General features: G+C 60.8%; 49 protein-coding genes and 8 tRNA genes (1 of these 57 cut by a window edge). 34 read left to right on the top strand and 23 right to left on the bottom strand.

Annotation, left to right across the window (positions count from 1 at the left end):
- The 3 genes from J1G35_RS18900 to J1G35_RS18890 form a co-directional block, all read left to right on the top strand.
- Window positions 1-92, top strand: partial view of a PaaI family thioesterase gene (locus J1G35_RS18900; protein ID WP_053128598.1) — the final stretch only. Its footprint begins 361 nt before the window's first position; only the last 92 of its 453 coding nucleotides appear in the window; its start codon lies off the left edge, out of view; its stop codon occupies window positions 90-92.
- Window positions 93-181: 89 nt separating this feature from the next.
- Complete coding sequence (gene htpG, locus J1G35_RS18895) at window positions 182-2086, top strand: molecular chaperone HtpG (protein WP_053128747.1); 1905 nt, start codon at window positions 182-184, stop codon at window positions 2084-2086.
- Between the two features lie 66 nt (window positions 2087-2152).
- Window positions 2153-2881, top strand: a complete 729-nt coding sequence (locus tag J1G35_RS18890) for a dienelactone hydrolase family protein (protein WP_223015712.1) — start codon at window positions 2153-2155, stop codon at window positions 2879-2881.
- Window positions 2882-2885: 4 nt separating this feature from the next.
- Here the strand turns inward: J1G35_RS18890 and J1G35_RS18885 are convergent, their stop codons facing one another.
- Window positions 2886-3782, bottom strand: a complete 897-nt coding sequence (locus J1G35_RS18885) for a pirin family protein (protein ID WP_223015711.1) — start codon at window positions 3780-3782, stop codon at window positions 2886-2888.
- A 64-nt stretch (window positions 3783-3846) separates the two neighbouring features.
- Window positions 3847-4263, bottom strand: coding sequence for an OsmC family protein (locus J1G35_RS18880; protein ID WP_223015710.1), 417 nt, complete (start codon window positions 4261-4263; stop codon window positions 3847-3849).
- Between the two features lie 139 nt (window positions 4264-4402).
- On the opposite strand from J1G35_RS18880, the gene J1G35_RS18875 reads away from it, so the two are divergent.
- Window positions 4403-5425, top strand: a complete 1023-nt coding sequence (locus J1G35_RS18875; protein WP_223015709.1) for an amidohydrolase family protein — start codon at window positions 4403-4405, stop codon at window positions 5423-5425.
- 147 nt (window positions 5426-5572) lie between these two features.
- Here the strand turns inward: J1G35_RS18875 and fabB are convergent, their stop codons facing one another.
- From fabB to J1G35_RS18850, 5 genes are all read right to left on the bottom strand, one after another.
- Window positions 5573-6793, bottom strand: coding sequence for a beta-ketoacyl-ACP synthase I (gene fabB / locus J1G35_RS18870; RefSeq protein WP_012723103.1), 1221 nt, complete (start codon window positions 6791-6793; stop codon window positions 5573-5575).
- 11 nt (window positions 6794-6804) lie between these two features.
- Window positions 6805-7320 (bottom strand): 3-hydroxyacyl-[acyl-carrier-protein] dehydratase FabA, encoded by a 516-nt coding sequence (fabA, locus tag J1G35_RS18865; protein ID WP_003172830.1) that lies wholly within the window; start codon window positions 7318-7320, stop codon window positions 6805-6807.
- 250 nt (window positions 7321-7570) lie between these two features.
- A complete protein-coding gene (locus J1G35_RS18860) occupies window positions 7571-9472 on the bottom strand; it encodes an ATP-binding protein (protein ID WP_223015708.1) in 1902 nt (633 codons plus the stop codon).
- Window positions 9469-10398: an ABC transporter substrate binding protein gene (locus tag J1G35_RS18855; RefSeq protein WP_223015707.1), complete on the bottom strand. Its 930-nt coding sequence runs from the start codon at window positions 10396-10398 to the stop codon at window positions 9469-9471. The genes J1G35_RS18860 and J1G35_RS18855 overlap by 4 nt, the downstream gene beginning before the upstream one ends.
- A 1-nt stretch (window position 10399) precedes the next feature.
- Window positions 10400-12520 (bottom strand): TonB-dependent receptor, encoded by a 2121-nt coding sequence (locus tag J1G35_RS18850; protein WP_347709461.1) that lies wholly within the window; start codon window positions 12518-12520, stop codon window positions 10400-10402.
- A 195-nt stretch (window positions 12521-12715) separates the two neighbouring features.
- Here J1G35_RS18850 and J1G35_RS18845 point away from each other — a divergent pair, with 195 nt between their 5' ends.
- The 9 genes from J1G35_RS18845 (at window position 12716) to J1G35_RS18805 (ending at window position 20561) form a co-directional block, all read left to right on the top strand.
- Window positions 12716-13741: an NAD(P)H-dependent glycerol-3-phosphate dehydrogenase gene (locus J1G35_RS18845; protein WP_223015706.1), complete on the top strand. Its 1026-nt coding sequence runs from the start codon at window positions 12716-12718 to the stop codon at window positions 13739-13741.
- 10 nt (window positions 13742-13751) lie between these two features.
- Window positions 13752-14099, top strand: a complete 348-nt coding sequence (locus tag J1G35_RS18840; protein WP_053128618.1) for a DUF4389 domain-containing protein — start codon at window positions 13752-13754, stop codon at window positions 14097-14099.
- Window positions 14096-14545, top strand: a complete 450-nt coding sequence (gene sixA / locus J1G35_RS18835; protein WP_223015705.1) for a phosphohistidine phosphatase SixA — start codon at window positions 14096-14098, stop codon at window positions 14543-14545. Before J1G35_RS18840 ends, sixA begins: the two co-directional genes overlap by 4 nt.
- Before the next feature lie 85 nt (window positions 14546-14630).
- Window positions 14631-16280: an AMP-binding protein gene (locus tag J1G35_RS18830; protein ID WP_223015704.1), complete on the top strand. Its 1650-nt coding sequence runs from the start codon at window positions 14631-14633 to the stop codon at window positions 16278-16280.
- A 31-nt stretch (window positions 16281-16311) separates the two neighbouring features.
- Complete coding sequence (locus J1G35_RS18825; RefSeq protein WP_053128624.1) at window positions 16312-16755, top strand: hotdog fold thioesterase; 444 nt, start codon at window positions 16312-16314, stop codon at window positions 16753-16755.
- A 97-nt stretch (window positions 16756-16852) separates the two neighbouring features.
- Complete coding sequence (locus J1G35_RS18820; RefSeq protein ID WP_053128626.1) at window positions 16853-17656, top strand: alpha/beta hydrolase; 804 nt, start codon at window positions 16853-16855, stop codon at window positions 17654-17656.
- The gene (locus J1G35_RS18815) at window positions 17653-18507 is read left to right on the top strand and encodes an alpha/beta hydrolase (protein ID WP_053128628.1); all 855 of its coding nucleotides are present in this window, start codon (window positions 17653-17655) and stop codon (window positions 18505-18507) included. The genes J1G35_RS18820 and J1G35_RS18815 overlap by 4 nt, the downstream gene beginning before the upstream one ends.
- A 102-nt stretch (window positions 18508-18609) precedes the next feature.
- Window positions 18610-19428, top strand: coding sequence for a DUF4892 domain-containing protein (locus tag J1G35_RS18810; protein WP_223015703.1), 819 nt, complete (start codon window positions 18610-18612; stop codon window positions 19426-19428).
- Between the two features lie 71 nt (window positions 19429-19499).
- Complete coding sequence (locus J1G35_RS18805; RefSeq protein ID WP_053128632.1) at window positions 19500-20561, top strand: AI-2E family transporter; 1062 nt, start codon at window positions 19500-19502, stop codon at window positions 20559-20561.
- Here J1G35_RS18805 and J1G35_RS18800 read toward each other — a convergent pair.
- Complete coding sequence (locus J1G35_RS18800; protein WP_223015702.1) at window positions 20558-21595, bottom strand: ATP-binding protein; 1038 nt, start codon at window positions 21593-21595, stop codon at window positions 20558-20560. The genes J1G35_RS18805 and J1G35_RS18800 overlap by 4 nt on opposite strands.
- Window positions 21595-22359 (bottom strand): response regulator transcription factor, encoded by a 765-nt coding sequence (locus J1G35_RS18795; protein WP_223015701.1) that lies wholly within the window; start codon window positions 22357-22359, stop codon window positions 21595-21597. The genes J1G35_RS18800 and J1G35_RS18795 overlap by 1 nt, the downstream gene beginning before the upstream one ends.
- Before the next feature lie 259 nt (window positions 22360-22618).
- On the opposite strand from J1G35_RS18795, the gene pyrF reads away from it, so the two are divergent.
- The gene (gene pyrF / locus J1G35_RS18790; RefSeq protein ID WP_017734306.1) at window positions 22619-23317 is read left to right on the top strand and encodes an orotidine-5'-phosphate decarboxylase; all 699 of its coding nucleotides are present in this window, start codon (window positions 22619-22621) and stop codon (window positions 23315-23317) included.
- Between the two features lie 36 nt (window positions 23318-23353).
- Here pyrF and J1G35_RS18785 read toward each other — a convergent pair whose 3' ends face one another.
- Window positions 23354-24361 (bottom strand): NADP-dependent oxidoreductase, encoded by a 1008-nt coding sequence (locus J1G35_RS18785; protein ID WP_053128635.1) that lies wholly within the window; start codon window positions 24359-24361, stop codon window positions 23354-23356.
- A 228-nt stretch (window positions 24362-24589) separates the two neighbouring features.
- Here J1G35_RS18785 and J1G35_RS18780 point away from each other — a divergent pair, with 228 nt between their 5' ends.
- From J1G35_RS18780 to J1G35_RS18770, 3 genes are all read left to right on the top strand, one after another.
- Window positions 24590-25351 (top strand): SDR family oxidoreductase, encoded by a 762-nt coding sequence (locus J1G35_RS18780; protein ID WP_053128636.1) that lies wholly within the window; start codon window positions 24590-24592, stop codon window positions 25349-25351.
- A 201-nt stretch (window positions 25352-25552) separates the two neighbouring features.
- Window positions 25553-26965: a PLP-dependent aminotransferase family protein gene (locus tag J1G35_RS18775; RefSeq protein WP_223015700.1), complete on the top strand. Its 1413-nt coding sequence runs from the start codon at window positions 25553-25555 to the stop codon at window positions 26963-26965.
- A gap of 115 nt (window positions 26966-27080) precedes the next feature.
- Entirely contained in the window at window positions 27081-29048 is a 1968-nt protein-coding gene (locus J1G35_RS18770) for a methyl-accepting chemotaxis protein (protein ID WP_223015699.1), read from the top strand.
- A gap of 36 nt (window positions 29049-29084) precedes the next feature.
- Here the strand turns inward: J1G35_RS18770 and J1G35_RS18765 are convergent, their stop codons facing one another.
- Both J1G35_RS18765 and J1G35_RS18760 read right to left on the bottom strand, forming a co-directional pair.
- Window positions 29085-29897 (bottom strand): alpha/beta fold hydrolase, encoded by an 813-nt coding sequence (locus J1G35_RS18765; protein ID WP_223015698.1) that lies wholly within the window; start codon window positions 29895-29897, stop codon window positions 29085-29087.
- A 126-nt stretch (window positions 29898-30023) separates the two neighbouring features.
- The gene (locus J1G35_RS18760; RefSeq protein WP_053128643.1) at window positions 30024-30794 is read right to left on the bottom strand and encodes a hypothetical protein; all 771 of its coding nucleotides are present in this window, start codon (window positions 30792-30794) and stop codon (window positions 30024-30026) included.
- Between the two features lie 359 nt (window positions 30795-31153).
- Between J1G35_RS18760 and J1G35_RS18755 the strand changes: the two genes are divergently transcribed.
- From J1G35_RS18755 to gltS, 5 genes are all read left to right on the top strand, one after another.
- A tRNA-Glu gene (locus tag J1G35_RS18755) sits at window positions 31154-31229 on the top strand.
- A 3-nt stretch (window positions 31230-31232) separates the two neighbouring features.
- Window positions 31233-31308 (top strand) — tRNA-Gly (locus tag J1G35_RS18750).
- Window positions 31309-31413: 105 nt separating this feature from the next.
- Window positions 31414-31489, top strand: a tRNA-Glu gene (locus tag J1G35_RS18745).
- 3 nt (window positions 31490-31492) lie between these two features.
- Window positions 31493-31568, top strand: a tRNA-Gly gene (locus J1G35_RS18740).
- 199 nt (window positions 31569-31767) lie between these two features.
- Window positions 31768-32979 carry a sodium/glutamate symporter gene (gene gltS, locus J1G35_RS18735; RefSeq protein WP_223015697.1) on the top strand — a complete coding sequence of 404 codons (1212 nt, stop codon included), beginning with the start codon at window positions 31768-31770 and terminating at the stop codon, window positions 32977-32979.
- Window positions 32980-33072: 93 nt separating this feature from the next.
- On the opposite strand, the gene J1G35_RS18730 is transcribed toward gltS, so the two are convergent.
- Together J1G35_RS18730 and J1G35_RS18725 are read right to left on the bottom strand one after the other, a co-directional pair.
- Window positions 33073-34812 (bottom strand): dipeptidase, encoded by a 1740-nt coding sequence (locus J1G35_RS18730; RefSeq protein WP_223015696.1) that lies wholly within the window; start codon window positions 34810-34812, stop codon window positions 33073-33075.
- A gap of 147 nt (window positions 34813-34959) precedes the next feature.
- The gene (locus J1G35_RS18725; protein WP_053128648.1) at window positions 34960-35586 is read right to left on the bottom strand and encodes a serine-tRNA(Ala) deacylase AlaX; all 627 of its coding nucleotides are present in this window, start codon (window positions 35584-35586) and stop codon (window positions 34960-34962) included.
- A gap of 89 nt (window positions 35587-35675) precedes the next feature.
- On the opposite strand from J1G35_RS18725, the gene J1G35_RS18720 reads away from it, so the two are divergent.
- Window positions 35676-36608, top strand: a complete 933-nt coding sequence (locus J1G35_RS18720) for a LysR family transcriptional regulator (RefSeq protein WP_223015695.1) — start codon at window positions 35676-35678, stop codon at window positions 36606-36608.
- A gap of 29 nt (window positions 36609-36637) precedes the next feature.
- On the opposite strand, the gene J1G35_RS18715 is transcribed toward J1G35_RS18720, so the two are convergent.
- Both J1G35_RS18715 and J1G35_RS18710 read right to left on the bottom strand, forming a co-directional pair.
- Window positions 36638-37045: a PA2817 family protein gene (locus J1G35_RS18715; protein ID WP_053128652.1), complete on the bottom strand. Its 408-nt coding sequence runs from the start codon at window positions 37043-37045 to the stop codon at window positions 36638-36640.
- 75 nt (window positions 37046-37120) lie between these two features.
- Complete coding sequence (locus J1G35_RS18710; protein ID WP_053128655.1) at window positions 37121-39568, bottom strand: acyl-CoA dehydrogenase; 2448 nt, start codon at window positions 39566-39568, stop codon at window positions 37121-37123.
- A 202-nt stretch (window positions 39569-39770) separates the two neighbouring features.
- Here J1G35_RS18710 and J1G35_RS18705 point away from each other — a divergent pair, with 202 nt between their 5' ends.
- From J1G35_RS18705 to J1G35_RS18690, 4 genes are all read left to right on the top strand, one after another.
- The gene (locus J1G35_RS18705) at window positions 39771-40430 is read left to right on the top strand and encodes a transglutaminase family protein (RefSeq protein ID WP_053128657.1); all 660 of its coding nucleotides are present in this window, start codon (window positions 39771-39773) and stop codon (window positions 40428-40430) included.
- A gap of 56 nt (window positions 40431-40486) precedes the next feature.
- Window positions 40487-41104 (top strand): glutathione S-transferase, encoded by a 618-nt coding sequence (locus tag J1G35_RS18700; RefSeq protein ID WP_223015694.1) that lies wholly within the window; start codon window positions 40487-40489, stop codon window positions 41102-41104.
- Window positions 41105-41238: 134 nt separating this feature from the next.
- The gene (locus J1G35_RS18695; protein ID WP_053128661.1) at window positions 41239-42171 is read left to right on the top strand and encodes an ABC transporter ATP-binding protein; all 933 of its coding nucleotides are present in this window, start codon (window positions 41239-41241) and stop codon (window positions 42169-42171) included.
- Window positions 42168-42947 (top strand): ABC transporter permease, encoded by a 780-nt coding sequence (locus J1G35_RS18690; RefSeq protein WP_053128662.1) that lies wholly within the window; start codon window positions 42168-42170, stop codon window positions 42945-42947. The genes J1G35_RS18695 and J1G35_RS18690 overlap by 4 nt, the downstream gene beginning before the upstream one ends.
- 125 nt (window positions 42948-43072) lie before the next feature.
- Here J1G35_RS18690 and J1G35_RS18685 read toward each other — a convergent pair whose 3' ends face one another.
- Window positions 43073-43612 (bottom strand): TetR/AcrR family transcriptional regulator, encoded by a 540-nt coding sequence (locus J1G35_RS18685; RefSeq protein ID WP_082340903.1) that lies wholly within the window; start codon window positions 43610-43612, stop codon window positions 43073-43075.
- A gap of 91 nt (window positions 43613-43703) precedes the next feature.
- Here J1G35_RS18685 and J1G35_RS18680 point away from each other — a divergent pair, with 91 nt between their 5' ends.
- The 3 genes from J1G35_RS18680 (at window position 43704) to J1G35_RS18670 (ending at window position 48072) form a co-directional block, all read left to right on the top strand.
- Window positions 43704-44903: an MFS transporter gene (locus J1G35_RS18680; RefSeq protein WP_053128666.1), complete on the top strand. Its 1200-nt coding sequence runs from the start codon at window positions 43704-43706 to the stop codon at window positions 44901-44903.
- Between the two features lie 88 nt (window positions 44904-44991).
- A complete protein-coding gene (locus J1G35_RS18675; RefSeq protein WP_223015693.1) occupies window positions 44992-46140 on the top strand; it encodes a TDT family transporter in 1149 nt (382 codons plus the stop codon).
- Window positions 46141-46197: 57 nt separating this feature from the next.
- Window positions 46198-48072, top strand: a complete 1875-nt coding sequence (locus J1G35_RS18670; protein ID WP_223015692.1) for an MFS transporter — start codon at window positions 46198-46200, stop codon at window positions 48070-48072.
- A 56-nt stretch (window positions 48073-48128) separates the two neighbouring features.
- Here J1G35_RS18670 and sugE read toward each other — a convergent pair whose 3' ends face one another.
- From sugE to rdgC, 3 genes are all read right to left on the bottom strand, one after another.
- Window positions 48129-48443, bottom strand: a complete 315-nt coding sequence (gene sugE / locus J1G35_RS18665; RefSeq protein WP_017136389.1) for a quaternary ammonium compound efflux SMR transporter SugE — start codon at window positions 48441-48443, stop codon at window positions 48129-48131.
- Window positions 48444-48550: 107 nt separating this feature from the next.
- Entirely contained in the window at window positions 48551-49516 is a 966-nt protein-coding gene (locus tag J1G35_RS18660) for a bile acid:sodium symporter family protein (protein ID WP_053128673.1), read from the bottom strand.
- A gap of 85 nt (window positions 49517-49601) precedes the next feature.
- Complete coding sequence (gene rdgC, locus J1G35_RS18655) at window positions 49602-50522, bottom strand: recombination-associated protein RdgC (protein ID WP_108574515.1); 921 nt, start codon at window positions 50520-50522, stop codon at window positions 49602-49604.
- Between the two features lie 159 nt (window positions 50523-50681).
- Here rdgC and J1G35_RS18650 point away from each other — a divergent pair.
- The 4 genes from J1G35_RS18650 (at window position 50682) to J1G35_RS18635 (ending at window position 51201) form a co-directional block, all read left to right on the top strand.
- Window positions 50682-50757, top strand: a tRNA-Val gene (locus tag J1G35_RS18650).
- 19 nt (window positions 50758-50776) lie between these two features.
- A tRNA-Asp gene (locus tag J1G35_RS18645) sits at window positions 50777-50853 on the top strand.
- A 176-nt stretch (window positions 50854-51029) separates the two neighbouring features.
- Window positions 51030-51105 (top strand) — tRNA-Val (locus J1G35_RS18640).
- 19 nt (window positions 51106-51124) lie between these two features.
- Window positions 51125-51201 (top strand) — tRNA-Asp (locus tag J1G35_RS18635).
- A 242-nt stretch (window positions 51202-51443) separates the two neighbouring features.
- Here J1G35_RS18635 and J1G35_RS18630 read toward each other — a convergent pair.
- From J1G35_RS18630 to J1G35_RS18620, 3 genes are all read right to left on the bottom strand, one after another.
- Window positions 51444-53114 (bottom strand): methyl-accepting chemotaxis protein, encoded by a 1671-nt coding sequence (locus J1G35_RS18630; protein WP_223015691.1) that lies wholly within the window; start codon window positions 53112-53114, stop codon window positions 51444-51446.
- Window positions 53115-53173: 59 nt separating this feature from the next.
- A complete protein-coding gene (locus tag J1G35_RS18625; RefSeq protein WP_223015690.1) occupies window positions 53174-54427 on the bottom strand; it encodes an OprD family porin in 1254 nt (417 codons plus the stop codon).
- Window positions 54428-54518: 91 nt separating this feature from the next.
- The gene (locus J1G35_RS18620) at window positions 54519-55823 is read right to left on the bottom strand and encodes a citrate:proton symporter (protein WP_032885984.1); all 1305 of its coding nucleotides are present in this window, start codon (window positions 55821-55823) and stop codon (window positions 54519-54521) included.
- Window positions 55824-55933: the final 110 nt, after the last annotated feature.

The following is a 55933-nucleotide window of genomic DNA, read 5'->3' as shown; positions in this document are numbered from 1 at the left end:
ATGTCGCGATCACCGCCTGGCAAAGCACTGCCGCCGAACCGATTGCCACCGCCCGTGCGCATTTCAAGATTGAGGAAACAAGCCGCCCTTGAAATCCTGGTCTTAGCCCCCAACTTTGATGACAACCCGCCGCCAACCCTCAAGGGCGCGGCCACTGCCATCCAATTGGAGTTTGATGACCATGAGTGTGGAAACTCAAAAGGAAACCCTGGGCTTCCAGACCGAGGTGAAGCAACTGCTGCACCTCATGATCCATTCGCTGTATTCCAACAAGGAAATATTCCTTCGCGAATTGATCTCGAACGCCTCTGACGCTGTCGACAAATTACGTTTCGAAGCCCTGTCCAAGCCTGAACTGCTGGAAGGTGGCGCGGAACTGAAGATCCGTGTGAGCTTCGACAAAGACGCCAATACCGTCACCCTCGAAGATAACGGTATCGGCATGAGCCGGGACGATGCGATCACCCACCTGGGGACCATCGCCAAATCCGGCACCGCCGACTTCATGAAAAACCTGTCTGGCGACCAGAAGAAAGATTCGCACCTGATCGGCCAGTTCGGCGTGGGCTTCTACTCGGCCTTTATCGTGGCCGACAAGGTTGAAGTGTTCAGCCGTCGTGCCGGCCTTGACGCCAGCGAAGGCGTGCACTGGTCTTCCAAAGGCGAGGGCGAATTTGAAATCGCCACCATCGACAAGGCTGACCGTGGTACCCGCATCGTCCTGCACCTCAAGTCCGGTGAAGACGAGTTCGCCGATGGCTGGCGCCTGCGCAATATCATCAAGAAGTACTCCGACCACATCGCCTTGCCGATCGAGCTGCCGAAAGAACAAGCGGCCGCCGAAGGTGAAGAGAAGCCTGCCGAGGAATGGGAAACCGTTAACCGCGCCAGTGCCCTGTGGACCCGTCCGCGTACCGAGATCAAGGACGAGGAATACCAGGAGTTCTACAAGCACATCGGTCACGACTACGAAAACCCGCTGAGCTGGAGCCACAACAAGGTCGAAGGCAAGCTGGAATACAGCTCGCTGCTCTATGTGCCGGCCCGTGCGCCGTTCGACCTGTACCAGCGTGAAGCGCCGAAAGGCCTGAAGCTGTACGTGCAGCGCGTGTTCGTGATGGACCAGGCAGAGTCGTTCCTGCCGCTGTACCTGCGCTTTATCAAGGGCGTGGTCGACTCCAATGACCTGTCGCTGAACGTGTCGCGGGAAATCCTGCAAAAAGACCCGATCATCGACTCCATGAAGTCGGCGCTGACCAAGCGCGTACTCGACATGCTGGAGAAACTGGCGAAGAACGAGCCTGAGCAATACAAGGGCTTCTGGAAAAACTTCGGTCAGGTCATGAAAGAAGGCCCGGCAGAAGATTTCGCCAACAAGGAGAAAATCGCCGGTCTGCTGCGCTTTGCTTCCACCCAGGGTGAAGACGGTGAGCAGGTCGTTTCCCTGGCCGAGTACCTGGCTCGTGCCAAGGAAGGTCAGGACAAGATCTACTACCTGACCGGCGAAACCTACGCACAGGTCAAGAACAGCCCGCACCTGGAAGTCTTCCGCAAGAAAGGCATCGAAGTGCTGCTGCTGACCGACCGTATCGATGAGTGGCTGATGAGCTACCTCAATGAGTTCGACGGCAAATCCTTTGTCGACGTAGCTCGTGGCGACCTGGACCTGGGTAACCTGGACTCCGAAGAAGAGAAGAAAGAAGCCGAAGAAGTCGCCAAGGCCAAAGAAGGCCTGGTGGAGCGGATCAAGGCGTCCCTGGGCGATGCCGTCAGCGAAGTGCGGGTTTCCCACCGTCTGACCGATTCCCCGGCGATCCTGGCTATCGGCGAGCAGGACCTGGGCATGCAGATGCGCCAGATCCTTGAAGCCAGCGGCCAGAAGGTCCCGGACTCCAAGCCGATCTTCGAATTCAATCCGGCTCACCCGTTGATCGAGAAACTCGACGGCGAGCAGAGCGAAGAGCGGTTTGGCGACCTGTCGCACATCCTCTTCGACCAGGCGGCCCTGGCCGCTGGCGACAGCCTCAAAGACCCGGCCGCCTATGTGCGCCGACTGAACAAGCTGTTGGTTGAACTGTCGGTTTGATACCGTTGTAGAAAAACCCGCTTCGGCGGGTTTTTTCGTTCTATCGCCCCTCAACTGGAGTAAATGATGAGCCAAGTCACTGTGCGTTCCGTGGTCTATCAGATTGATGGCCAGTCGTATGAAAGCCGCCTGGCGTTCGATGCCAGCCAAAAGAACCCGCTGCCCGGCCTGCTGATGGCGCCGAACTGGATGGGGGTGAGTGCGGGGGCCGAAGAAATCGCCAAGAGCGTTGCCGCCAAGGGCTACGTGGTGCTGATCGCCGACCTCTACGGGCAAACCGTGCGCCCGTCGAACGGCGATGAAGCCGGCGCCGCAATGATGCCGTTGAAGAATGATCGCCCGCTGCTGAACAAGCGCATGCAGGCGGCCTTTGAGCAACTGCAGGGCCAGACCGAAGCGGCAGTGGACACCTCGAAGCTGGCAACCTTTGGTTTCTGCTTCGGCGGGTGCTGCTCCCTGGAGCTGGCGCGTACTGGTGCGCCATTGAAGGCTGCCGTATCGTTCCACGGTACTCTCGATACGCCGAATCCGGCCGATGCGAAAAACATCCAGGGTTCAGTGCTGGTGCTGCACGGTGCTTCCGACCCGCTGGTGCCGAAAGAGCAACTGCCTGCGTTCGAAGATGAAATGAACGCGGCCGGCGTGGACTGGCAATTGCTGAGCTACGGCGGTGCGGTGCATTCCTTCACTGACCCGGATGCCAATGTGCCGGGCAAGATGATGTACGACGCGAAGACCGCTGCACGGGCCTTCCAGTCGATGCATAACTTGCTGGATGAAGTGTTCAAGGGCTAAATCTTCAGCGCCTGTTCCGACTTGCCCCCGATGAAGCCGGAACAGGCAACTCAATTCTTTCAGTTTCACCCGGCACCGTCGGCCAGTCCCCATCGGCCCAGCGCTGCCTGGCCTGCTCGATCTTCAGCGGATCGCTAGCGACAAAATTCCAGTTGATCCGCCGCGGCCCATCCAGTGGCGCCCCGCCAAACACCACCACGTGGCAATCGCTGTCGGCGAACAAGGTCATCTCCTGTCCGGGCGGCAATACCACCAGGCTGTGGACCTCAAGCCGCTCGCCCTCCAGTTGTGCTTCACCCTCCAGCACATACACCGCGCGTTCCTCGTGCTCGTCGGGAATCAGCAGGGTCGTGGCCGTTTGCATCTGCACATCTGCATACAAGGTAGGGGACAGCACCGGTACCGGTGATTTGAGGCAGAAGCCGCTGCCGGCGATCAGGCGAATTCGCACACCCAGGTTGTCACTCAGCGGCAGGCTCGACGCCGGGTGATGACTGTAATGCCCCGGCCCCTCTTCGTGGTCCTTGGGCGATGCCAGCCACACCTGCAGGCCATGCATACTGAAACCGCGTGCCTTGAGGGCGTCGGGTGTGCGCTCGACATGGGCAATAGCGCTGCCGGCGGTCATCCAGCTGACATCGCCGGCCTCTACCACTTGGTTGGAACCCAGGCTGTCCTTGTGCTGCAGTGCACCGTCAAACAGATAGGTGAGGGTGGACAGCCCGATATGCGGATGTTGGCGGATATTCATGCCGCTCCCCGGTTCGTAGCGGGTGGGCAGCATATGGTCGAAAAACACAAACGGCCCGACGCTGCGGCATTCGCGCGAGGGCAGCGGGCGCAGGATCGGCTGGCCTTCGACATCTTCGGGGCGAGGGCGGATCACGGTGAGGGTGGTCATGGTGCGTCCCAGTCTGAGCGGGTTGGATAGTCTTGAGCATAACCCGCTCGACGGGAGGTTGCCGCTATTGGCTGAACGCGCCCTCCGAGAGGTGGGTTTCGATGGTGATCTCAGCGGTGGTCATCAGTTTGTGTACCGGGCAGCGATCAGCCACGCGGTGCAACTCGTCGCGCTGTTCGTCGGTGAGTACACCCTTGAGTGTCAGCTTGACGTTGAGCTTGTATTTGCCCTTTTGCTCTTCGGTGGCGTCGTGGGTGACTTCCACGGTCACGCCGGTCAGGGGGATGTCTTTTTTCTGCGCATAGAGCTTGACCGTCAAAGCCTTGCACGAAGCCAGTGCGGCATCGAAGTAATCGTGGGGGGAGGGCGCTGAATCGTCGCCGCCCAGGCTTTTGGGCAGGTCAGTAAACAGCTCGTGGTTATTGATGTTGACGCTGTGGCGGAAGTTATCAGCGTTCAGCGTATTGACGGTAACAGGCATGGCGAACCTCACAAGGTGGCAGGATGAAGGTCATGCAGTTATAGAGCATGCTGGCACTTGGGTGTTCCGCGTTTTTTCCTGCTGAACCCCGATGTGTGGCGCACGGTCTACCCCTATCAGCCCCTATCGAGGTTTTATCGTGCCCTGGATCCGCCTGAGTCTTGCCCTATTGCTCACGACCGGCAGCCTTGCCGCACAGGCTCGCGACTATGCCTACAGCGATGCGCACCTGCATTACGTGGATTTTTTCCAGGAAACGGCGGGGATGGACAAATTGCTCAAGGCGATGGCAGAAAATCGCATCGACCACGTAATGATTTCCGGTGTCCCAGTGGCCAAGAAATGGCACGAAGACGAACCCAAGCGTCCGCGTTACTACGCCGGTGATGACGCGGATGCCTATTGGTACAGCGCCACTGACGTGATTGTTGCCGCAGCGGTAAATAAACTGACACCTGAACAGCGCCAGCACTTTCATCCGTTTCTGTCCGGCTTCAACCCCAACGACAAGAACTCGGATGCCCATATCCAGCGCATGCTCGACCTCAACCCGGGGCTCTGGCAGGGCATCGGTGAAGTCTTCACCCGTCACGACGACCTCACTGCCCTTACGGCGGGCGACACCCCGCGTGCCAATAACGAAGCCATGACGCGCATCTATCACTTGGCGGCGGAAAACGATTTGCCGGTGATGTTGCACTCCAACATCACCTCCAAGCGCGAGCGCAATCCGCTGTATTTGGCCGAAATCGAGGAGCCGCTACGCAACCACCCGCACACCCGCTTTATCTGGGCTCACGCCGGCACCAGCAAGGAAATCCACCGCCATCAGGTGCAAATGGACTTTTTGCTGCCCACCTTGAGCCGCATGCTTGAGGCTTACCCCAACCTGTATATCGACCTCTCCTGGAGCATGCTTACGCCGTACTTGCTGGATGAGGCTGGCAAGCCTCGACCTGAATGGGTAACGCTGGTGGAACGCTTCCCGGAGCGCTTTATGCTGGGTTCGGACGTCGTCGGGCGTTTCAACAAGCTGGGTAAGGAAATGCACCGCTTTGATGTGTTCTTGGATGCATTGCCTGAAGACGTTGCCCACAAAGTGGCGAGGGACAACTTCCTGGCCATCCTGCCTAAACCTCGTCGCGATGATGGTGCGCGTTGATATTGCATTTTCGTCTTCCGCACATGCGGCGCAGCTTTGATAACTTCCGGGAGACCGGCTGCAAGGTGGGCGTTGCGGTCTCAAATCCACGCCCATAAAAAAGCCCCGAACCAGTCGGGGCTTTTTCAGGTGATCAACCTGCGGGGCTTACTTACCCTGCCAGCGTTTCAGCACCAGGGTGGCGTTAGTGCCACCGAAGCCGAAGCTGTTGCTCATCACGGTGTCGATTTTTGCGTTTTCAACCGTCTTGGTCAGGATCGGCATATCGGCAACGACCGGGTCGATCTCGTCGATGTTGGCCGAACCGGCCATGAAGTTGCCTTCCATCATCAGCAGGCAGTAGATCGCTTCGTGAACGCCGGCGGCGCCCAAGGAGTGACCCGACAGGCTCTTGGTGGAGCTGATCGCAGGGGCCTTGTCGCCGAATACCGCACGCACGCCTTCCATTTCCTTGGCATCGCCGACCGGAGTCGAGGTGCCGTGGGTGTTCAGGTAGTCGATCGGGGTATCTACGGTGGACATTGCCATCTGCATGCAGCGGATGGCACCTTCACCGCTTGGCGCAACCATGTCGTAGCCATCGGAAGTAGCGCCGTAGCCGACGATTTCCGCGTAGATCTTGGCGCCACGGGCGAGGGCGTGTTCCAGCTCCTCGACCACCACCATGCCGCCACCGCCGGCGATGACGAAACCGTCACGCTTGGCGTCGTAGGCGCGGGAGGCTTTTTCCGGGGTTTCGTTGTACTGGGTGGACAGGGCGCCCATGGCGTCGAACAGGAACGACTGGCTCCAATGTTCTTCTTCACCGCCGCCGGCGAACACGATGTCCTGCTTGCCCAGTTGGATCTGCTCAACGGCAGTGCCGATGCAGTGGGCACTGGTGGCGCACGCGGAGGAGATCGAGTAGTTCACGCCCTTGATTGCGAACGGCGTGGCCAGGCAGGCCGAAACGGTGCTGCCCATGGTCCGCGTTACACGGTACGGGCCAACGCGCTTCACGCCTTTTTCGCGCAGGATGTCCAACGCTTCCATCTGGTTCAGGGTGGATGCGCCGCCCGAACCGGCGATCAGGCCGGTGCGTACGTTCGATACCTGGTCTTCGCTCAGGCCGGAGTCGGCGATTGCGTCTTTCATGGCCAGGTAGGCGTAGGCGGCAGCGTGGCCCACGAAACGATAGATCTTGCGATCGATCAGTTCTTCGAGGGGCAGGTCGATGGAGCCGGAAACCTGGCTACGCAGACCCATTTCGGCATATTCCGGGTTGAAGCGGATGCCAGGGCGACTTGCACGCAGGTTAGCGGTGACGGTCTCTTTGTCATTGCCCAGGCAAGAAACGATGCCCAGACCAGTGATAACGACGCGGCGCATGCGGATAACCCTTAAAAGTTGTCAGTGGAAGTGAATACGCCGACCCGAAGGCCTTCGGCAGTATAGATCTCGCGACCGTCGACGCTCACCGAACCATCGGCGATGGCCAGGTTCAGCTTGCCCTTGAGGACGCGCTTGATCTGAATGTTGTAGGTGACTTTCTTGGCGGTCGGCAGGACCTGGCCAAAAAACTTCACTTCGCCCGAACCCAGGGCGCGGCCGCGGCCCGGCAGACCTTGCCAGCCGAGGAAGAAGCCGACCAACTGCCACATGGCGTCGAGGCCCAGGCAACCTGGCATGACAGGGTCGCCTTCGAAATGGCAGGCGAAGAACCACAGGTCCGGGTTGATATCCAGCTCGGCGACCAATTCACCTTTGCCGTACTTGCCACCCTCTTCGCTGATATGGGTGATGCGATCCACCATCAGCATGTTCGGGGCGGGCAGTTGCGCGTTACCTGGGCCGAACAGCTCACCGCGACTGCAGCGCAGCAGGTCTTCCCGAGTAAAGGCGTTTTGTTTGGTCATGCGAGCTCCTCAATAATCCCATGCGGCAGGGTAGGGCAAATCTTCCCGAACCGAATGAAGCGTTCATGCCTCATGTCGGCAGCCTACACATAGACTATTGCGTTGTAGTGAAAGTCACAGCGTTAAGGCACTGAATGTACACTTGTTCACTGAAATTTTAAACCGGGCCCGTTTCAGGTGCCCGTTCGGGTGCCTAAGACTGCCGCACTTTCGTCTTTCACGCCAGTCGCAGTTGGCTGATGGCGCGCCGCTATTGCACCCAGCGCTGCAGGATTTGCTGCAAATCCGTGCGTTTGAACGGCTTGGCCAGGTAATCGTTCATGCCTGCCGCCAGACACGCTTCCCGGTCGCCCTGCAGGGCGTTGGCGGTCAGGGCGATGATTGGCAGGTCGGCGCAGCCCGGCAGTTGTCGAATCTGTCGAGTGGCTTCGTAGCCGTCAATCAGCGGCAGTCGGCAATCCATCAGGATCGCGGTGAAAATCAGGCTCTCGGCACTGCGGATCGCTTCGGCGCCATCGGTGGCCAGGCTGACTTCAAAGCCCAGGCTGCGCAGCATGGCCTCCACCACGGTGCGGTTGACCGGATTGTCTTCCACCAGTAACACATGCCGCCCCTCGCCGGCGCTGTGCTTGCCTTCAGCATCCAGGGCGATCGGCGCCAGGCTTTGCTGGTCGATGGCCAGGGGGATCTCCAAGGTAAACACCGAGCCACGGCCTTCTTCGCTCTGGGCGCGCAGGGTGCCACCCATGCGTTCGGCCAGGGTGCGGGCAATGGGCAGGCCAAGACCGGTGCCGCCGTAACGTCTTGAAATGGAACTGTCGGCCTGCTGGAACGCATCGAACATCAATTCCAGGCGCTCGGCGGAAATCCCGATGCCGCTGTCGCGTACGGTGCAGGTGAACCACACCAGGTCATGATCGAGGGTCTGCCAGTGCGGCTCGACGCTGACGGTACCGTGTTCGGTGAACTTCAGGGCGTTGCCGATCAGATTCACCAGAATCTGACGGATGCGCGTCGGATCACCCTGTACCCGCAGTGCGTCCATGCCCGCCGGGATCGGCAGCTTGAGTGCCAGCCCGCGCTGCTGGGCGCTGTGCTGGAAGGCCTGGGCGCAGCTGTTGATCAGGTCGGCCAGGTTGAACGGGATATGTTCCAGTTCCAGGGCCGCGCGCTCGATGCGCGAGAAGTCGAGAATGTCGTTGATCACCTTGAGCAAATGCTCGGTGGATTCGGAGGCCAGCGCCGCGTATTCGGTCTGCTCCTCGGTCATTTCGGTGGTTTCGAGCAGTTGCAGCATGCCCAGTACGCCGTTCATTGGCGTGCGCAGTTCGTGGCTCATCATGGCCAGGAAGTCCGACTTGGCGTTGTTGGCCCGTTCGGCTTCTTCGCGGGTCTGGATCAACTGGGCGATAGCCTGCTGCTGTTCGCGGCTGGCCTGGTTGAGGCCTTCGGCCAGGTTGTTGATGTGTCGCGACAGGTCGCCCAGCTCGGAGTCATCCACGATCGGCAGCGGCGTCTTGTAGTCGCCTTGCTGGATGGCCTTGACCGCATTGCCCATGGCGCTGATCGGTTGCGACAGGCTAGCGGCCAGGCGTCGGGCGAGCAGGAAGGTAAACAACAGGGCGAACAGCGCCAGGATGCCGGCCTTGAACAGGATTTCCTGCTGGCGCTGACTGAAGGCGTCATTGGACATGCCGACGATCACCCGACCCAGGTAGTCGGCGCGCGGCGCCTTGGGTTCGTTGAGGTTGTCCTGGAAAAAGTCATTGCCCAGCTGGATATGCTGCAGGCGAATCGGCGCCTGGAACACTTTCACCGACAGCGAGCGGTCGTGTTTTTCCGAGGGCTGTTCGACGTACACCAAAATGTTTTCGCTGCTGTCCTGAATCTCCAGGAAGCGCACGTGGGGTGTGGCCAACGTGGCACGCAGCAGGCTGTCGAGCACATCGTTATTGCCCGAGATCACCCCATATTCGGTGGCCGGTGCCAGTTGGTTGGCGATCAGTTGGCCGGTGTGGTCCAGTTCCTGGCGCAGGTCCTGGATACGCACGAAGGTAAAGAAACTGATCAGCAGCAACGTCAGCAACAGCGCCGGGCCCAGGGTGATGAGCTGGGTGCGGGTATTGATGTCCCAACGACGACGCAAGGTCATGGGCGTTTTTCTCCTTCGGCCATTCGGGCGGCGACGTTGGCTTCGTCCACCTGTTCGATGCCCAGTGAGCGTGCGACTTGCGGGTTGCCCACGACTTTGAAGTGGTCCGGGTACAACGCGCGCGGCCAGCCGGCCGGCGGCTGGTCCAGCAGGCGGTCGAGTACTGCCAGCCAGTCAGCCTGGTCGCTGTAGGTGCTGGCCAGGCTGCCGGCGCGCACAAACCCTGCGTTGGGCCCGATCAGCGGCAATTGCTGGCCGTAGCTGCTCAGCAGCAGGTTTTTCACGGTTTTCGGGTTGTACAGTTGCGGATCATCAAGGCCGAGCAACACGTCACTGCGCCTGAATAAGGTTTGCAGCGGGCGGCTGTCAGTAATGTTGTCCCAACGCTGAGGCACGACTTCCAGGCCCAGGAGCGTGGCGTGTTCGCGCAGTTCGGGCAGCAGGAATTCACTGTCGGGGCTGTACAGCACGCCAATGCGCTGTGCCTGGGGCAGGATGCTGGTGATCAGGTGCAGTTGGCGCTGCAGCGGTGGGTCGCTCCACAACAGGCTGATCCGCGCGTGCTGTGTGCTGCCCAGGCGCTGGTGGGCCTGTAGCCGGCTGATACGCATGACCAGGGTCGGCGGACCTTGGGCATCCCGCAGGCGCCAGTCGAGGCCGGGCAGGTCCAGCAGGATCAAGCGCGTGCCGGCCGGCAGGCGGCCGGGGGCGGGCATGTCCTTGAGGGGGGTGAACGTGACGTGGTCCTGGGGGCGTTGCTGGGCCAGGGCCTGGGTAAAGGCCTCGACGCCGGCGCCGTCTTCGGCGGCGGTCAGCAGGATTTCGGCGCTCCATGCCGGGGCTGCCAGCAGCAGGCAGGCCAGCAGCACGCTGCGTCGGCAGAAGGCATAGAAAGAGAAGAAGGTCATCCGTGACGAGGTGCCCATGTCAGAACTCTAACTCCGCGCTGAAGTAGAGCACATGTCGATGGTCGTAAGTGTTGTCGGCCCAGGTGGTGGGCTGGTTGTCGAGGCGTTGTTGCAACATACCGGCCAGCTCCACGTTGGCTTTGCCCAGGGCAATGCGCTTGGCCACCCGCAGGTCGACCCGTTCGAAGCGATATTGGTTAAGTGCGTCGTCGCCATAGTAGAACAGCGCGCTGGACCACCCTTGGCCCCATTCGCGCAACCAGCCGGCCGAGCCACTGTTACGCGCGGTTTGCGCTTTGTCCAGCGGATTGCTGGTGGTGGCGTCGACATAAGCATAGGTCAGCCGCAGGCGGTCGGCGTTGCTCACGCGCCAGTCAAACTGGGACTCGGCGCCGGTGAACCGTGAGCTGTTGGCGTTGCTGGCGATGTACTGGTTATTGCGCAGCGGCGAGCTGATCATGTCGGTGATTTCATCGTAGAACAGCTTCACGTCCATGTTCAGCCCGATGTCGGCAAAGAAGCCGTTGTAACCCAGTTCCCGCGAGCGCATCAGTTCTTTGTCGAGATTGCCCGGACCACGGGTCTTCACGAAGTACTGCCCGGTCGTTTGCCCATAGGCCGGGGAGCTGAGGTTGGTGACGCGGTAGCTCCAATTGACGTTGTTCTCGAACATGTCCGGTGAGCGAATGGCTTCGGAGTACACCGCACGCAGGCCGTGGCGTGGGTTGATCAAGTAGTTGACCGCCACCCTTGGCGTCAGCGAATGGCCGCTCAGGTGCGTGTCTTCGAACATGGCCCCGCCTTGCAGCAGCCAATGTTCACTGGCGCGCCACTCCAGTTGGCCGAACAGGCGCCAGGTGGTGTCGTCCAGCGTGCCATTGAAGTAGGTGTCGGAGTCGGCGCGGTCGTAGCGGTAGTTCATGCCGCTGACCAGGCGCAGGCTGTCGGACAGGCTGAGGGTGTCTTGAATTTCCACGTCGTAGCGGCTTTCGCGGGTGCTCTGGTCGATGTCGCCGCACACGCTCTGGCTGGCGCCGTTGCGCCATTGGTCCAGGACCTGATTGGCCAAGGCTTGTTCGGCGGCGCTGCCAGCTGGCGCGGTGCCCTGGCTGTAGGTGTCCATGTGCCGGGCCAGTCGTTCGGCATAGTTGGGGTTGAGCTGCCACAACTGGGTCAGCTCCGGGCTGAACGAGACCTTGGCGTCACAGGCCTTCCAGACTTGCTGGCGGTCCCACTGCTGGGCCGAGCCCTGGATATACAGGCTGTGTTCGGGATTGAAGTCGATATTCCAGCGCAGGGAGCCGGCGTAGTCCTTGGCCGCGATGTCGGAGTTGTTGCCGCCTTCGGTAATCCCGGCAAATACAGGGGTATAGGTATAGGGGCGCTGGTTGGTGCCTTCCTTGGCGTCCAGTTGCCAGTCGATACTTTGCTGCGCGTTCAACGTCTGGCTCACCGCCAGGCTGAAGCGGCTGAGGCGGCGACTGTCGCGGCGGTCGGCCCCGGCGGCATCGCTGTCAAAGCCGTCGTCCTGTTGCCCGGACAGGGACAGGCGCAGATCACCGGTGTCCCAGCCCAGGCCCTGGCTGGCATAGAAGTCGTTGATGCCACGTTCGCCACGAATGACTTTCACTCGGGAGCCGTGGCTGTTGGCCGGTGCGCGCGTGAGGATATTGACCACCGCCATCAAGGCATTGGCGCCGTAGCTGACGGTGTTGGGGCCACGGAAGACCTCGATGCGCTCGATATCTTCCATCGCCACCGGAATGTCGCTCCAGTCCACCGTGGCCAAGCCGGCGCGGTACACCGAGCGCCCGTCGATCAATACCTGCATGCGCCGCGCGTCGCTGGCACTGGTGCCGTGGTAGTTCACGGCAGCCTGGTTGCCGGTGGTGTAGCCGACCATCATCCCCGGCACCAGGCGCAGCAGCTCGCTGATATCCCTGGCACCGCTGGCCTTGATCAACTCGCTGTCGATCACCGTCATGCTGCCCGGCACGGCGGCGGCAGATTGCTTGAGGCGTGTGGCGGTCAATACCTGCGGCAGCGGCTGGCTGTCGAGGAACAGATCGTCAGCCAGTACGGGGGCACTGCACAACAGCATCAGCAATAGAGATGAACGGGAAGGAGGGCCCAAATACACGACATGGCCTTGATAATGACGGATAGCCGCCCATGTTAACTGAGGTGGGGCTATTTGCCAGTCGTCGCCCTCGCATTTACGTCACGCAGGCATGGCATTTTCCGACAGGCGCACGATTTACTACGGGGGCTGGCCGCAAGCGGGTCGCCCCGTATAATGCCGCCATCGCCACTGGTATGGATTAACGGATTGCATATGACTGAACAGCGCCCTATTGCGGTCCTGGGAGGCGGAAGTTTTGGTACCGCCGTGGCTAACCTGCTGGCCGAGAACGGTCACGCGGTGCGTCAGTGGATGCGCGATCCCGAGCAGGCCGAGGCCATTCGTGTGCATCGGGAAAACCCCCGCTACCTTAAAGGCATCAAGATTCATCCGGCGGTCGAGCCGGTCACCGACTTGCTGGCCACCCTGACGGACTGCGACCTGTGCTTCGTTGCGCTGCCTTCAAGCGCCTTGCGCTCGGTGCTGGCGCCCCATGCCGAGCGCCTGGCGGGCAAGCTGCTGGTCAGCCTGACCAAGGGCATCGAGGCGCAGACTTTCAAGCTGATGAGCGAAATCCTCGCAGAGATCGCTCCCGAGGCGCGCATTGGCGTGCTGTCCGGGCCGAACCTGGCGCGGGAAGTCGCTGAGCACGCGCTGACCGCCACGGTGATCGCCAGTGAAGACGAGGAACTGTGCGAGCGGGTCCAGGCGGTGCTGCATGGGCGGACCTTTCGCGTGTACGCCAGTGGCGACCGCTTTGGTGTGGAGTTGGGCGGGGCGTTGAAGAACGTCTACGCGATCATCGCCGGTATGGCGGTGGCCCTCGGTATGGGCGAAAACACCAAGAGCATGCTGATTACCCGCGCCCTGGCGGAAATGACCCGCTTCGCGGTGAACCAGGGCGCCAATCCGATGACCTTCCTGGGCCTGGCCGGTGTGGGCGACTTGATCGTCACCTGCTCGTCGCCGAAAAGCCGCAACTACCAGGTGGGTTTCGCGCTTGGCCAAGGCTTGAGCCTGGAAGACGCGGTGACGCGCCTGGGCGAAGTGGCCGAAGGGGTCAACACCCTCAAGGTGCTCAAGGCCAAGGCCCAGGAAGTCGGCGTGTATATGCCGCTGGTCGCCGGGCTGCACGCGATCCTGTTTGAAGGGCGCACCTTGAACCAGGTCATCGAGCTGCTGATGCGCGCGGAGCCCAAAACCGACGTCGACTTTATTTCCACCAGTGGTTTCAACTGAGGAACGCGCCATGAACGATCCGAAAGCAGCTCCCAAGTACGAGTCCATCCTCCTGCGTATCCTGTGGATGCTGGTGTTTGCCCTGGTGTGGCAGGTGGCGCAGTTCCTGCTCGGCGCATTGGTGGTGGTGCAGTTGATTTACCGCCTGATCTATGGCGCGCCGAACCTGGGTCTGATGAACTTTGGCGACAGCCTCAGCCAGTTTCTTGCGCAGATCGGCCGCTTTGGCAGCTTCCATACGGAGCAGAAGCCTTGGCCGTTCGCCGATTGGCCGACCCCGCGTGCACCCGAGGGCGAAGCCGCCCACAGCGTGCCGCCGGCGCCGCACCCGGTGCGTGATGAGGAGCCGAAGCTATGAAGGTGTGGGTCTTGCGTCACGGTGAGGCCGAGGGTCATGCCCGCACGGATGCCGAGCGCAACCTCACCGAGCATGGCCGCGCCGAAGTGTTGCGCAGTACCGCGCATCTGATCGGCCAGCCGCTCAGTGCAATCATTGCCAGTCCTTATGTCCGGGCGCAGCAGACCGCACAGTTGGTGCGGGCCGCGTTGGGTTTTGAAGCGGACATCCGCACGGTGCCTTGGCTCACGCCGGAGGGCAATCCGCTGGAGGTCCTGACCAAGCTCGACAGCGATGACAATGTGCTGTTGGTCAGCCATCAGCCGCTGGTCGGCAGCCTGATCAGTTTTCTGCAGCATGGTCATCAGCGCCAGCCGCAGCCGATGTGCACCGCCAGCCTGGCGGAACTGGAGGGCGACTTCCCGCTGGCGGGCCTGATGAGCCTGGTCAGCGTGAAGAATCCGTAGGCTATATCGCTGCTTTGTGTGTGCTATATAGTCAACCAAGCAAGTGCTTGGTTGGCTATCGTCGGACCACAAAGGAGCGCGTCCCATGCCCGTCGCTTTTCGTTTGCCGTTGCAGGTCTTTTTCGAACGTGAAGCGCGGCACCCGCGCAAAACCTTTTTGGTCCAGCCCGTTGGCGCGGGTGAGGTACAGACTCTCACCTGGGCCGATGTCGGCCACCAGGCCCGTTGCGCCGCACACTGGCTACGAGCCAGGGAACTGCCCGTCGGCTCGCACATTGCCCTGATCTCGAAAAACTGCGCTCACTGGATCATCGCCGACCTGGCGATCTGGATGGCCGGGCATGTCTCGGTGCCGCTGTACCCCAACCTCACTGCCGATTCCGTCGCCCATGTGCTCAGCCATTCCGAGGCGGCGCTGGTCTTTATCGGCAAGCTCGATGATTGGCCCGCCATGGCCCCCGGCATACCGGCGGGCGTACCGAGCGTCAGCCTGCCGTTGTGCCCGAAGGGCTCCTTCGATTTCAGTTGGGCCGATCTGCAAGCCTGCTCGCCGATCCAGGATGACCCACTGCCGGCCGCGCCCGACCTTGCCACCATCATCTACACCTCCGGCACCACCGGCCTGCCCAAAGGCGTGATGCACAGCTTTGGCGCCCTGGGCTTCGCGGCCACGCGCGGCACCGAATTGTTTGGCCTGGGGGAGGACGACCGGCTGCTCTCCTATCTGCCGCTGTGCCATGTGGCGGAGCGCATGTTTGTGCAGATGGCCTCGATCTACACCGGGCAAACGGTGTTTTTCGCCGAAAGCCTCGACACCTTCCTGGCCGATCTGCGTAGGGCGCAGCCGACGGCACTGTTTGGCGTGCCGCGCATCTGGACCAAATTCCAGATGGGCGTCTACGCGAAGATCCCCGCAAAACGCCTGGACACCCTGCTGCGCTTGCCCTTCATTGGCAAGCGCGTGGGCCACAAGGTGCTCGCCGGCCTGGGCCTGGACGCGTTGCGCATTGCGCTGTCCGGGGCGGCCCCCGTGCCTGAGGCGCTGCTGCGCTGGTATCAACGCCTGGGTCTGGATGTACTTGAGGTGTATGGCATGACCGAGAGCTGCGGCTACTCCCATGTGTGTCGCCCCGGCCAGCAGAAAATCGGCTGGATCGGCCTGCCGTGCCCAGGTGTGGAAGTGCGCATCGACCCGACCGGCGAAGTCCAGGTGCGCAGTGGCGCGACCATGCGCGGCTATTTCAAGGATCCGCAGAAAACTGCCGAGACCCTCACCACCGATGGCTTCCTGCGCACCGGTGACAAGGGCGAGCAGGATGCCGACGGACGCCTGCGCCTGACCGGGCGGCTCAAGGAAATCTTCAAGACCAGCAAGGGCAAGTATGTGGCCCCCGCACCGATTGAAAACCGCTTGGCCGAACATGCGCGCATCGAGCAAGTGTGCGTGGTGGGGGATGGCCTCACCGCGCCGATAGGTTTATGCGTGTTGTCGGCGGGAGCCCAGGACAGGCAAGCCTTGCGCAGCAGCCTTGAACGCTGGCTGGAACAGGTCAACGGGGGGCTGGATAAACATGAGCGTCTGCGCCAACTGGTGGTGGTGAAAGACAGTTGGGTGGTGGAGAACGGCTTCCTGACGCCGACCTTGAAGATCAAGCGCAACGTCATCGAGTCGACCTACGGCGCTCAGTTTCAGGCGTGGAGCGAGCGCACCGAGGCGATTGTGTGGCAGGATTAGGGTCGTAATAAAACTAATAAGGACAATTTCCATGAGCTTGTGGCGCGCCCAACCGAATATCGAGCAACTCAATGCCAGCCAGAAAAACACCATCGGTGAACTGCTGGATATCCGCTTTGAAAGCTTCGACGATGAGTCTCTCACCGCCAGCATGGTGGTCGACCAACGCACCCACCAGCCCTTCGGCCTGCTGCATGGCGGCGCGTCGGTGGTACTGGCCGAGAGCGTCGGTTCCATGGCGGCTTACTTGTGCGTCGACCCGAGCAAGTTCTATTGCGTGGGCCTGGAGATCAACGCCAACCACTTGCGCGGTGTGCGCAGCGGGCGGGTGACGGCGGTGGCCAAGGCGATTCATATCGGCCGCACCACCCAGGTCTGGGACATCCGCCTGACCAGCGACGACGGCAAGTGCAATTGTGTCTCGCGCCTGACCATGGCCGTGGTGCCCCTGGGCGAGAACCCTCCAGCGCGATAGGCGTGGCGTGAGTGTCATCATTCCTGGCGGTTACGGTCATTGCTGTGCGGCTTGAGGCTGGTGACAATCAATCTCGGTTTTTGTAGATGGATCCGCTATGTCGCAGCACGTGTTTTTTGCCCATGCCAATGGCTTCCCCTCTGCCACCTACGGCAAGCTGTTTGCCGCCCTGGCTCCGGAATATGCGGTGGCTCACTTGCCGCAGCACGGCCACGACCCCCGGTTTCCGGTGGACGATAACTGGCAGAACCTGGTGGACGAGTTGATCCATCATCTGGAGCAGCAACCGGAACCGGTGTGGGGCGTGGGCCACTCCCTGGGTGGCGTGTTGCATCTACACGCGGCCATGCGCTGCCCACAGTTGTATCGCGGGGTGGTGATGCTCGATTCGCCCGTCTTGACCCGCGCCGACCGCTGGGTGATCCGCGCCGCCAAGCGCTTCGGGTTTATCGACCGCCTCACGCCGGCCGGACGCACCTTGGGCCGACGTGAGGAGTTCAGCGACCTGGACGCCGCGCGCAGCTACTTCGCCGGCAAGACCCTGTTCCGTGGCTTCGACCCCGACTGTTTCGACGCTTACCTGCAACACGGCCTGTACCAGGCGGGGGACCGCCTGCGCCTGCGCTTCGACCCGGCCACCGAAATCAGCATCTATCGCGGCGTGCCTCACACCAGCCCCGGTCAGGTGCGCCAATTGAAAGTGCCGCTGGCAGTCGTGCGCGGTCGCCAGAGCCGCGTGGTGATGCGTCATCACGCCAGCGGGGTCGACCGTCTGCCCATGGGCGAAATGCTCACCATGCCCGGCGGCCATATGTTCCCCCTCGAACGCCCTCAGGACACCGCGACCTTGATCAAGACCCTGTTCGCCCGCTGGCAAGCCCGTGAGCGCAGTTGCGCATGAGTACACCCGTCGAAGAAGTGCGCCTGAGCCTGCCGCATATCGAGTTGGCGGCCCATCTGTTTGGTCCCGAAGATGGGTTGCCGGTGATTGCCCTGCATGGCTGGCTGGACAATGCCAACAGCTTTGCGCGCCTGGCGCCGAAGCTTGAGGGCCTGCGCATCGTGGCCCTGGATATGGCCGGGCATGGACATTCGGCGCATCGTCCAGCGGGTGCCGGTTATGCCTTGTGGGATTACGTCCACGATGTGCTGCAAGTCGCCGAGCAACTGGGCTGGAAACGTTTTGCATTACTTGGCCATTCCCTCGGCGCCATCGTTTCCCTGGTCCTGGCTGGCGCCTTGCCGGAGCGGGTGACGCACCTGGGTTTAATTGACGGCGTGATCCCTCCCACTGCCAGTGGCGAGAACGCGGCCGAGCGCCTGGGCATGGCCTTGCAGGCGCAATTGAACCTGCAGGGCAAGCGCAAGCCGGTCTACAGCACCTTGGATCGGGCGGTTGAAGCGCGCATGAAAGGCTTGGTTGCGGTCAGTCGTGAAGCCGCAGAACTGCTGGCCCAGCGCGGTTTGATGCCGGTGCCGGGGGGTTATACCTGGCGCTCCGACAGTCGCCTGACCCTGGCTTCGCCGGTGCGTCTGACCGATGAACAGGCGATGGCCTTCGTGCGGCGCGTGGGTTGTCCTACGCAGTTAGTGGTCGCCGCCGACGGCATGTTGGCGAAACATCCAGAATTGCTTTCCCAGCTACCCTTTACGGTAACCACGTTGCCTGGTGGCCATCATTTACACCTGAATGATGAGCCCGGTGCGGCCCTTGTTGCAGACTGTTTCAATCGGTTCTTCTCCGCGCCTTGACTTGGGGCGGTCAACTGCCGAGGCTGGGCGGATTGAAAGGGAGTCAACCATGAACCAACTCAACACCGCTGCGACCTCCGATGGCCAGGGCTCACCGATCCGATGAGCCTGCGTAAAGGATGTATCCGTGCCCTCGGACTGTGCTGTTTCAGCCCCATGGTGTTCGCCGCCGATGTGCCGGGAAGCCAGGATTTACCTGGCGTGGCCCGTCAGGTCGACGCGCAGATCGTCGATTACCGCCCCGCTGAAGAAAAGGAACGCATCTACCCCATGGGGGCGATCCGCAAGATCAGTGGCCAGTTGCGTTACGAGGGCCAGGCCACCGCCCGTGGGCAAACCACCGCAATTACCTATGAACTGCCTGCCGAGCACACCTCCAGTGCGGCGTTCACGTCGACGCGCGAAGCATTGCAGGCCAACGGCGCGCAGTTGTTGTTCTGGTGCCAGGCCCGCGACTGCGGTGAAAGCAGCCTGTGGGCCAATGAAGTCTTCGGCAACGCCAAGCTAGTCGGTGCCGACGGCCAGCAGGAATATCTGCTGCTGCGTCTGGCGGCCCCGCAGGACAATTCCCTGGTGGCCATGTATGGCATCACCCGGGGCAACCGTCGTGCCTACCTGCATGTGGAGCAACTGGATGCCAGCGCACCGTTGGGCGATTTGTTGCCCACCTCGGCCACCTTGTTGCGCGAGCTGAAAAGCACCGGCGAGCTGGATTTTCCCGCGCTGGCCGGCGACCCGGACGACACCTGGCTGACCCTGATTTCCCGGGGCTTGAACCTTGATGCCACCTTGCGCGTCAGTCTGACCGGCCCCAACGCCGAAGCCTGGCGCCAGGCCTTGGTCGACAAGGGCGTGCGCGCCGCGCGCCTGGAAACCGGCAGCACTGAAACCAAAGGCCTGCACCTGCATCTGATACGCTGACCGTAACAGGGCGAACGGACCCGTGCCGTTCGCCTAAGCTCTCTCCTACCGCCTTTTTCTAGAGATACCCCATGCTCAATAACGATCGCCTGCTGGTGCAAATCCTGCTGCTGGTGCTGTTTGGTGCCAGTTTCTGGGTGATGGCGCCGTTCTGGTCGGCGCTGTTCTGGGGGGCTGTGCTGGCGTTTGCCAGTTGGCCGTTGATGGTGCTGCTGACCCGCTGGCTGGGCGGCCGTGAATCCCTGGCCGCCGGCATCCTGACCTTGGGCTGGATGTTGCTGGTGGCGGTGCCACTGGTGTGGCTGGGGTTCAACCTCGCGGACCATGTGCGTGATGCCGTGGCGTTGATCAAGGATATTCAGGTCGATGGTCTGCCCGAGGCGCCAACCTGGTTGGCGGCGATTCCCTTTGTGGGGGAGCGCCTGATCGGGATGTGGAACAGCATCGACGAGCAGGGCGCAGCGCTGATGGTCAGCCTCAAACCGTACCTGGGGCAGGTGGGCAACTGGCTGCTGGCGCGCAGTGCGCAGATCGGAGGTGGCATCCTCGAACTGACCCTGAGCCTGGTGTTTGTGTTCTTTTTCTATCGTGATGGCCCACGTCTGGCGATGTTCGTCCATCGTTTGCTGGAGCGCCTGATCGGTGACCGCGCCGGTTACTACATCGAACTGGTGGCGGGTACCGTACAACGGGTGGTCAACGGCGTGATCGGCACCGCTGCCGCCCAGGCGGTACTGGCGCTGATCGGTTTCCTGATCGCCGGCGTGCCGGGCGCGCTGGTACTGGGGATCGTCACGTTCCTGCTCAGCCTGATCCCGATGGGCCCGCCGCTGGTGTGGATCCCGGCCACGGCCTGGCTGGCGTGGAAAGGCGACTACACCTACGCGGTGTTCCTCGGTGTGTGGGGTACGTTCATCATCAGCGGCGTGGACAACGTGCTTAAGCCGTACCTGATCAGCCGTGGCGGCAATTTGCCGCTGGTGATCGTATTGCTCGGGGTTTTCGGCGGCTTGATTGCCTTTGGCTTTATCGGCCTGTTTATCGGCCCGACCTTGCTGGCCGTCGCCTACAGCCTGTTGATGGATTGGAGCGCAACCCAGGCGCAGGGGCGGCGCGAAGACAAGCCCCTTTAAGCCCTGGGTAACCACATCACTGCGGTCAAGCCGCCGCCTGGCGTCTCTTCCAGGCTCAGGCGGCCGCCAAGGCGCTCCGCGGCTTCCTTGGAAATGGTCATGCCCAGGCCGACGCCGCCGGAGTTGCGGTTACGCGAGCCTTCAAGCCGATAGAACGGCTCGAATACCGCCTCGCGCTTATCTGCGGCAATCCCCGGCCCGTGGTCGATTACGCGGATGACCAGCGCCTCGCGGCTGTCCTCCAACTCCACGCGGGCCGTGCCGGCATAGCGCAAGGCATTATCGATCAGGTTGTTGAGGCATGAACGCAAGGCCATCGGTTGCACCTGCAAGGGCACGCAGGTGCCGGCAGATTGCACATCGGAGCCCTGGTCCTGGGCGTTCTCACTCATGGATTCCACCAGCGCCTGTACATCCAGCCAATGCCGGGTTTCGCTGGTGCGTTGTTCATGCAGGTAGCTCAGGGTGGCATCGAGCATGCCGATCATGTCGTTCAGGTCTTGGCGCATCTGGCCCTGCAGGCGCGTGTCCTCGATCTGTTCCAGGCGCAGCTTGAGGCGCGACAGCGGGGTGCGCAGGTCATGGGAGACCGCGCCGAGCATGCGCGCGCGTTGGCTGACCTGCTCGCGAATGCGCTTCTGCATCAGGTTAAAGGTCGAGGCCGCCTGTCGTGCTTCCCGAGGGCCGGATTCGTCGAGGGGCGGGCTGTCGAGGTCCAGGCTCAAACGTTCCGCCGCTTCACTCAGGCGCTGTATCGGCCGGCTCAGCAGTTTGGCACCGTACCAGGCTGCGATAATCAACGAGACGAATTGAAAGGTCAGGGGCACCACCGGGCCGCCAAACCAGGGGCGTTTATGCTTCTCGCGCATCGGCGCCAGGGTCCCGTCCGGCAACTCGATAAACCGCTCGGGCGGTGGGGGCGGCGGTTGCCCGTAGTGGTGAAACCAGAAGAACGCCAGCGCATGGGCCAGCACAATCGCCACCAGCAACACGCCGAACAGCCGACCGAACAGCGTGTTGAAGGGCGCGCGCATCAGCCAATATCCCGTGCATCGAACAGATAGCCTTCGCCACGCACGGTCTTGATCAACTGCGGCGCCTTGGGATCATCCCCGAGTTTTTGCCGCAGGCGCGACACCAGCAAGTCGATACTGCGATCAAAGGCTTCAATCGAGCGACCACGGGCGGCATCAAGCAATTGCTCGCGGCTCAACACCCGACGCGGGCGTTCGATAAACACCCACAGCAGGCGGAATTCAGCGTTGGACAGCGGCACCACCAAACCATCGTCGGCCACCAATTGACGCAACACGCTGTTGAGGCGCCAGTTGTCGAAGCGGATATTGGCGCGCTGCTCGGTGCGGTCATCGCGCACGCGGCGCAGGATGGTCTGGATCCGAGCCACCAGTTCACGCGGTTCGAAGGGTTTGGACATGTAGTCGTCGGCCCCCAGTTCCAGGCCGATGATGCGGTCGGTGGGTTCGCAGCGGGCCGTGAGCATCAGGATCGGGATGTCCGACTCAGCGCGCAGCCAACGACACAACGTCAGGCCGTCTTCGCCCGGCAGCATCAGGTCGAGTACCACCACATCATAGGTTTCGGCTTGCATGGCCAGGCGCATTGCGGCGCCGTCGGTTACGCCGGTGGCAAGGATATTGAAGCGTGCCAGGTAGTCGATCAGCAGTTCGCGAATCGGCACGTCGTCGTCGACGATCAGCGCGCGGGTATTCCAGCGCTTGTCATCGGCGACTACCGCGCCTTTTTGCTCGTCGTTCACAGGGATGGGAGGGGTATGCATAGTGCGATCGTCTGCCTGATTATTGCGCCCAGCATAGGCGCCCAGCCCCATGGCTGGTAGTGCTGGTCGGTGGGTCATGCGGGCGAGACTAGCGACGGGGCGTGTTGTGGGCATGTCGTGAATGTATCAGCTTTGAAATAATTGCCTGAAATGCCCGTCTGATAGCGGTTGGTCAGTATTTACCGATCATCGGATCCCGCAACGGCGCTGCTTGCGCTACAATCCGCGCCGATTTCGACTTGCCTGAGAGCCCATTCCAATGTCCGTCTGCCAGACTCCTATCATCGTCGCCCTGGATTACCCCACCCGTGACGCCGCACTGAAGCTGGCTGACCAGTTGGACCCCAAGCTTTGCCGGGTCAAGGTCGGCAAGGAACTGTTCACCAGTTGCGCCGCAGAAATCGTCGGCACCCTGCGTGACAAAGGCTTCGAGGTGTTCCTCGACCTGAAATTCCACGACATCCCCAACACCACCGCGATGGCGGTCAAGGCTGCGGCCGAGATGGGCGTGTGGATGGTCAACGTGCACTGCTCCGGCGGCCTGCGCATGATGACCGCCTGCCGCGAAGTGCTGGAACAGCGCAGCGGCCCCAAGCCCTTGCTGATCGGTGTGACCGTGTTGACCAGCATGGAGCGTGAAGACCTGGCGGGTATCGGCCTGGATATCGAGCCTCAGGAGCAGGTCCTGCGCCTGGCAGCCCTGGCGCAGAAAGCTGGCCTTGATGGCCTGGTGTGTTCAGCACTGGAAGCCCAGGCGCTGAAGACTGCCCATCCGTCGTTGCAGCTGGTCACCCCGGGGATTCGCCCGGCGGGCAGCGCCCAGGACGACCAGCGCCGCATCCTGACCCCGCGCCAGGCACTGGACGCGGGCTCCGATTACCTGGTGATCGGCCGTCCGATCAGCCAGGCGGCCGACCCGGCCAAGGCCTTGGCGGCGGTCGTCGCCGAGATCGCCTGATCGATCAGCGATCAAAAAGGTGGGAGGGGCGGTGTATCAGTTGACCTTGAGCACCAGCTTCCCAAAGTTCTCGCCGTTGAACAGCTTCATCAGGGTCTCCGGGAACGTCTCCAGCCCCTCGACAATGTCCTCCTTGCTCTTGAGCTTGCCTTGGGCCATCCAGCCGGCCATTTCCTGGCCGGCGGCGGCAAAGTTGGCGGCATGATCCATTACCACAAAGCCCTCCATGCGTGCGCGGTTGACCAGCAGTGACAGGTAGTTGGCCGGGCCTTTCACGGCTTCCTTGTTGTTGTATTGGCTGATGGCGCCGCAAATCACCACGCGCGCCTTCAACGCCAGGCGGCTGAGCACCGCATCAAGGATGTCGCCGCCGACGTTATCGAAATAAACGTCCACGCCTTTAGGGCATTCGCGCTTCAGGGCGGCGGGTACGTCTTCGTTCTTGTAGTCGATGGCTGCATCAAAGCCCAATTCATCAATCAGGAATTTGCATTTGTCGGCGCCGCCGGCAATGCCGACCACGCGGCAGCCTTTGAGCTTGGCGATCTGCCCGGCAATGCTGCCCACGGCACCGGCTGCGCCGGAGATCACCACGGTTTCACCCGCCTTGGGCGCGCCGGTGTCGAGCAGTGCGAAGTAGGCGGTCATGCCGGTCATGCCCAGTGCAGAAAGGTAGCGGGGCAGGGGCGCGAGCTTGGGGTCAACCTTGTAGAAACCGCGCGGCTCGCCGAGGAAGTAATCCTGCACGCCCAAGGCGCCGTTCACGTAGTCCCCGACCGCGAATTTCGGGTTGTTCGAGGCAATCACCTTGCCCACACCCAACGCGCGCATGACCTCGCCGATACCTACGGGCGGAATGTAGGACTTGCCTTCATTCATCCAGCCCCGCATGGCCGGATCGAGGGACAGGTATTCGTTGTGCACCAGCACCTGCCCATCCTCGGGCGTGCCGACCGGCACTTCCTGGTAGGTGAAGGTTTCCCGCGTGGCCGCGCCGACCGGGCGTTTGGCGAGCAGGAATTGGCGGTTGGTCTGGGCGGTCATGGCAAGGACTCTTTAGAAGTGAAGCATGATTGATAGACCCTGAACGGCCCGGGAGCAAGGTCAGCCGAGGGTGCGAATGCTCGTCGATAGGTGTCATTGATAGTGAGCCAGGCTGCCTTATCACTGTGACTCATGCAGCACTAACCGGCCTTCTGATAGTGCTGACAGGTCTGTCTTGGCGTTGGCTAGACTCCGTCCACTGCAATTAACCCCCATAGGACATCCTCCATGAGCATGACGTTTTCCGGTCAGGTCGCCCTGGTCACCGGCGCCGCTGCCGGTATTGGCCGCGCCACCGCGCTGGCGTTCGCCGCCGAAGGTTTGAAGGTCGTGGTCGCCGACCTGGACGTGGCAGGCGGCGAGGGCACGGTTGCGCTGATCCACCAGGCGGGTGGCGAGGCGCTGTTCGTGCGCTGCAACGTCACGCAGGAGGCGGATGTGCAGCAGTTGATGGCACAGACCCTCAGCGCCTATGGGCGCCTGGACTATGCCTTCAATAACGCCGGCATCGAGATCGAGAAGGGCAAGCTGGCGGACGGCAGCCTGGATGAGTTCGACGCCATCATGGGCGTGAACGTCAAAGGGGTGTGGTTGTGCATGAAGTACCAGTTGCCGTTGCTGCTGGCCCAGGGCGGTGGGGCCATCGTCAACACCGCGTCGGTGGCGGGGTTGGGTGCGGCACCGAAGATGAGTATCTACGCGGCCTCCAAGCACGCGGTGATCGGCCTGACCAAGTCGGCGGCCATCGAGTATGCGAAGAAGAAAATCCGCGTCAACGCGGTCTGCCCGGCGGTGATCGACACCGACATGTTCCGGCGCGCTTATGAAGCCGACCCGCGCAAGGCCGAATTCGCCGCCGCCATGCACCCGGTCGGGCGTATCGGCAAGGTGGAGGAAATCGCCAGCGCAGTGCTGTACCTGTGCAGCGACGGAGCCGCGTTCACCACGGGTCATGCCCTGGCTGTGGACGGTGGTGCGACGGCTATCTAGGACTCTGCGTCGCCCCCTGTTCGAAAACGTCAGGGGGGGTGTGGGGCTTTTCCAGAGCTGGCAAAACGCCGCGACCGAATATGTGTCATTAGGTGAATAAGTCAATTAAATCAATACTTTAATAAAATTTCGCGACCGGAAATTCAGGGCTTCTGTGCTTAACTCTTGGGGTTGATAACAGACAGTTGAAGTGAGTGGCTCATGGATTTAGGGATCGATCGACAAGCCCTTGTACCGGTGGTGCAGCAAATCGTCAGTGCAGTGGCGCAATGGATTCGCAGGGACGGGGTCAGCCCCGGTACACGCTTGCCGTCCATCCGCCAATTGGCCCTGGATAATCTGCTCAGCCAGTCCAACGTGATCGAAGCATTCGAGAGGATGGTCGCCCAGGGGGTGCTGGCTCCCCGGCAGGGCTCGGGATTTGTGGTGGCCCAGCCACCGGCGTGCCACGAAGGCAATTGGTATGAGGGGGCGGAGCGCGAGTGGGGCGCCTTCGCCGATAATCCGTTGGGGGAGTTGAAACTGGGTTGCGGCTGGTTACCCGATGCCTGGCGCGAAAGCGATGACATCAGTTACGCGATTCGTGAGGTCGCCCGCACCGACACCGCCGGCCTGTTCAACTACAGCACGCCCTTGGGTTTGCCCGCGCTGCGCGAGCAACTGCTCAAGCGCCTGACTCAGATTCACATCGCCACCAGCCTGGATCGCATCCTCACCACCGCCGGCGCCAGCCACGCGCAGGACCTGCTGATACGCACGCTACTCAGGGCCGGCGACAGTGTGGTGGTCGAAACCCCGGGGTATGGCAACCTCTATCGGCAGTTGGCGTTCCAGGGCGTACAACTGTTGGAAGTGCCACGCACCCGAAGTGGCCCTGACCTCCCGGCGCTGGAGGCGCTGCTGCAACAGCATCGCCCCAAGTGCCTGTTCATCCACAGCCTGTATCACAACCCGACGGGTACCAGCCTGTGTCGCGTGGTGGCCGAGCGTTTGCTGGAGCTGGCGCACCGCGAAAACTTCCTGATCATTGAGGAAGACGTCTATGGTGACCTGCAGCAGGCCAGTTGCACGCGGCTTTCGGCACTCCCCCATGATGATCGAGTGATCTACGTCGCCAGTTTTTCCAAGACCTTGAGCAGCGCCTTGCGCGTGGGCTACCTCTGCGCCAGCAGTACGATCATCGCGCAACTGGCCAGCCTCAAGACCCTGACCGGTTTCGGCACCTCCCGGTTTGCTGAAGCGGTGGTCGCCACGTTGCTGGCCAATGGTACGTATCGCAAATGGGTGCAGCGCCTGCGCAAGCGGTTGAGTAGTGAAATGGCCGTGACCCTGCAAGTGCTGGAGGACGAAGAGTGGGAGGTGTTCGCCGTACCCACCGGCGGTATGTTCCTGTGGGCACGCCCAGGGGCGGCGCAGCCTTCGCGGTTGCAGGCGTGCGCTCGGCACTTGGGCGTATTGTTGGCACCTGGGGCGTTGTTCAGTCCAACCGGTGGGCACAGTGATTGGCTGCGCATCAACGTCGCCTATGCCACCGATCAACGCGCGTTGGCGTTGTTCCGCACGATGGGTGCCGCCAGATCGACCTCGACCATTCTGAAAACGACGAGCTTGTAGCTTTTTGCCATTATTGTGGCGCCAATGCCTTGTGTTCAGTGCCTTGTGGTTGCGAATCTCGCTGCTTGTCAATCGGGCTTGATGGCATCTGCCATTGCAAGAGGATTCAACTGCAATGATTTCAGGCGTGCAACGACGTTTCGCCAACCTCGGTATGGCGAAAAAACTCGGCTTGGGGTTCACCCTGGTGCTGTTGCTGACGGCTTTGATAGCCGCTATCGGCGTGTGGTCCCTGCAAACCGTTGGCCAGCGTTTCGAAGGCCTCAACGCGATGTCTTCGCTTAACAGCGGCTTGCTCAAGGTGCGCCTGATCGAGCAGGACTACGCGCTGCACGCCGACCCCAAGGCCGTCGACGCCCTGCATGAAAGCGTCGATGCCCTGGCGGCCCAGGCAGCCAGTCTCAAGGCCCGGTCTGCGGCAAATGTGCCGGTGATGGCCGAGGTCGAGCAGGCCCTCGCTGCCTACCGCAAGGCCTTCGATGAGTTTGTCGAACTGACACAGACCAAGGACCTGGCGCTGGAAATGGCCAGTTGGTCGGTGTCCAGCGTGGCGAATAACCTGGATGTGTTGCAGGCCGGCCTGGCGGACGACGGTGCCTATGGCCTCAAGGAAAGCCAAGGTAAGGAGGGGGCCGAGTTTATCGAGCAGGCAGGCCAGGTCAGTCAGGTTTCACGCTTGATGTTGCAGGCCATGAACGAAGCCCATGTCCGCCTGGACCAGAGCCGCAAGGCGGATGCTGACGAGGCCGAGCAGGGCAAGATCGAGCAGGCCGACCAGGCCCTGGCTCAGGTCGAGCAACTGAAAACGTCGGTCAAGGACGCCGGTTATCAGACGGTGCTCAACGAAGTTTCCGGGCATATCGCCGCGTTCAGCGAGAAGCTGGGGGAATACACCGGTCTGCTGGCGCAGGAAAAAGTCGTCTACAAACAACTGCATGATCGTGCTGACCAAGTGGTCAGCCGAGTCAATCAGGCCTATGACGCCGAAGACCTGTCGATGCAGGCGCAACTGAAGAAGAGCGCGATGCTGATCGTCGGTTCGTCGGCCCTGGCCTTGCTGGTGGGGTTGATAGCGGCCTGGGTGATTACGCGCTTGATCGTCGCGCCGCTGCGCAGTGTGATCGCGGTGGCCCAACAGATCGCCGCCGGGGATTTGAGCGGGCGTATGGAGGTCAGCCGGCGGGATGAAATCGGCCAGTTGATGCAGGCGATGCAGCAGATGAGCAGCGGCCTAAGCCAGATGGTCAGCGGCCTGCAGGCCGGTATCGAACAATTGGCAAGCTCGGCGCAGTCGCTGTCCAGCGTGACCGAGCAGACCAACGTCGAGGTGAGCAGCCAGAAGGAGGAGACCGAGCAGGTTGCCACTGCGATGAACCAGATGACCGCCACTGTGCACGATGTGGCGCGCAACGCCGAAGAGGCCGCGCAAGCCGCGCAGACGGCGGACGAGAAGGTCGACAGTGGCCAACAGGTGGTGCGCCAGAGTTTGCAGCGCATCGAGCTGCTGGCCACTTCCAGTACCCGCGCAAGCACCAGCATCGATAGCCTCAGTGCCGAAATCCAGCATATCGGCACCGTGCTGGGCGTGATCAAAAGCGTTGCCGAACAGACCAACCTGCTGGCCTTGAACGCCGCCATCGAAGCCGCCCGCGCCGGCGAACAGGGCCGAGGTTTTGCGGTCGTGGCCGATGAAGTCCGGGCACTGGCCAAGCGCACCCAGCAATCGACCGAAGAAATCGAGCGGCTCGTCAGTACCTTGCGCAGTGCTGCGCAATCGTCGGTGCAGCAGATTCAGCAAAGTGGCGAGCTGGTGAAACTGGCGGTCAGCGATGCGCTGGAAACCGAGAGTGCCCTGGGCAGCATCGCGGTCGCGGTGTCGTTGATCCAGCAGATGAACCAGCAGATTGCCGCTGCGGCTGAGGAGCAAAGCTCGGTGGCCGAAGAGATCAACCGCAGTGTCACCAGTATTCGTGCGAGTGCCGATCAGTCGGCGTTGAGCATGCAGGGCAATGCGGCGTCGAGTATCCAGCTGGCACAGTTGGGGGCGGAGCTCAAGGGCATGGTAGGGCACTTCCGCCTTTGATCGCCGCACAGAGGCCGCGATCAAAGGGAAGGGCGATCAGGCGTGGTTGGCGAGGAAGGTCAGCAGTGCTTCGTTGACGAAATCCGGGTTCTCCCGGCTGGAGATATGCCCGGCGTCGGGAATCAAGGTCAAGGCACAGCCTATCAGTTCGGCCATCTCCTCGGATTCGGCGGGTGGGCGAGGTTTGTCTTGTTCGCCACACATCACCAAGGTGGTATCGGCATCCAGGCGCGGGAGTTGGTCCAGCACATCGGTGCGGCTGAAGATCAATCGCCCCAGGGGCACGATGCTGTGCAGCAGGCGTTCCCGGGGAAAGTCCTGCAGCGACTTGCGAAAATCCTGGTAGAGCGCTGATTCGCGGTCGATGTCCGGGCGAAAGAAGATCGGCGCGATCACATCCAGCAGCGGCTCAGGAATGGCGCCGGCGTCTTCAATCATCTTGAACAACGAGAAGTAATACTGGCGCGTGGCCTCTGGCTCGGCGCCGAGGTAGGTGTCCATCAGCACCAGGCTGTTGATCCGCTCGGGGGCCTGCAGCGCCAGGCGTGCGCCCCACATACCGCCGACCGAGAGGCCTACCAGGTTGATCTGTGCGATCTCCAAGTGGTCAAGCAGGGCCAGGGCCTGGCGCGCGAGGTCGTCGAGGGAGTGGGTGCGCGCGGGGAGTTGGCCCGATTCGCCGTGGCCCCATAGTTCGGGCACGATCACGCGGTACTGTTGCGACAGGGCTTCGATCTGTGGGGCCCACATGTCGCGGTCCCACAGGTAGCTTGAGCCGAGCAGGACGACAGGGCCGGTGCCCTGGTCAACGTAATGCAGCGGTTGTCCATCAATGACGGCGATAGGCATAGCGGGCCTCTGACTTCACGGAGTGAGGGGCACTTTTTTACGCTAGTCGGGGGCGAGGCGATAGATGCAAAGTGATGGCATGTTGTGGTGAGCGGGCCGGCCGATCACCACAGGGGAGGGCGTTGATCAGTCGTAGATGACTTTCTTTTTCCACTCGGCGTCGGCGTCGACTTCTTTCATGCCTTGGGTCAGTTCGTTGACTTCTTCTGCCGCCTGTTTGCTGTTCGCCAGTACCGTAGAGTTGGCGCGCGCCAGTTGGCCTTCCAGCAGTTGCAACTGAGCACTGTAGAGCACCGGCTCAGGTTGCTTGCGCAGGTACTGCACACCACGTTCGAAGGCCAGGCGCGCCTGGCCTGGCTGACCTTGCTGCAAGGCGTGCTGGCCGAGGTTGTTGAAGAATTCTATGTGCAACAGCACCAGGATATGACGGATTTCCTTGATCCAGTGCTTGGCTTCGTTGGTCGGCAGGAAACCGTCCTGGGCAGCGCGGGTGACTTGGCCGTGCAGGGCTTCCAGCAGGAAGCGCACGTCTTTGGCCTTGGCTTCGGTCTGGATCGGCGCCGGCGGGTTGTTGACCGGGATGGATTCACCCTGGGCTATCAGTGCGTTCAGCTCAGTGATACGTGCCTTGAGCGGTGCCCTGGTCTTGTTGAGGTTCAACAGGCGCTGGTTGACGTTGAGTTCCAGGCGGGTCAGTAACAGTTTGAGCGCCGGGGTCATCAACTGGCCTGGGAAGGTCTCGGTGATTTCACCGCAACGACGCAGCCGATCATTAAGCTCGATCTCGGTGCGCTGCTTTTCCAGCTTGTTGTTTTCCACCACGTGGTTCATGTAGCCAATGGCGATCAGTATTACGATCCCGGCTATTACCAGCAGGGTGATCATGAGTGGTGTCACCGGTGTGACCTCTTTGATAGGGTTTACAGTGGAGTGTAGTGACTGGACTTGTCGGCGGATAGGACTGATCGACCAGTTGCCCAGGTAGTTTCTTCTATATAGGTAGCCGCTTACCGCGTAGATGCACATTGCCATCATTTGCTACAGCGAACTATAGCGTCTTGTCGGGCGCCAGAATATAGGCGCCAAGCCCCGGGCGGCCAGAATGCCCGCCAAGCCCGGTAAACGCGGGCGAAGTCATTGATTTAAATAAATTTATCCTTGGGGGTTGACGACCTTTCAATCCATCCATAGAATGCGCGCCACTTACAGCGTAAAGCACACAGCGAAACGCGGTAGGGAGTGAATGTTGTACGTGTGTCCCCTTCGTCTAGTGGCCTAGGACACCGCCCTTTCACGGCGGTAACAGGGGTTCGAGTCCCCTAGGGGACGCCATATGCGGGAATAGCTCAGTTGGTAGAGCACGACCTTGCCAAGGTCGGGGTCGCGAGTTCGAGTCTCGTTTCCCGCTCCAATTTACAAGCAGTGTGGCTTTCGGGCGGCACTGAGTGAAACCAGGACCAAGTCTTCGGACGAGGCCTCTGGGCACTGAAATACACACCATGTGTTTCAGTAGCGTGTCCCCTTCGTCTAGTGGCCTAGGACACCGCCCTTTCACGGCGGTAACAGGGGTTCGAGTCCCCTAGGGGACGCCATTTGCGGGAATAGCTCAGTTGGTAGAGCACGACCTTGCCAAGGTCGGGGTCGCGAGTTCGAGTCTCGTTTCCCGCTCCATATTCAACAAAAACGCCGATCAGAGATGATCGGCGTTTTTGTTTGTGCTGTTTTTTCGATGATGCACACCCGTTTTGCCGGGCGTTGTTGTACGTTTTGTAGGAGTTTTCTGTAGTTGGAGTGAGGTGGGTGCGTACAGGCCTCGTGATCTTTACTCTGGCGTGCCCGATTTCCCGGCCCATTCCAGAGAGCTGCCTAGATGCTTGAACTCGATTTCTATTCCACGCTGGTCGCCGCGTCACTGGTTCTATTGCTGGGGCGCGGACTGGTCGCGCGTATCAGTTTTTTGCGCACTTACAACATTCCTGAGCCGGTGGCCGGCGGCTTATTGGTTGCCATGCTGCTGCTGGCGTTACGCGGGCTGGCTGATATCGAGGTGCGGTTCGACCCTTCGTTGCAAACCCCGTTGATGTTGGCATTTTTTGCCACCATTGGACTGAATGCGGACTTCGCCAACCTGAAGAAAGGCGGACGCATCCTGGGTATTTTCCTGCTGGTCGTTACCGCACTGTTGGTGGTGCAGAACGCCATGGGCATCGCGTTGGCTACGGCGTTGGGGCTTGACCCTCTGATGGGCTTGCTTGCGGGCTCCGTGACATTGTCGGGTGGTCACGGCACCGGGGCTGCGTGGGGCTCGGTGTTCAGCGAAAAGTATGCGGTCGCCTCCGCCTCCGAACTGGCCATCGCTTCGGCAACCTTCGGTTTGGTCCTCGGCGGCTTGATTGGTGGGCCGGTCGCGCGCTTGCTCATCAAGCGTGTCCAGACGCCAGGCCTGGAGCACCCGCAACCGCGCCTGCCCAAGGGCTTCGAGCAGCCAAACCAAGAACGCTTGATCACTTCATCCTCGTTTATCGAGACCCTCGCGCTTCTCGCGATCAGTCTGCAGGTCGGCACTTTGCTCAATGGTTTTCTTCAAGGAACAGCGTTCGAATTGCCTACTTTCGTGTGCGTGCTGTTTATCGGTGTAGTGCTGCGTAACGGGTTGTCGGCGCTGGGCTGGCATCAAGTTTTCGAGCGTGAAGTGTCGGTGCTGGGCAACGTCAGTTTGTCGTTGTTCCTGGCCATTGCCCTAATGTCGCTCAAACTCTGGGACCTTGCGGCACTGGCGCTGCCGATAGTGATCCTGTTGGCCGCGCAGGCGTTGTTGATGGCGCTGTTCGCGATTTTCGTCACGTTCCGGGTCATGGGCAGCAACTATGATGCGGCGGTGTTGGCGGCAGGGCATTGCGGTTTCGGACTCGGCGCCACGCCAACGGCCATTGCCAATATGCAAGCAGTGACTCAACGCTTCGGCCCGTCGCAGATTGCGTTTCTGGTGGTGCCAATGGTGGGGGCGTTTTTCATCGATATCACCAATGCGGTGGTGATCAAGTTGTACTTGGCGTTGCCGTTCCTGGGCGTGGCAGGTTGAGTTTTTTGTCTATCAATGCAAACGCCGATCAATGCTGATCGGCGTTTTTGCATGTGCTATCTGTTGCTGAGCCGTAGCGGGCTCGAACCGCTGTCAGAGCTTCGGCAACTCCCCGATACGCCCCATCATCTCGGTGACGATCTGCAGATCCAGCAAGAATTGCTCGACCGTCTTGAACTCATTGTCGGTGTGTCCGGTGTATTTCACTTCCGGCCGCGCCAGGCCGAATTGCACGCCATTGGGCAGTTCATGCACGGACGTCGCGCCGGCCGAGGTGCCGAACTTATGCTCCATGCCCAGGTTCTCGCTGGCCACGGCCAACAACGCCTTCACCCACTCACCTTCCGGGTTGCGGAACATCGGTTCGGCGACCGAGTAGGTGAAGTCCACGTTGACCTTGGTTTGCTTGTCCCAGGCGCTCAGCTTGTCGGAAATCTCGGTTTTCAGCTTCTCCGGCGATTTGCCCTTTGGTACACGCAGGTTCACCGCCAGCTTGAAAGCTTTGTCATCCAGGCCGACAAAGGTCAACGAGGTGGTCAGCGGCCCCATGAAATCGTCGGAGAAACCTACGCCCAATTTGCCGCCCAGATAATCCAGGCCCCAGTTATCCGAGGCATAACGGGCGGCGTCGGTGATGTGGTTATGCTTGAGGGCGATCTTGCCGTCGACAACGTGGATCAACTCCAGCATGCGCGACACCGGGTTGATGCCAGATTGTGGTTCGGAGGAGTGTGCGGAAACCCCGGTCACCGTCAGCTTGACCTCTTTGCCGACCACCTTGGCTGCGACCTCGAAGTCGCCGCCGTTGCGCTTGGCATACTCCGCGCCGGCTTTTTGCAGGCTGGCGGCCAGTGCGGCAGGCTTGTCGCTGATAAACGTTGCAACCGAGGCCGATGGAATCTGGTTGGTGGCCATGCCGCCGGTCATCGAGATGATTTCGGCGCCTTTGCCTTCTCCTTTGCGGCGCGGGAAGGTGGCCATGACAGTGCCATAACCTTTCTCGGCAATCACCACCGGGTAGCCGCCATCCAGCGCCAGGTTGTATTGCGGCGTCGGGTTGCGTTCGAAGTAATAGGGGATCGCGTCACCGGAGGTTTCTTCGGTGGTGTCCACCAGCAGCTTGAAGTTGCGGGCCAACGGCAACTTTTCTTCCTTGATCACCTTCATGGCGTACATCGCCACCACGATGCCGTTTTTGTCATCCTCGGTGCCCCGGCCATACATGCGGTCGCCGATCAGCGTGACCTTGAACGGGTCGAGCTTGGTGCCGTCTTTCAGCACCCAGTTTTCCGGCGTTACCGGCACCACGTCGGCGTGGGCGTGGATGCCCACCACTTCGTCACCGCTGCCTTGCAGGGAAATCTCGTACACGCGGTTGTCGACGTTACGGAAGTTCAGGTTGAAGGTCTTGGCCAGGGCCTGGATCTTGTCGGCAATCCGGATGAATTCCGGGTTTCTGTACTGCGGCACGCCGTCGACGTTAAAGGTCGGGATTTCCACCAGTTCGCGCAGTGTGTCGAGGGCGGCCTTGCCGTATTTCACTCGGGTGTAAATACCCAGCAGGCGGTGGATTTCGTTCTGCTGGTCGGCGGTCAGGGTTTTGTTATCGAGAAAGGCGCTGATCGCCGGGCCCACGTCGTCGGCCTTGCCCAGGTCGCCCTTGGCCAGGGTGCCTAGGAAACCACGGAAATCAGTGACCGACGTTTCGCTGAAACTCTTCAGAATCGCCGTGCTTTGCTCTGGAGTGATGTTGGCAAAGGCGGGCGTAGTCATCACCGAAAGGCTGGCCGCGAAAAGTGTGGCAGCCGCCAATTGCTTGAGTGGAAAGTGCATGGTTGAAGGCATTCCTTTGCAGGGGGAAGTAGGGGATTTCTGATCAATATGTCAGAAATATTTCGACACACTACCACTGCCAAGGTGTGCCCGGGACGCGAACAGGAGGCTTATCTAAAAACTCAATAGCACCCTCAGCGCCGCGTTCTACTCCAGGCTGTAACGCACCGACAACGCACCCTTTTTCTCCGAGAGTGCGAGGATCGTGACCTGGCCCAGTTCGCTCAGCGTTTGCACATGGGTGCCGCCGCACGCGTAGGCGGGCAAATCACCGAAACCCACTTCGCGGCTGCCGTCGTCCAGGGTCATATGGCGCGGGTAGTCGGCGGCGATCCATTGGTTGATCTGCTGTTGAATGAACTCGGCGTCCATGGCTTGAGCCGTTTCGCCACGGATAAACGTGATCTTGCCCTCACCTGGCCAGTGATGCGCCTTGATGGGCATCCAGCCCAGGGTTTCGCCGACGTTGCCGATCAAATGTCCGGCGGAATGCAGGCGGGTATGCAGGGTGCGGCGTGGTTCATCGACCCGAGCGGTGATGGGCCCCGGCTCCAGCGGTTGGTTGACGTAGTGCACCACGCGATCAGTTTCCTGGGTGACCCGCAGTACCTGGCTGTCGCCCAGCCAGCCCGTGTCGAACGGCTGGCCACCGCCTTGGGGATGGAAAATCGTCGACTGCAAGACGACCGCAAACTGGCCCTCCCAGGGTGTGCAGCTCAGCACTTCCAGCTCGGCGGTCAGGTGGTCGTGGGTGAAAAACAGGCGTTCGGTCATTTTCTGCATCCGCATCAGGGTTCTGCGGGCAGTATAAATAGTGCTTGGATAGGTGATAATCCGCTCAAATATCAATGGACCTGTGCGTCATGAGCATCAATCTTCCTTTGCCGCTGCTGGGTGAAATGGCGATTTTCGTCAAGGTAGTAGAGACCGGCAGCTTCTCCGAAGCGGCGCGACAGTTGAGCGTTTCGCCGTCGGCGGTAAGTCGCAGTATTTCGCGCCTGGAAAAGGCCCTGGCTACCCGTTTGCTGCAGCGCACCACGCGCAAATTGCGCCTGAGTGAGGGCGGTGAGGAGGTGTTCAAGCGCTGTCAGGAGATGGTCAATGCGGCGCGCTCAGTAATGGAGATCAGCGGCCAGTTCACCCACGAAGCCGAGGGCCTGGTGCGAGTCAGTGTGCCCAAGGCGGTGGGGCGGTTTGTGGTGCACCCGCATATGCCGGAGTTTCTGCGGCGTTATCCCAAGGTGGACGTGCAATTGATCCTTGAAGATCGGCATGTGGACCTGATTGACGACAACGTCGACCTGAGCATCCGCATCACCGACAGCCCACCGCCGGGTCTGGTGGGGCGGCAGCTATTGCCGATTGAACATTTACTCTGTGCCACGCCGCAGTATTTAGTCGAGCACGGTACGCCGGAGCATCCCCACGACTTGCTGGCGCACAGTTGCATCTATCTGGGTGAAACTCCGGGGGACTCGCGCTGGAAATTCCGCCAGGGCGGCAAGACGGTAACGGTCGGCGTGCGTGGGCGTTATGCGGCGAACCACACCGGCGTGCGGCTGGATGCGGTATTGCAGCATGTGGGAATTGGCAGCTTGCCGTATTTCACCGCGCGGCATGCGTTGGAGGAGGGGCGGTTGGTACAGGTGTTGCCGGGGTGGGACTTTATTGCGTCCTACCATGGTGAGGCGTGGTTGTTGCATTCGCCCACGCGTTACCTGCCGCCGAAGCTGCGGGTATTTATCGATTATCTGGTGGAGTGTATGGCGAGGGAGCCCACGTTGAAAAAGCTGTAGGAACCAAGCGTCTCCCTCGCGCCTATGGATCAGTGTTTGCTTTGGTCTTGCGGCATGGCCAGCAGCTGCTTTTCCTGGTTCCAGTCGAACGGTTCTTCATTCTGTTCGGCTTCAAAGCGACGTTCTTCCAGGGCCTGGTACAGGTCCAGTTCTTCGTCGGGCATGAAGTGCAGGCAATCGCCGCCAAAGAACCACAGCAGGTCGCGGGGAACCAGGTGGGCGATCTGTGGGTAGCGCAGGATGACCTGGCTCATCAGGTCCTGGCCCAGGTACTGGCTTTCGATCGGGTCGATCGGCAGCAGGGCGCGCAGTTCGTCAAAGCGCTCCAGGAACAGGGTGTGGCTTTCCTCGGGCACCTGTTCGGCTTCGCCGACGGCAACCAGGATGCTGCGCAGGTGGTCGAGCAAGACGAGATGATCGGCAACGACGTTGGACACGAGATAAGTCCTCTAAAGCAAAAACGGGCGCGAGAGTATATGCCCCTCGCGCCCGTTTTTATATGACCGCTGAACTCAGCGGACTTTACCCTCAGCGTTTACCAGCTCTTCCTTGCTGAAATCATCCACGTCGATCACCTTGCGCCGTGCCGCTTCGGCGTCACGCAGGGTTTGCGCTTCCGCCGGTTGCAACACACCGGCATGCAGCGCGGCGTCGATGGCATGTTCGCCGGCAGTCGGTTTGACCTGGCCACTTTTGAGCGCGGCATGCAGTTTTTTCTGCAGCGGGTGGCTGGCACCCAGCAGGTCGTAGGCGTGTTGCAGCGCGCCCACGGGATCTTCTGCCGATTGCGGGCGGTAGCAGCCAGCCAGCAATTCTTCCAGGGTCGGATCGCCTTTGGCGCGGCCAATCACCGCGGCCACTTCGGCATCCAGCGCATCGGATGGACCGGTATGGCGACGCCCGAACGGGAACACAATCACCCGCAGCAGGCAGCCCAGCACTTTATTCGGGAAGTTGCTCAGCAGTTCATCCAGCGCACGTTCGGACTCGCCGAGGCTTTCTTCCATGGCCCAGGCGAACAGCGGTTCCAGATGATCCGGCGAATCCAGATCGTGGTAACGCTTGAGTGCCGCCGACGCCAGGTACATGTGGCTCAGTACGTCACCGAGGCGTGCCGACAGGCGTTCACGGCGTTTCAACTCACCACCCAGCAGCATCATGCTCAGGTCCGCCAGTAGCGCGAACGCGGCAGCCTGGCGGTTCAAGGCGCGGAAATAACCCTGGCTCAAACGGTTGCCCGGGGCTTTCTCGAAGTGCCCAACGCCGAGGTTCAGCACCAGGGTGCTGGCGGCATTGCTCACGGCAAAACCAATGTGCTGCATCAACAGTCCATCGAACTCCTTCAGCGCCTGATCGTGGTCTTCACGACCGGCCAACGCCATTTCCTTGAGCACGAACGGATGGCAACGGATGGCGCCCTGGCCGAAGATCATCAGGTTGCGCGAAAGGATGTTCGCGCCTTCCACGGTGATGAAGATCGGCGCGCCCTGCCAGCTGCGGCCCAGGTAGTTGTTCGGGCCCATGATGATGCCCTTGCCACCGTGCACGTCCATGGCGTGGCTGATGCACTCGCGGCCGCGCTCGGTCAGGTGGTACTTGAGGATCGCCGACAGCACCGAGGGTTTTTCGCCGAGGTCCACGGCATTGGCGGTGAGCATGCGCGCGCTGTCCATCAGCCAGGCGTTGCCGCCGATGCGGGCCAGGGCTTCCTGGATACCTTCGAAAGCCGACAGCGGTACGTTGAACTGCTCGCGTACTTGGGCATATTGGCCGGTGACCAGGCTGGTGAACTTGGCGGCGCCGGTGCCCACGGCGGGCAGGGAGATCGAACGGCCGACTGACAGGCAGTTCATCAGCATCATCCAGCCTTTGCCGAGCATTTCCTGGCCGCCGATGAGGTACTCCAGGGGGATGAACACGTCCTTGCCGGAGTTCGGGCCGTTCATGAATGCGGCGCCGAGGGGCAGGTGGCGACGGCCGATTTCCACACCGGGGGTGTCGGTAGGGATCAGCGCCAGGCTGATGCCCAGGTCTTCTTCGTCACCCAGCAGGTGGTCTGGATCGTGGGCCTTGAAGGCCAGGCCCAGCAGGGTCGCGACCGGGCCAAGGGTGATGTAGCGTTTTTCCCAGTTCAGGCGCAGGCCGAGGGTTTCCTTGCCTTCCCATTCACCTTTGCAGATCACGCCCGTGTCAGGCATGGCGCCAGCATCGGAGCCGGCCAGCGGGCCGGTGAGGGCGAAGCAGGGAATGTCATCGCCACGCGCCAGGCGCGGCAGGTAGTGGTTGCGTTGTTCGTCGGTGCCGTAGTGCAGCAGCAGTTCGGCCGGGCCGAGGGAGTTGGGCACCATCACGGTGGAGGCCAGGTCGCCGCTGCGGGTGGCGAGTTTCATCGCGACCTGGGAGTGGGCGTAGGCCGAGAAGCCTTTGCCGCCGTATTCCTTGGGGATGATGAGGGCGAAGAAGCCGTGGGTCTTGATGTGCTCCCACGCGGCTGGCGGCAGGTCCATGGCCTGGCCGATTTCCCAGTCGCTGACCATGGCGCAGAGTTCTTCGGTGGGGCCGTCGATAAATGCCTGTTCTTCCTCGGTCAGTTGGGCCTTGGGGTAGGCCAGCAACTTGTCCCAATCGGGACGACCGCTGAACAGCTCGCCGTCCCACCACACGGTGCCGGCGTCGATGGCATCGCGCTCGGTCTCGGACATCGGCGGCAAGACTTTCTGAAACCAGCTGAACAGCGGCTTGGTGAAGTATTGGCGGCGCAGGTCCGGCAACAGCAGGGGCGCGGCGACCACAGCGATCAACACCCAGAAAATCAGCAGCAGCCAACCCGGTGCGTGGCTCCAGGCGCCCATCGCCAGCAGGTAAACGGCGACCACGCCCAGGGCGGGCAGCGGGGCGACGCGGCGATGTGCCAGGTAGGCAACGCCGACCACCAGAACCAGTATCCACAACAACAGCATATTCAATCCTCCGTGAAACCAGGGGCGAAACCACCAGGGAGCTTAGTCGGCATCCGAACAAGCGGGGTGATCAGGTGTTACAAGTTGTACTGGAAGTTAGGTTGGGAGCGCCTCTCAGCAGGCGCCGACATTTGGCCGATTCGTCGTTATCTCTAGGACAGACCTGTCGTTAAACTCCAGGCTTCCCTCGGAGATCAAGCTCATGGATACGTACCTGAGTCCCAGCCGCTTCATCGATAGTGACCACCCTGCGGTGGTGGAGTTCGCCGAAAAACATCGCGGTCCCAGCGCGGCTTTACGTGACCAGGCGGTCAGCCTCTATTACGCCGTGCGTGAGGCCATTCGCTACAACCCCTACACCTTCAGCCGCGACCCCGACAGCCTGAGCGCGAGCTTTGCGCTGGCCGCCGGCGAAAGCTATTGCGTGCCCAAGGCCACCTTGCTCGCGGCCTGCGCCCGCCACTGTGGCATTCCGGCGCGCATCGGCCTGGCGGACGTGCGCAATCATCTGTCGACGCCACGCCTGATAGCGTTGCTCAAAAGCGATGTGTTCGCCATGCATGGCTACACCGAGCTTTACCTCGATGGCCGCTGGGTCAAGGCGACCCCGGCGTTCAACCGGCAACTGTGTGACGTGTTCGACGTACCGCCGCTGGACTTCGACGGGATCAACCACAGCGTATTCCATGCATTCAATCGCCAGGGACAGCGCTCGATGGAGTACGTGGTGGACCATGGCCAGTTCCCGGATGTGCCCGAGGATTTTTTCTTCGCGCATATCCAGGCCTGTTACCCGCACTTGTTCGGCGAGGACATGCCGGCCCTGCTGGGCGATATGCAGAGCGATTTAAGCCGCGCGTGAACCGGCGTATGCTGCTGCGTTCATCAAGCCATGTTCATCAACAATAAGGCGCGGTCATGCTGAAAATCTGGGGTCGTAAAAATTCATCAAACGTCAGGAAGGCACTGTGGTGCGCCGAGGAACTCGGCCTGGACTATGAGGCAATTGATGCGGGCGGGGCTTTTGGTGTGGTCGACACGCCGCAGTACCGGGCATTGAACCCGAACGGTCGGGTGCCGATGATCGAGGACGGTGACTTTGTGTTGTGGGAGTCCAACACCATCGTGCGCTACCTCTGCGCCAAGCACGCGTCGGCGTTTTACCCGAGCGACCTGCAAGTGCGTGCCAGTGCCGAAAAGTGGATGGACTGGACCACCTCGACCCTTGCCGAACCGTTCAAGGCTGTGTTCTGGGGCATTGTGCGCACCCCGGCGGAAAAGCAGAACTGGGACAGCATCAATGCCGGGCGTCAGGCCTGTATCGATGCACTGAGCACCGTGGACAGCGCATTGGCCGAGCAGCCTTACCTGTCGGGAGATACCTTCGGCATCGGTGATATTCCCCTCGGCTGCTTTATCTACGCCTGGTTCGAGATGCCCATCGAACGCCCTTCGATGCCCCATCTGGAGGCCTGGTACCAGCGCCTGCAACAACGCCCCGCCTACCGCAAAGCGGTCATGACCGCGTTGACTTAATACTGACTATTAATACAGGTGACTGTACTTGTGCGGCGCGGGCAAGCACCATGCCTGTCATGCGCCGCCGTTGAACTACGTGGGCTGCGCCCTCATCTACTGTGTCTAATCCCTTCTTTGGTGCGTATTCCGATATGAGTTCCGCTCTGTCCATCCGGCAGCTAACCAAAACCTACGGCAACGGTTTCCAGGCCCTGAGTGGTATCGATCTGGACGTTGCTGAAGGTGACTTCTTCGCCTTGCTCGGTCCCAACGGTGCCGGCAAATCCACCACCATCGGCATCCTCTCGACCCTGGTCAACAAGACCAGCGGTACAGTGAATATCTTCGGTCATGACCTGGACAAATCTCCGGCGGCGCTCAAGCGTTCCATCGGCGTAGTGCCCCAGGAATTCAACTTCAACCAGTTCGAAAAGACCTTCGACATTGTCGTGACCCAGGCCGGTTACTACGGCATCCCGGCGAAAATCGCCAAGGAACGCGCCGAGCAGTACCTAACTCAACTGGGCCTGTGGGACAAGCGCGACGTGCCTTCGCGTTCGCTGTCCGGCGGGATGAAGCGTCGCCTGATGATCGCCCGCGCACTGGTGCATGAACCGCGCTTGTTGATCCTCGACGAACCCACCGCCGGCGTGGACATCGAGCTGCGTCGGTCGATGTGGACCTTCCTCACCGAGCTGAACGAGAAGGGCATCACCATCATCCTCACCACTCACTATCTGGAAGAGGCTGAGCAACTGTGCCGCAACATCGGCATCATCGACCACGGCACCATTGTCGAGAACACCAGCATGCGTAACCTGCTGGGCCAGTTGCATGTGGAGACCTTCCTGCTTGACCTGAAGAACAACCTGTCGGTCCCGCCGCAACTGCTTGGTTACCCCAGCCGCCTGGTGGACAGCCACACCCTGGAAGTCCAGGTGGATAAAGCCATGGGCATCACTGCGTTGTTCACCCAGTTGGCGACCCAGAACATCGAAGTGCTGAGCCTGCGTAATAAAACCAATCGCCTTGAGGAGTTGTTCGTGTCCCTGGTGGAGAAAAATCTGACGAAGGTGGCGGTATGAGTTCTGAGCTGCAACCCAACCTCGTCGCGCTGCAGACCATCGTCTACCGCGAAGTGAAGCGCTTTACCCGGATCTGGCCGCAGACCCTGCTGCCGCCGGCGATCACCATGGTTTTGTACTTCGTGATCTTCGGCAACCTGATCGGCCGCCAGATCGGCGACATGGGTGGTTTCACCTACATGGAGTACATCGTGCCGGGTCTGATCATGATGTCGGTGATCACCAACTCCTACGGCAACGTGGTCTCCAGTTTCTTCGGCAGCAAGTTCCAGCGCTCCATCGAAGAGCTGATGGTCTCGCCGGTGTCGCCGCACACCATCTTGATCGGCTACACCCTGGGCGGCGTGCTGCGCGGCCTGATGGTGGGGGTGATCGTGACGCTGCTGTCGCTGTTCTTCACCCACCTGCAGGTGCATCACCTCGGCGTCACTATCCTGGTGGTGGTGCTGACGGCGACGATCTTCTCGTTGCTGGGGTTTATCAACGCCGTGTTCGCGCGCAATTTCGATGATATTTCGATCATCCCGACCTTCGTGCTGACACCGCTGACCTACCTGGGCGGGGTGTTCTACTCCATCACCCTGCTGCCGCCGTTCTGGCAGACCGTGTCGCTGGCCAACCCGGTGCTGCACATGGTCAACGCCTTCCGCTACGGCATCCTTGGCGTGTCGGATATCAAGATCAGCGTGGCGATCACCTTTATGCTGGTGGCGACGGTGGTGTTGTATATCGGTTGCGCGCGGTTGTTGGTGAGCGGGCGCGGGATGCGTACCTGATAAACGCGGTAGAAAAATGTGGGAGGGGGCTTGCTCCCGATTGCGATGTGTCAGCTACAGATAAGCTGACTGACATACCGCTATCGGGAGCAAGCCCCCTCCCACATTTGGTTTGTGTCAGGTCTTCAGGCCTTCAGTGCCAGCTCGATCAGCGCGTGCAGTTCTTCAACTTTCAGTGGCGCGGTTGAGAACAGAATACGAAACACCGTCGGCGCTGCGAGCAGATTGATCAAGTGGTCCACGCTCGGTGGCGCCGGGTCCGGATAACGATCGACAATCGCCTGAAACTGCCCACTCAAGATGCTCACGCAGTAGCCCGGCGTCACGCTGCATTGCAGGTCGCGCATCATGTTGCGCCCCGGCTCCGAACTCATCTCATCCAGGTATTGCTCGGCCCACGCCCGCAAGTCGCCACGCAGGCTGCCGGTGTTGGCGGGCTCGCTGTCGGGGCGCATGCGCGCCAGGGCCACGTCCGCGAGCAGCACCGAGAGGTCGCCCCAGCGCCGGTAGATAGTCGACGGCGTGACGCCTGCGCGTGCGGCAATCATCGGCACTGTGACACTGGAGCGCTCATGGGCTTCCAGCAAATCACGCACGGCCGAATGGACCGATTCTTGTACCCGGGCACTGCGGCCCCCCGGGCGGAGACCTTCTTTTATCGCCATGCTTGCGACCTTAACACAAAGAATTTGCTTTAAGCGCTGGCGGGTAGCACACTCCGCAAAAGCAAAATATTAGCTTTAGCGGAGCGTGCCCATGTCCAGCCTCACTTCTCATCGTTCCAGCCTGGTGTTCCTTGCGGTCACCTTGCTGACGTTTCTCGCGGCGTCCAGTGCGCCAACGCCGTTGTATCACCTGTATCAGGAAGGCCTGCATTTTTCCGCGGGCATGCTCACGCTGATTTTTGGTGTGTACGCCTTGAGCCTGCTGGCGGCGTTGTTGACCGTGGGATCGCTGTCGGACCATCTGGGGCGCCGGCCGGTGATTTTCACCGCACTGCTTCTGAATATGCTGGCGATGGTGTTGTTTATCAATGAAAGCAGCGTGGCCTGGCTGATCGCCGCACGTACCGTGCAGGGGTTTGCCACCGGCATGGCCACGGCGGTGCTGGGCGCGGCGTTGCTCGACACCGACCGCCAGCAGGGCCCGTTGGTCAACAGTGTGGCGCCGCTGCTGGGCATGGCGTGCGGGGCGATGGGCAGCAGTTTGCTGGTGGAGTTCGCGCCGCTGCCGACGCAGTTGATCTACTGGACACTGCTGGCGCTGATGCTGGTGCAGGCACTGTGCGTGTGGCGCCTGCCGGAAACCGTCCAGCGTATTCCCGGTGCGCTGGCTTCGCTGCGCCCAACCCTGCATGTGCCGCCCCAGGCGCGTCGGGCGTTATGGCTGTCGTTGCCGGTGGACGTGGCGGTGTGGGCGATGGGTGGTTTCTACTTGTCGCTGGCGCCGTCGCTGGTACGGGCGGCGACAGGCTCCACGTCCAACCTTATCGGCGGCGGCCTGGTGGCGGTGCTGACCTTGAGCGGTGCGCTGATGATCTTCACCCTGCGCAATCGCCCGGCCAGCAAGGTACTGCGCCTGGGCGCGATGCTGTTGGCTGTGGGCGTGGCGATGATCCTCACGGCGGTGCACAGCGCCAGCCTGCCACTGTTTTTTATCGCCACGTTGATCGCCGGCAGTGGCTTCGGCGCCGGCTTTCTCGGCGCCTTGCGCAGTGTGGTGCCGTTGGCCTTGCCCCATGAACGGGCAGGCTTGATGTCGGCATTCTATGTGTTGAGTTATTTGGCGTTTTGCTTGCCTTCGCTGCTGGCGGGCAACCTCATTCGCCGCTTTGGCCTGATCGCCACCACCGACGGTTACGGCGCAGTCCTCATTCTGCTGGCCCTCGGGGCCTTGATCGCGTTGCTGCTGCAGGATTCGGCAAAGTCCAAGGCGGCCTGTATATCTGCAAAGTAGATAACAGTTAGAGATATTACCCGTTATATAGATATTCGATCAGGTTCTACCATGGTCTCAACCTCATGCGAGGAAGAGGATTGCCATCATGACCTGCTCGACGACCATCAGCTACAAACCCTTCAGTCACCTGACCCGTCCCCGGGAAGTGATTCGTCAATTCACCCCCAACTGGTTCGCCGCGACCATGGGCACCGGCGTGCTGGCGCTGGCCCTGGCGCAGTTGCCGGCCAATCTGCCAGGTTTGCATGCCATTGCCGAAGGGCTGTGGTGGTTCACCATCGGCCTGTTCATCGTGTTCAGTGCCTTATATGCCGCGCGTTGGGTGATGTTTTTCCACGAGGCGCGGCGGATCTTCGGGCACTCCACGGTCTCGATGTTCTTCGGCACCATTCCCATGGGCCTGGCGACCATTCTCAATGGCTTGCTGCTGTTTGGCCTGCCGCGTTGGGGGGGCGATGTGATCCCGCTGGCCGAAGCCCTGTGGTGGCTGGATGTGGCGATGGCACTGGCCTGCGGTGTACTGATTCCCTTCATGATGTTCACCCGCCAGGAACACAGCATCGACCAGATGACGGCTGTCTGGCTGTTGCCGGTGGTGGCGGCCGAAGTCGCCGCAGCCAGCGGTGGCTTGCTCGCGCCGCATCTTGCGGACGCTCACTCGCAACTGGTGATGCTGGTGACCAGCTACGTGCTGTGGGCGTTTTCGCTGCCAGTGGCGTTCAGCATCCTGACCATCCTGATGTTGCGCATGGCCCTGCACAAACTGCCCCACGCCAACATGGCCGCGTCGAGCTGGCTGGCGCTGGGCCCGATCGGTACCGGTGCCCTGGGCATGTTGCTGCTGGGCGGCGATGCACCGGCCATCTTTGCCGACAATGGCTTGCCTGGCGTGGGTGAAATGGCCAATGGTCTCGGCCTGGTTGCAGGTATCACCCTGTGGGGCTTCGGCTTGTGGTGGATGCTGATCGCGGTATTGATCACCCTGCGTTACCTGCGCGGCGGTATTCCGTTCAACCTGGGCTGGTGGGGTTTTACCTTCCCGTTGGGCGTTTACGCCCTGGCCACGCTGAAGCTGGCGAGCCTGCTGCACCTGGGCTTCTTCAGCGCATTTGGCAGCATGCTGGTGGTGGCGTTGGCGCTGATGTGGCTGATCGTGGCCAAGCGCACCCTGCAGGGCGCCTATAAAGGAGAGCTTTTTGTTTCGCCGTGCATTGCAGGACTAGGGAATAAGTAAGCGGAGTTAGGTAAAGTCGTGGCCTGATAACTATTAGGCCACGCAGGAACACGGACGATGAGCCACCCCTCACAATTCACCTTGCTGCGCACACGGCGCTTCCTGCCGTTTTTCATCACCCAGTTGCTGGGCGCTTTCAACGACAACATCTTCAAGCAATCGCTGATCCTGGCGATTCTCTACAAGCTCACTATCGACGGTGACCGCGCCATCTGGGTCAACCTGTGCGCCTTGCTGTTTATCCTGCCGTTCTTCCTGTTCTCGGCGCTGGCCGGGCAGTTTGGCGAGAAATTCAACAAGGATGCGTTGATCCGCGCGATCAAGATCGGCGAGATCGTGATCATGGCCGTCGGCGCCACGGGCTTCCTGTTCAACCATCTGGAATTGATGCTGCTGGCGCTGTTTGCCATGGGCACCCACTCGGCGTTGTTCGGCCCGGTGAAGTACTCGATCATGCCCCAGGCCCTGCACGAAGATGAGCTGGTAGGTGGCAACGGCCTGGTGGAGATGGGCACGTTCCTGGCCATCCTGGCCGGCACCATTGGCGCCGGGATCATGATGTCGTCCAGCCATTACGCGCCGATCGTGGCGGTGGCGATTGTTGGCGTGGCCGTGCTGGGTTACCTGGCCAGCCGCAGCATTCCGCGGGCAGCGGCTTCTACGCCGCAACTGCGTCTGGACTGGAATATCTTCACCCAGTCGTGGGCCACGCTGCGCATGGGCCTGGGGCAGACGCCGGCGGTGTCGCGCTCGATTGTCGGCAACTCATGGTTCTGGTTTGTCGGCGCGATCTACCTGACGCAGATCCCGGCCTACGCCAAGGAGTGGTTGTACGGCGATGAAACCGTGGTGACCCTGATCCTCACCGTGTTCTCGGTGGGCATCGCCCTGGGCTCGATGCTCTGCGAAAAACTCTCCGGGCGTAAGGTGGAAATCGGCCTGGTGCCGTTTGGCTCGTTCGGCCTGACGGTGTTCGGCCTGCTGTTGTGGTGGCATTCCGGGGGCTTCTCGCAGAACGTTCAAGCCAACGATTGGCTCGCGGTGCTCAGCTATGGCCAGGCCTGGTGGGTGTTGTTCGATATCCTGGGCCTGGGTGTGTTCGGCGGCTTTTATATCGTGCCGCTGTATGCGCTGATCCAGTCGCGTACTGCCGAGAACGAGCGGGCGCGGGTGATCGCCGCCAATAACATTCTCAATGCGTTGTTCATGGTGGTGTCGGCGATTGTGTCGATCCTGCTGCTGAGTGTGGCCAAGCTGTCGATCCCAGAGTTGTTCCTGGTGGTGTCGCTGCTCAACATTGCGGTCAACACCTACATCTTCAGGATCGTTCCCGAGTTCACCATGCGCTTCATGATCTGGCTGCTCAGCCATTCCATGTACCGCGTGGAGCATCGCAACCTCGACCTGATCCCGGACGAAGGCGCCGCGTTGCTGGTGTGCAATCACGTGTCGTTTGTCGATGCGCTGTTGATTGGCGGCGCGGTACGTCGGCCGATTCGCTTTGTCATGTACTACAAGATCTACCGTTTGCCGGTGCTGAACTTTATCTTCCGCACCGCCGGGGCGATTCCGATTGCCGGGCGCAACGAAGATATCCAGATCTATGAAAAGGCCTTCACGCGCATTGCGCAGTACCTGAAGGACGGGGAGTTGGTGTGTATCTTTCCGGAAGGCAAATTGACCAGTGATGGCGAGATGAACGAGTTCCGTGGCGGGGTGACGCGCATTCTGGAAGAGACGCCGGTGCCAGTGATTCCGATGGCGTTGCAGGGGTTGTGGGGGAGTTTCTTCAGCCGCGATCCGAACAAGGGCTTGTTTCATCGAATCTGGTCGCGGGTGGTGTTGGTGGCAGGTGAGCCTGTTGCTGTGGAGGCGGCTACGCCTGCGCAGTTGCAGGCGGTGGTTGGTGTTTTGCGGGGGAGTGTCAGGTAGTTCTGTGCTGGATGTTCCGGACTCATCGGGGGCTTGCCCCCGATGGCGGTAGTGGCCTAAGCGCTGATCTTAAGCCCAACAAGCCCGCAAATGATCAACGCCACACTGGCCAGCCGGAACAACGCCATGGATTCCCCAAACAGGATAATTCCGGCGATCACCGTGCCCACGGCACCCACGCCGGTCCAGATGGCATAGGCGGTGCCCAAGGGCAGTTCTTTCATGGCCAGCCCCAGCAGGCCGAGGCTGATGGCCATGGCAGCAATGGTCAGGGCAGTGGGCAGTGGCTTGCTGAAACCGTCGGTGTACTTCAAGCCGACGGCCCAGCCGACTTCGAACAGGCCGGCAAAAAACAGAATAATCCAGGACATGATGACCTCGCTTCTATAGGCGGGGTCGTCCCCGGATTGTGCGCCTCGATAGCGTCGCGAGGTCGTCCCCGCGAAGCTAGGTAGAGTGCCGACAATTGATCATGCGATCAAGTTTGCGGCGTATTCTCCAGTGCGCGGCGGTCTTCTTTCTCGCTCATGCGGCGGAAATACGTCGACAGCAATGCCCCGGAAATATTGTGCCAGACGCTGAACAACGCACTGGGCACCGCCGCCAGGGGCGAAAAGTGCGCGCTGGCCAATGCGGCGCCGAGCCCGGAGTTCTGCATGCCCACTTCCAGCGCCAACGATTTGCGTTGGGCCAATGGCAGTTTGAACACACGGCCGGTGAAATAGCCCAGCAGGTAACCGAAGCTGTTGTGCAGCATCACCACGGCCATGATCAGCAGGCCCGACTCGGCGATTTTCGCCTGGCTGGCCGCCACTACTGCAGCAACGATGATCACAATGCTGATCACCGACACCAGGGGCAGCACGTCTACCGCGTGGCGGACCCGCTCGCCGAGCAGGCGTTGCGCGACCACGCCGAGCACGATCGGCAGCAGCACCACTTGCAGGATCGACCAGAACAACTCCATGAACGACACCGGCAACCAGGCCGATGCCAACAGCCAGATCAGTGCCGGAGTGAGCAGCGGGGCGAGGAGGGTGGTGACGGCGGCGATGGCCACTGAAAGCGCCAGGTCGCCACGGGCCAGCCAGGTCATCACGTTGGAGGACGTGCCACTTGGGCAGCAACCGACCAGGATCACGCCGACGGCAATTTCCGGCGGCAGGTGAAAGGCCTGGCACAGCAGCCACGCCACTCCCGGCATGATCACGAAGTGTGCGACTACGCCCAGGGCCACGCGCCACGGATGGCGGGCGACTTCGGCGAAGTCTTCAAGTTTGAGGGTCAGCCCCATGCCGAACATCACCAGGCCCAGCAGCGGGACGATGGCGCTTTTCAGGCCGATGAACCAACTGGGTTCGAGGAACGCGACGACGGCGAAAATCAACACCCAGTAGGCGAAGGTATTGCCGACGAAGCGGCTCAAGGCGGCGAGTGCGCGCATGGGGTGTCCTTGTTGTTAGAGGCTTGAAGTGCAACTGCGATCAAATGTGGGAGGGGCTCCTCCCACAATTTGATCTTCACACGGCTTAGATGCCTTGCGGGGTTTCTTCGCCGCCGAGGGCTTCGATCAGCGCCGGCAGGAAGTCACCGAAGGTCAGCATCATCAGCGTGAAGCTGGCGTCCAGTTGACCCAGGGCCTCTTCGCCACCGTCCTGTTCCGCCTGGTCTTGCAGCAAGTCTTCGAACTTCAGGCGCTTGACGGTCATCTTGTCGTCAAGCATGAAGGACAGCTTGTCCTGCCAGGCCAGGGACAGTTGGGTCACGACTTTGCCGGTGGTCAGGTGCAGCTGGATTTCTTCGCTGGTCAGGTCCTGACGCTTGCAACGTACGATGCCGCCGTCTTCGTGGGTGTCGCGCAGTTCGCATTCGTCGAGGACGAAGAAGTCATCGGCCGGTTTCTGGGTGGTGACCCAGTCGGTCATGATGGCCGTTGGCGCGGTTTTCACGGTGAGTGGGCGCACCGGCAGGGTGCCGATCACTTCACGCAGGGTGGAGAGCAGGTCTTCGGCGCGTTTCGGGCTGGCCGAGTTCACCAGGATCAGGCCTTGCTTCGGCGCGATGGCGGCAAAGGTCGACGAGCGGCGAATAAAAGCGCGGGGCAGGAACGCCTGGATGATTTCATCCTTGATCTGGTCGCGTTCCTTTTTATAGACCTTGCGCATTTGCTCGGCCTCGATCTCTTCGACTTTCTCTTTCAGTGCGTCACGCACCACGCTACCCGGCAGGATGCGTTCTTCCTTGCGTGCGGCGATCAGCAGGAAGTCACCGCTGACGTGAACCAGGGGAGCGTCTTCACCTTTACCGAACGGTGCGACGAAACCGTAGGTGGTCAACTCCTGGCTGGCACAAGGGCGCGCCAGTTTGGTGGCCATGGCCGCTTCCAACGCCTCGGCATCAACAGGCAGATCTTGGGTCAGGCGATAGATAAGCAGGTTCTTGAACCACATGGGGTGAGTCTCTCCTTTATACAAAGGGGGGCATTATTCTCTTGATAGCGCCCCAGGCCAACCCTGCCTAAGCCATTGGAAGGCCTCAAAAAAAAGATTTAAGAAAGTGCTTGCCAGACCCAAGGTCGCTCCGTAGAATGCGCGCCACACCGAGACGAAGGGTGATTAGCTCAGCTGGGAGAGCATCTGCCTTACAAGCAGAGGGTCGGCGGTTCGATCCCGTCATCACCCACCATTCGCTTCATGTGTTACGCGCAGCGGTAGTTCAGTCGGTTAGAATACCGGCCTGTCACGCCGGGGGTCGCGGGTTCGAGTCCCGTCCGCTGCGCCATATTCGGTAATCTGGAACGCTGAACGCCAGGTCACCACAGAAAGCCCGCTTAATAGCGGGCTTTTTGCTGTCCGGAATATGGCAAAAAATCGTGCGGTAAACTTTTTTTGAATAAACTGCATTTAAATCAAGACATTACGATTTTTTGGTGTATGATGCGCCCACACCGAAACGAAGGGTGATTAGCTCAGCTGGGAGAGCATCTGCCTTACAAGCAGAGGGTCGGCGGTTCGATCCCGTCATCACCCACCATTCGCTTCAAGTGTTACGCGCAGCGGTAGTTCAGTCGGTTAGAATACCGGCCTGTCACGCCGGGGGTCGCGGGTTCGAGTCCCGTCCGCTGCGCCATATTTGCTTCCGCCAAGGCCCACTGAGCGCCTGGAAGCCACGGAAATAGCGGCCTTGTGCCGCTTTTTTCGTTTCTGGATTCCACTGGAATCCACCTCCAGCCACTTGAAAAATGACCCAACGCGGATTGCTGATTGTTATCCCGGCAATTGTGGATAAGCACAGCAGCAGTGTCTTGGTGAAGGTTCATCTGGCCCCACCGCACGCAGGCGTTGCAATCTGAACGCAAGCCGGCGTCTCGGTTAAATCTTGAACTGCCTCAACAGACCTTCCAGGCGATGGCCGATGGCGTACAGCTCATCGACCGTGTGTACGCCGCTTTGCGTCTGGTCGGCGACGTTTTCAATCGCGCGGGCTATCTGATGGACGCTGCGATTGATTTCTTCGGCGACCGACGTCTGCTCTTGCGCTGCGCTGGCGATGTGCGCGTTCATCGTGTTTATGGTGACGATCAACTCGACTGCTTTGCCCAGCGACTGCCCGGCTTGTTCCGCGTGCAGGCTGGCGCCATGACCTGCTGCGCCGGAATGGCTCATCGCAGTGACGACCTTGGTTGTGGCCTGGTTAAGGCGCTCGATCATCGCTTGAATTTCCTGGGTGCTAAGTTGCGTCCGGCTTGCCAGCGCGCGTACTTCATCGGCAACCACGGCAAATCCGCGCCCCGCGTCCCCGGCGCGTGCCGCTTCGATCGCGGCATTGAGTGCCAGCAGGTTGGTTTGCTCGGCGATCGAGCGGATGACATCAAGCACCGTGACAATGCCTTCTACATCGCCTTGCAGGCTTTTCAATGAGACGCCTCCCGCGGACAGGTCCTCGGTCAGGGTACCCAGCCGGGCGATGCTTTCATTGACGACCTGCCTGGCGTGCTGGGCCTGCAAATCGGTTTCGCCGGCTGCATCCGAAGCGCTCTGTGCACTGACGGCTACCTCTTGCGCCGCGGATGACATCTGATTAATGGCTGCGGCGACCTGATCGGTTTCCTGGCGTTGCTGTTCCATGACCTGATCGATGCATTTGCTCTGTTCGGCCACCTGGGTGACCGATGTATTCAGCTCTCGGGCCATGCCGACGATCTGGCTGACCAGCCCATGAATCTTATCGGCGAAGGCATTGAACGACACAGCCACTTGGCCGAACTCGTCGCGGCTGATGGGTAAGCGCCGTGTCAGATCGCCTTCGCCCGCTGCGATTTCATCAAGGTGCTCGCGAATCCGCGAAAGGGGACGCAGGCTGCTTTTAACCAATAACAATGCGAGCACGCCGGTGATCCCGAGCGCAATCAAGGCGATGACGGTTATCCCGTAGACCAGGCTGCGCACACGCTGATGGATTTCCCCTCGTACTTTGGCCACCTGGTTTTCGATACTGTCGAGGTTAATCGCGGTGACCACCACCATGTCCCAGGCAGGCAGGTAAAAGCTGTAAGCCAGCTTGGGAACGACTTTATCCGTATTGATCAGGGCCCCCGAATAGTTGACGAAGTGGGTGTCGTTCTTCGCTGCGGCAACCATTTCCCGGTTCAGGTAAATCCCGTTCTTGTCTTTGCGGTCACTCATGTTAGTGCCGACGCCTTCGCTGCTGTCGCCACGAAACAGGCGCACGACCTGACTGTCGTAACCGATAAAATAGCCATCGTCCCCATACTTCATTTTCGACAGTCGCGCGATCGCCAGCGCACGCGTTGCGGTGTCCCCCGTCTCGGCCAGCGCATACAGTTCCGCCACTGAGGTTCGGGCAAGGTTGGCGTAGTCTTTCAAGCGTTCCCGGCTTTCATCAAGCAGGCGTTCCCGAGTCACCGTGACTTCCTGCTCGGCGCTCGACAGCAAGGTGGTGCTCGTTGTCAGCGCCAGCACCGTGGACAACAGCACCACCGGGGCCAGCACCAACATCAGTACTTTATTTTTAAACAGCATGCTTGGGGTTCCTCACCTGAATCTGTATGAAAGCGGCCGCAAGGGCCGCGATCGTCGACTTACCAAAGGGCGATGTCATAGGTGAGGTAGAGGCGATTGCTGTCGCGGCCGCGGGAGAACTCAGAGCGGTAGACATAGTTGCGCATGCGCACGCCCAGCCCCTTGAACGTGCCGGCTTGCACAACGTAAGCCAGCTCGGTATCACGCTCCCATTCCTTGACCGTGGTCGTGGACTTACCGTCATTGCCGCTCAGGTAGCGCGTTGAAAAGGTCAAGCCGGGCACGCCGACGGCGGCGAAGTTGTAGCCGTAGTTGAGCATCCAGGTCTTCTCGTCCTCCTCAATGAATTTGCCGATGCCGGCATTACTGAACGAGTAGACGGTTGCGCCGCTGATGTAGGGTAAACCGGCATCACCACGAAGGGCCTGGTAACCCCCTCCGACGGTATGGCCTGAGATCACGTAGGACAACTGGCCGCTGAACATGTCGTTGTCGATTTTGCCTGCGTAGGCAGAGCCGCTATCAACGCTGTTGAAGTAGCGCAGGTCGCTGGTCAGCACGCCACCGGCCAACGGCAGGTCGTGCTGGATGCCGGCGAAGTTCTGTCGGTAGAAGTTCTCGAGTTCCCCGTAGAAATAACTCAAGCGAAGGTTTTTGCCCCATTTGTACTCAGCCCCGGCGTAGTTGAAATCTCCGGATTTTTCCCCGCTGTAGCCATCAGGCACGATCGGCACGCTGTTGGTGGAGTCGCGCAATTTGAAACGGTCCAGATGCCCGCCGGTGACGGCCAGGTTTTCGATGTCAGTGCTGCTGACCTGGGTGCCCTGGTAGGTCTGGGGCAACAAGCGTGCATCGTTGTAAATCAGCACCGGTGTCTTGGGCAGCAAGGTGCCGTACTTGACGGTGGTTTTGGCGAACCTGGCTTTTGCGGTAGCGCCGGCGCTGGCAAACTCGTCGGCCGCTCGCCCGTCATCATGCACCGGCATAAGCCCAGTACCACTGCGACCACGCCCTGAATCCAGCTTTACGCCATAGAGTCCCAGGGCGTCCACGCCGAAGCCGAGGGTGCCCGCAGTAAATCCGGACTGATAGTCCAGCAGAAATCCCTGGGCCCACTCGGTACGTTCGCTTTTTGCCGTTCTGGCGGCTCGCGCACTCAAGCCGTGCTCGTCGCGGAAGTTCTCGTTGAAATACACATTGCGCAGTTGCAGCTTGAGTTTGCTGTCATCAATAAAACCTTCGGCGTTGGCCCCTGCGACGGGTACCAGGCCTAACGCGCAAAACAAAGCCCGACGGGTATACACATGGTTCATGGCAAATGACTCGTTGTTGTTATTTGGAGTGCAGGGCGACACGCGCCTCGTGAGTGAGGCGCGATGGAAGACAGCAAAGGTTATGGGTGAATCAGGTGAACAGGCTGATGGCCCCGGTCAACAAGGCCAGCGCGGTGACGACCAGAGAGGTCAGCACTGCCCATTTGACGGTGGCCTTCTGGAAGTCGCCAATATCGCGATCGACCATGCCCACCAGCAACAGGGTTGAGGCCACCAGCGGACTCATGAGGTGAACCGGCTGCCCCAGGATCGACGCGCGCGCGATTTCAACCGGGTCGATGCCATAAGCGGCGGCGGCATTAGCCAGGATCGGCACCACGCCAAAATAGTAGGCGTCATTCGACAGTACAAAGGTCAGCGGCATGCTGGTGATCGCAACCACCAATGGAAACAGGTGGCCCCAGGACGGCGGGATCCAGTCGACCAGGGTCTGTGCCAGGGCGTCCACCATCTTTGTGCCGGAGAAGATCCCGGCAAAGATCCCGGCGGCGAATACCAGCAACACCACGGTCATGGCGTTGCCCGAGTGCGCCAGGATGCGTTCTTTCTGAATGTCCAATTGTGGGTAGTTGATCATCAGCGCAAGCACGAAGCCGATCAGGAACAGGATCGCGGAATGCATCAGCCCCATCACCAGCGCCGCCATCACCGCTATCACCAGTACCAGGTTGACATAGGCCAGCTTCGGACGTTTGTGGGGCGTGTCCTCGAGAATCGCGTTGATGTAGCAATCGCCGCCGCCGCTTTGCAGTTGCACGTTGCCGATGCGCTTGCGCTCTGCGCGACCCAGTATGAAGGCCGTGAAGATCACCCACAGGGCACCGCCGATCATGGTCGGCAGCAACGGCACGAAGTATTCACCGGCATCCAGGCCCAACGCGGCAATAGCCCGTGTCGCGGGGCCGCCCCAAGGCGTCATGCCACTCATGATGCTCAGCGACAGCATGGAGATGGTCGCCAGGATCATCGGGTTCATGCCGATGCGTTTGTACAGCGGCAGCATCGCTGCGCAGGTGATCATGTAGGTCGTTGTGCCGTCGCCGTCGAGCGCCACCAGCAACGACAGCAGGGCAGTGCCCACCGCGATCTTCATCGGGTCACCGTTGACCCGCTTGAGGATTTTGCGGATCAGTGGGTCGAACAGGCCCGCGTCGATCATCAGGCCGAAGAACAGGATTGCAAACAACAGCAGTGCTGCAGACGGTGCGACCATTTTCAGGCCGTCGAGCATCATCTTGCCGGTGGTGCCGCCAAAGCCGCCGATCACCGCGAAGACGATGGGAACCACGGTGAGCGCGACGATAGGCGACAAGCGCTTCGTCATGATGAGGAAGGTGAATACGACCACCATGGCCAAGCCAAGGAAAGCGAGCATAGGACGATTCTCTTGTTGTTATCGTAAAAATGGCTGACGCCGAGGCGCACGAGCCCTGACCCGCCGGGCGGCACACGGCGCCTGGCGGGGAGGGGGGGCAGTCAAGTCCT

This window comes from Pseudomonas sp. SH10-3B, from assembly GCF_019891415.1.
Taxonomy (GTDB): Bacteria; Pseudomonadota; Gammaproteobacteria; order Pseudomonadales; family Pseudomonadaceae; genus Aquipseudomonas.
Note: the sequence above shows the minus strand (reverse complement) of the source record. Positions and strands in the feature narration are given on the sequence as shown.

Excerpts from the sequence above, each read along its gene's own strand:
- htpG (WP_053128747.1), top strand. The coding sequence starts at position 182 with ATGAGTGTGGAAACTCAAAAGGAAACCCTGGGCTTCCAGACCGAGGTG.
- J1G35_RS18890 (WP_223015712.1), top strand. The coding sequence starts at position 2,153 with ATGAGCCAAGTCACTGTGCGTTCCGTGGTCTATCAGATTGATGGCCAG.
- J1G35_RS18885 (WP_223015711.1), bottom strand. The coding sequence starts at position 3,782 with ATGACCACCCTCACCGTGATCCGCCCTCGCCCCGAAGATGTCGAAGGC.
- J1G35_RS18880 (WP_223015710.1), bottom strand. The coding sequence starts at position 4,263 with ATGCCTGTTACCGTCAATACGCTGAACGCTGATAACTTCCGCCACAGC.
- fabB (WP_012723103.1), bottom strand. The coding sequence starts at position 6,793 with ATGCGCCGCGTCGTTATCACTGGTCTGGGCATCGTTTCTTGCCTGGGC.
- fabA (WP_003172830.1), bottom strand. The coding sequence starts at position 7,320 with ATGACCAAACAAAACGCCTTTACTCGGGAAGACCTGCTGCGCTGCAGT.
- J1G35_RS18860 (WP_223015708.1), bottom strand. The coding sequence starts at position 9,472 with ATGACCTTGCGTCGTCGTTGGGACATCAATACCCGCACCCAGCTCATC.
- J1G35_RS18855 (WP_223015707.1), bottom strand. The coding sequence starts at position 10,398 with ATGGGCACCTCGTCACGGATGACCTTCTTCTCTTTCTATGCCTTCTGC.
- J1G35_RS18845 (WP_223015706.1), top strand. The coding sequence starts at position 12,716 with ATGACTGAACAGCGCCCTATTGCGGTCCTGGGAGGCGGAAGTTTTGGT.
- J1G35_RS18840 (WP_053128618.1), top strand. The coding sequence starts at position 13,752 with ATGAACGATCCGAAAGCAGCTCCCAAGTACGAGTCCATCCTCCTGCGT.
- sixA (WP_223015705.1), top strand. The coding sequence starts at position 14,096 with ATGAAGGTGTGGGTCTTGCGTCACGGTGAGGCCGAGGGTCATGCCCGC.
- J1G35_RS18830 (WP_223015704.1), top strand. The coding sequence starts at position 14,631 with ATGCCCGTCGCTTTTCGTTTGCCGTTGCAGGTCTTTTTCGAACGTGAA.
- J1G35_RS18825 (WP_053128624.1), top strand. The coding sequence starts at position 16,312 with ATGAGCTTGTGGCGCGCCCAACCGAATATCGAGCAACTCAATGCCAGC.
- J1G35_RS18820 (WP_053128626.1), top strand. The coding sequence starts at position 16,853 with ATGTCGCAGCACGTGTTTTTTGCCCATGCCAATGGCTTCCCCTCTGCC.
- J1G35_RS18815 (WP_053128628.1), top strand. The coding sequence starts at position 17,653 with ATGAGTACACCCGTCGAAGAAGTGCGCCTGAGCCTGCCGCATATCGAG.
- J1G35_RS18810 (WP_223015703.1), top strand. The coding sequence starts at position 18,610 with ATGAGCCTGCGTAAAGGATGTATCCGTGCCCTCGGACTGTGCTGTTTC.
- J1G35_RS18805 (WP_053128632.1), top strand. The coding sequence starts at position 19,500 with ATGCTCAATAACGATCGCCTGCTGGTGCAAATCCTGCTGCTGGTGCTG.
- J1G35_RS18800 (WP_223015702.1), bottom strand. The coding sequence starts at position 21,595 with ATGCGCGCGCCCTTCAACACGCTGTTCGGTCGGCTGTTCGGCGTGTTG.
- J1G35_RS18795 (WP_223015701.1), bottom strand. The coding sequence starts at position 22,359 with ATGCATACCCCTCCCATCCCTGTGAACGACGAGCAAAAAGGCGCGGTA.
- pyrF (WP_017734306.1), top strand. The coding sequence starts at position 22,619 with ATGTCCGTCTGCCAGACTCCTATCATCGTCGCCCTGGATTACCCCACC.
- J1G35_RS18785 (WP_053128635.1), bottom strand. The coding sequence starts at position 24,361 with ATGACCGCCCAGACCAACCGCCAATTCCTGCTCGCCAAACGCCCGGTC.
- J1G35_RS18780 (WP_053128636.1), top strand. The coding sequence starts at position 24,590 with ATGAGCATGACGTTTTCCGGTCAGGTCGCCCTGGTCACCGGCGCCGCT.
- J1G35_RS18775 (WP_223015700.1), top strand. The coding sequence starts at position 25,553 with ATGGATTTAGGGATCGATCGACAAGCCCTTGTACCGGTGGTGCAGCAA.
- J1G35_RS18770 (WP_223015699.1), top strand. The coding sequence starts at position 27,081 with ATGATTTCAGGCGTGCAACGACGTTTCGCCAACCTCGGTATGGCGAAA.
- J1G35_RS18765 (WP_223015698.1), bottom strand. The coding sequence starts at position 29,897 with ATGCCTATCGCCGTCATTGATGGACAACCGCTGCATTACGTTGACCAG.
- gltS (WP_223015697.1), top strand. The coding sequence starts at position 31,768 with ATGCTTGAACTCGATTTCTATTCCACGCTGGTCGCCGCGTCACTGGTT.
- J1G35_RS18730 (WP_223015696.1), bottom strand. The coding sequence starts at position 34,812 with ATGCACTTTCCACTCAAGCAATTGGCGGCTGCCACACTTTTCGCGGCC.
- J1G35_RS18725 (WP_053128648.1), bottom strand. The coding sequence starts at position 35,586 with ATGACCGAACGCCTGTTTTTCACCCACGACCACCTGACCGCCGAGCTG.
- J1G35_RS18720 (WP_223015695.1), top strand. The coding sequence starts at position 35,676 with ATGAGCATCAATCTTCCTTTGCCGCTGCTGGGTGAAATGGCGATTTTC.
- J1G35_RS18710 (WP_053128655.1), bottom strand. The coding sequence starts at position 39,568 with ATGCTGTTGTTGTGGATACTGGTTCTGGTGGTCGGCGTTGCCTACCTG.
- J1G35_RS18705 (WP_053128657.1), top strand. The coding sequence starts at position 39,771 with ATGGATACGTACCTGAGTCCCAGCCGCTTCATCGATAGTGACCACCCT.
- J1G35_RS18700 (WP_223015694.1), top strand. The coding sequence starts at position 40,487 with ATGCTGAAAATCTGGGGTCGTAAAAATTCATCAAACGTCAGGAAGGCA.
- J1G35_RS18695 (WP_053128661.1), top strand. The coding sequence starts at position 41,239 with ATGAGTTCCGCTCTGTCCATCCGGCAGCTAACCAAAACCTACGGCAAC.
- J1G35_RS18690 (WP_053128662.1), top strand. The coding sequence starts at position 42,168 with ATGAGTTCTGAGCTGCAACCCAACCTCGTCGCGCTGCAGACCATCGTC.
- J1G35_RS18685 (WP_082340903.1), bottom strand. The coding sequence starts at position 43,612 with ATGGCGATAAAAGAAGGTCTCCGCCCGGGGGGCCGCAGTGCCCGGGTA.
- J1G35_RS18680 (WP_053128666.1), top strand. The coding sequence starts at position 43,704 with ATGTCCAGCCTCACTTCTCATCGTTCCAGCCTGGTGTTCCTTGCGGTC.
- J1G35_RS18675 (WP_223015693.1), top strand. The coding sequence starts at position 44,992 with ATGACCTGCTCGACGACCATCAGCTACAAACCCTTCAGTCACCTGACC.
- J1G35_RS18670 (WP_223015692.1), top strand. The coding sequence starts at position 46,198 with ATGAGCCACCCCTCACAATTCACCTTGCTGCGCACACGGCGCTTCCTG.
- sugE (WP_017136389.1), bottom strand. The coding sequence starts at position 48,443 with ATGTCCTGGATTATTCTGTTTTTTGCCGGCCTGTTCGAAGTCGGCTGG.
- J1G35_RS18660 (WP_053128673.1), bottom strand. The coding sequence starts at position 49,516 with ATGCGCGCACTCGCCGCCTTGAGCCGCTTCGTCGGCAATACCTTCGCC.
- rdgC (WP_108574515.1), bottom strand. The coding sequence starts at position 50,522 with ATGTGGTTCAAGAACCTGCTTATCTATCGCCTGACCCAAGATCTGCCT.
- J1G35_RS18630 (WP_223015691.1), bottom strand. The coding sequence starts at position 53,114 with ATGCTGTTTAAAAATAAAGTACTGATGTTGGTGCTGGCCCCGGTGGTG.
- J1G35_RS18625 (WP_223015690.1), bottom strand. The coding sequence starts at position 54,427 with ATGAACCATGTGTATACCCGTCGGGCTTTGTTTTGCGCGTTAGGCCTG.
- J1G35_RS18620 (WP_032885984.1), bottom strand. The coding sequence starts at position 55,823 with ATGCTCGCTTTCCTTGGCTTGGCCATGGTGGTCGTATTCACCTTCCTC.